The following is a 57671-nucleotide window of genomic DNA, read 5'->3' as shown; positions in this document are numbered from 1 at the left end:
CTGCGGAATTGTTCGGCGGGAAGTTGACTTGGGACAACGCCAACAAGAAGGTTTTTCTAAATATTTAACCTTTAGCTCCGATGGACTGTAATATGCTGCCCGCCTTATCGTGATTCGCCTTTTCAAACGTCTTATGAGCCTGACTGGATGCGAATTTTTATATTTTTCCGCTAAGCGCACGGCCGCTAACCCCTTCCCACTTTATTCCCGGTCGTTCAATGCGTTATAATCCAGCATAGAGGACTAATTGCAAGATGAAGGAAGGAAGATATAAAAACGATGATAGAGGCGGACAAGCATAAAGAGATCGATGCAGACGTACGCGCGATCCCGGTTCATCTGCTTTCAGGTTTTCTTGGAAGCGGTAAGACCACATTATTAAACAGGGTTATCGATTATTATAAAGCCGCCGATGTAAGAGCTGCAGTGATTATGAATGAGCTCGGCGATGTTAATTTGGACGGACAGCTCGTCGACGACGAAATACCTATGGCCGAAATGCTGGGCGGCTGCATCTGCTGCACCATTCGCGGGGATCTCGGCATGGAGCTGAGGCAGCTTATCGAAGATCACCGGCCAGATGTCGTCCTTATCGAATCGACAGGCGCAGCCAATCCGATGGAAATAATCGACGCGGTAACGGAGGCTGCGCTGCTGACCCGGGTTGATTTGCGTACGATTGCTACAGTCGTAGACGGGCCGGAGCTGCTTGCGCGCAGCCGCAGGGGAGGGCGTACTTACAAGCTGATGCAGGATCAAATCAGGTGCGCGACGGATTTGATCGTGAATAAGGCAGACAAGCTGGACCCGGAGCAGCTTGTCGAGGTGCAGCAGCTGATACGGGAGCTCAATGGTTATGCACCCCTTACTGTTACAGTCCGCTGCGTTACGGACATGAATATCTTCGATCTTGAGTCAAGGTCCGGCGGCGGACAGATGGTGGACCCGGCGCTGTGTAGCCATGAGCGTCATATTTGCGGAGCGAACTGCAATCATTCTCACTCACAAGAGCGGCATGAAGCGGACAGGGCGGACGGGCCGCATACGCCGCATGTGCCTGATGTGTCGGACCAAGCGTACCTGTATCATGAGTCGCATGAGTCAAATCAACCGCATATGTCGCCGGAGCTGCATGTGTCGAATGAACCGCACGAGCCCCATGAATCGCATGACTCGAATGGATCGCATGCGCATGTAATGGCTCTGACGCATTATTTTGCCGGACCGGTTGACAGCCATTCGTTTGAAGCGTTTATCACCAGACTTCCGAAGGATGTGTACCGGGCGAAAGGAATCGTCACTTTCACCGATACAAACAGCAGGTTTCTGTTCCAATACGCATACCGTGAGCTTGAATTTACCCGAATTAATCCCCAGGGACAAGTGCATGACGTTGCGGTATTTATCGGAGAACATTTCTCGAAAAATGCATTGGAGCGGGAACTGGAATCTCTGAGTTAGGATAGTTCGACATAGATAATTGTGTTTACAGCTTGGGGCTATTGGACAAACTATCCAAGTGACGGATGATATTCCAATCCCCAAGGAGCTGACAGAACATGAAATGGTTGAACAAAAAGTGGATTGTATTGGCAGCGGTCGCTGCTCTGTCGCTGGCGGCTGTACCGGTATACGCGCAAAGCGATGCTGCACCTTCAAATACGTCTTCCCTGAACGAGCAGGCGGAACGCGAGCAATTGGAGCGCGGTCATGAACACTCGAAAGCCGGACGCGACTATAAAGCATACCGGATGAAGCGTCTGAAGGAAGCTGCCGACTACTTTGGCATTTCGACGGAAGGCAAATCCGCCCAGCAGCTTCATAAGGAAATAAAAGCCGCGCGTGAAGCGGACACGGCCAAGTGGGACCGGTTTAAGGCGGAGCAAAAAGCGAAGCGCCTGGTCCGTTTGCAGGAAGTCGCAAAGGGACTGGGCATTGAGATTCAGGGCAAGAACGCGCAGCAGCTGCGCAAGGAGATTCGCGCAGCCTGCAAAGAGAAGCGCAAAGCGGGGGCGCGCTAAGCCCAGGGCCGAGCGAGCCGCAGGTACCGGGTGTCCGCGTAAGGTGGAATTTCATTATGCAACGCCAGACCGCGCGCTGGGAGGAGCCTGCCCGCATAAAGCGCCAGCTCTGCGGTAAACGCCCGCCCAGTGCGTTTTCGGCTCTCTACCGGATATAATGGATGCAAAGTGCGTCAAAATGAAGAAGCGCCGCGGACGGCGCTTCTTTTTTCGGCCTAAGGCAAATATGGCGATCCACATAAAGCCTCACTGCGGTTTATTCCCTAGGTCTCCATTGTTCCGGCGCTTTTCGACTCTTCCAAATAGCTGTACAGCGTGTATTTCGAAATGCCCAAATAGGCGCAAATTTTCTCCCCCGCCTTTTTAATCAAAAAAGCGCCTTTCTCGTCGAGCAGCTGGATAATCTTGATTTTGTCGTCCTTCGACATTAATGCCGGGGGCTTGCCGATTACCTCATTCGCCTCTTGAATGAGCGTGTCGAGCAGGTCGTTCACATTGCTCACGAACGATTCGCGAACAGGCTGAAGCCCGCTTGCCGTTAATGAATGAAGTGCGCTCTCGGCTGCGGTGAGATCCGTTATGTCGAAGTTGATACAGATCGCCCCGATGATCTGGCCGGCCGGGTTTCTCATATAAAGCGAAGTGGAGCGCAGCAGCCGTCCGTCCTTTGTATGCGTCACAAAATTGTGGCGGTTGTCACCCTCCGTCGTGCCGCGCAGAATCTCCAAGCCGAGATTCGTGCCGGGATCGCCGACCTTTCGTCCCGTTACGTGTCCGTTCTCGATCGCCACGATTGTGCTGTCGTAGGGACGCGTCAAGTCGTGCACGACCACCTCGCAATTGTCACCGAACTGGGCGGCGATCCCCTTGGCCAGATCATCAAGGAAGTGTAGCTCTTGTGATACTGATTCCATATAGTCACCCCTTTATGAGCAAGATGTTATCATAAGCCAGGATAAAATCAAACAAAAAATATGTTTTCCTAAAAAAAAGTATGGTAGGATGAAAGTAATATCATATTAAGCGCGGTTAAAGGATAGCAGGATAGCAAAGCATAAAGATGAAATGCGATGCGCACGATCGTTTGGCGGAAAGGGGTAAGGGGATATGGATCATTCGGGAAACAAACCGGAGAACGCTGCTGAAAAGATGGAGAAGGAGCTTGCCGACAGGCTGACGTCCGCGCCGCTGATCGAAGAAGATCAAGAACGGAAGGTAAGGGCGGTCATTTCACCCAAATATGAAATCCGCATACAAACCGAGCACGATCCGATCGTCGAGGAAACAAAGCTGTACCGGCGAATGGCAGAGGAAGTCGATGATAGGTACGACTCCTATATGAAGCGGGTTCGTCCGAAAGAAGACAGTAGCGAGTAAACCAATAAGAGTGTAACCGGAAAAAGGCGCCATGGTGCGCCTTTTTTTGATCGGTCAACGAGTAAGACGACGGGCAGCGGTTAAGTAACTTCCACAACTTTAAGCTAACGTACATTAACCGACCGCAATAGTGTGATTCATTCCAGACAAGCTCGGAAACGAGTGGTACTTTGCGCCGACGAATTAGGCGATACCTTTATTGCTTCTTGGCGATATCACGGATCAATTCGATTACTTGAGTTATTGCATCGCCCGTTATCATCCGGGTCATGCTTTCTTTGATTTCCCCACGTCTGGCGTAAACCGATGCAACGGCGCGCATGAAAGAATCATCAGTCATCTCTTCCTCAAGCAGCACCTCGCAGTAGCCCTGCTCCTCAAACGACCGGGCGTTTAATATCTGATCGCCCCGGCTTGCTTCCTTGGACAGCGGTATAAGCAGCATCGGTTTGCCGAGAGCAAGAAACTCGAAGATCGAGTTTGAGCCTGCTCTTGAAATGACAATATCCGCACAAGCGACCGCGTCGGCCAATTCGTCATGTATATATTCAAACTGCTTATATTCGGGCAGCTGCACGGTGGTATCCAGTTGGCCTTTCCCACAGATATGAATGATTTGAAAAGTCCTCGTCAGCTGCTGCGCATGCCGGCGGATCATTTGATTGATTTTCTGCGAGCCGAGGCTCCCGCCCATAATGAGCAGCACCGGCTTGCCTGACGTGAATCCGCACCATTTGAGCCCCCGCTCCGGAATGCCGCGCGAGAGCTCCTCTCTAATAATGGGTCCGATATGAACGGCTTTGTCGCGACTCATCTGTCTTACCGTTTCTTTGAAAGTAACACACACCTTTGACGCGAAGGGAATTGCGATTCTGTTGGCCAAGCCGGGAGTAAGATCCGATTCATGAATGATGACCGGAACCCGGTTAAGCCAAGCGCCGAGTACAACGGGAACCGATACAAAGCCGCCTTTGGAGAAAAGTACGTCCGGTCTCAGCTCTCTAATAATCCGAAACGCCTGCAGGGTCCCCTTCACTACGCGAAACGGGTCCTTAAGATTTTGCACATCCGCGTACCTTCTAAGCTTACCGGTTGATATACCGTGATATGCAACGCCGCTGAACCTTTGAATAAGCTGCGATTCAATGCCATGCATGGACCCCATGTAAGAGACATCCCATCCTTGAGCGATGAAGGCCGGAATTAATGCTGCATTAACCGTCACGTGGCCGGCCGAACCGCCTCCCGTGAACAGAATTCGCCTCCGCCTGTCATGTTTTATATTGTTGGACATCCGAATGTTCCCCTTCGCTTCTGAAAGTTCTTTTAGTCTATGGCGATATTTTATTTTACACTACCACATATTGAATGAGCCGGGAAATGCTTCGCAACCATCTTACCCGACTGTATTTGCCGGCGAAGATGGGGTATGATGAATGAAAATATACTCATTAGTTGTTAGGGAGGATAGCTACTATGGAGCAGCTGAATCAGAACATCCTACAATTCTATGATTATCATGTATGGGCAACCCGGAAATTAATTGAACATCTGAAAGAGGTTCCGCAGGACATTTATGAAGCAGAATTTCAAAGCGTTTTCTCTTCCTTTTCTCAAGCATTATCTCACATTTACCGAGCTGATAACGTGTGGTTGGCCGGTATATCCGGTGAGAGCTTCGACAATATCAGGGCAAAAGCCTTCCAATGGGAAGAAGAGTTAAAGGGGCTGAGCCTGGAAGAGATCCGGACGAAGTTTGAGGAGTTGTTTGACCGGTACCGGTCCTCTCTTCACCAAAGAATGGACGGCGATACGAAAATCGAGTTCAAGCATCCCAGTTACGGGAGCTTGAAGACGAACATTTTCGAGATTGTCCAGAATGTCGTCAACCACGGAACATACCATCGGGGAAACATAACAGATATGCTGCGGCAAAAGGGTCATCCCGGCACACCGACGGACTATATTGTCTACTTGTACACATTGAACCGGAGCGAGTGAAAATTACCGGATCAGAACGTTTAGAACCTCCAGAACCGCTGTAAAGCGGCGCTGGAGGTTTTTTGGCTGCCCGCCGGTCGCCGGTATGAATGAGCCCTCATAAGCCGGAGGATATCTTTCTCAGCGCATCCGAGATTTGCTGCTCCGCTGCGGCATCATCCACTTTATCCAGCATTTCGGGCTTGAATAGTTGAATCTTTTTAAGCTTGTAAAAATCGAGTAGAGCCTGCTTTAAGGTAAGGTCATACTGGATGGCGAACATAGGTTCAAAGATATGACGGAGAACAACTTCATCCTGCACCATAAACAACGTAAAATTAATCCGGTTGAAGATCCCTTTTTCCAGGCCCGAATCGAAAAATCGCTGTAAATTTTTATAGCGCTGCTGCTGCGCTAAATTAAGTTTTTCAAATAATTTCGGATAAATCTCTCTTAAATCCTCCAAAAGGATATCGGGGACAAAAAGTACGCTCTTTATGGATTGGTCGTAAGTTAGCTGGAACCGTTCCCCGTAGGAAATCCCTTCATCCAGCACCAAGGCATCGACATTGGATACATACTCCAGGCAATGCTCTACGAACACTTCGATAATTTCATCCTTGGACGAAAAATATTTATATAAGGTCGCTTTACTGATATCCATATGCCGGGCTATTTCGTCTACCGTCAGCTGGCTGAGCCTGCTTTTTCTTAATATGGGTTTTATTTTTTCGATATATTTGATTGTGGTCTCCGTGCGTTTCATAGAAAATAGCCCCCTGTTTTAATTCCCTTCACTTATTATAGCGTAAATATCGAAAAATTAAACGAATATTACTAAGTATACTAAAAGTGTATAAATAGTTTACTTTGTTCAATTACAATGATACACTGTATTCAGGCGGTGAACGCTAGCCGTTTAATATCGAATTGGAGGAGTTTATATGGGAACTATTCTAATTACAGGCGCTTCTACGGGAATCGGTAAAGCAACGGCCAAATATTTCGCTGAAAAAGGATGGAACGTTGTAGCCACGATGCGTTCACCGGAAAAGGAAACCGAACTACATAACCTTCAGCGGGTAATGGTCCTGGAACTCGATGTTGAGAAGAAAGAGACGATCCGGGAGGCCGTTGCGCAGGGAATTGACAGGTTTGGCAAGATAGACGTTCTGCTTAATAATGCCGGATATTGTGTGGGCGGAGTATTCGAGGCGGCGACGGAAGCGCAAATCAATAGACAATTTGGCGTGAACGTATTTGGGTTAATGAATGTGACGCAAGCGATTCTGCCGCATTTCCGGGCAAATAAGGCGGGGACGATTATTAATATATCCTCGGTTGGAGGACGGATTACATTTCCGCTCTTATCGCTTTATCATTCCACAAAATGGGCTGTCGAAGGCTTGTCCGAATCACTGTACTATGAATTAGCTGCGCTCAATATAAAAGTCAAACTCGTAGAACCCGGTAATATAGATACTGACTTCACGGGGAGGTCATTAGACTATGCTTACGACGAAGCGTTGACCGATTATAAGGAATATAATGATTCGTTTCTGCTGAAAGTCGAAGAAAATTTCAAGGATCCGGCTAAAGTATCCAAACCGGAAGTTGTTGCCGAAGTGGTTTTTGAAGCTGCTAACGACAATAAGACGCGATTGAGATATACTGCCGGTCAAGATGCCGAATTCTTGCTCCATATGCGGAAAGAAAAATCGGATGAAGAATTTATGGGCTTTATTGCACAGCAATTTTAATGATACAGGGCGATCCTTAGCGGGTCGCCCTTGTTTAATGCTTGCCGGACTATTACTCCTTAAATCTCTTCATACAGCTCTGTAGATAAATAACGTTCCCCTGTATCAGGCAGTATGACAACAATGGTTTTCCCTTTGTTTTCCCATCTGCCGGCCACCTGTACAGCGGCATATACCGCCGCCCCGGAGGAAATACCGATAAGCAGACCTTCACTTCTTGCCAGCCCGCGGGCGGTAAGAATAGCCTCTTCATTCGTAATTGTAATGATCTCGTCAACTGTCTCCCGGTTGAAATTATCCGGTACGAACCCGGCTCCGATTCCTTGAATTTTATGCGTTCCGCGGTCGCCTCCAGAAAGAACAGGTGAGTCTGCGGGTTCGACGGCGATAATTTGCAAGGAAGATTTTTTTTGTTTAAGAGCTTCGCCCACTCCGGTAATAGTTCCCCCTGTAAATCGACCGAACCATCTGTGTCCCGCCAAATTTCCTCGGCAGTGGTCGTCCGATGGATGTCCGGATTTGCCGGATTTTTGAATTGCTGCGGAAGAAAAGAATTCGGCAGCTCAGCCGCCAATTCTTCCGCTCTGCGAATCGCACCCGGCATCCCCTCCGTGGCCGGCGTAAGGACGAGCTCCGCACCGAGAGCCTTTAGAAGTTTCCTTCGCTCCAGGCTGAAGCTTTCCGGCAGTGTTATGATCAGTTTGTATCCTAACGCGGCTGCTGCAAACGCGAGACCGATGCCGGTATTTCCGCTGGTGGGCTCGATGAGCACCGAATTTTTGTCAATCAATCCCTTCCTCTCGGCATTTTTGATCATTGCAAAGCCGATTCGGTCTTTCACGCTTCCTGCAGGGTTAAAGTACTCAAGCTTGGCAATGATACGGGCTTCAAGAGTGTGAGCTGCAGTGTAATTGGAAAGCTCCAACAGAGGCGTATTACCGATCAAATCAGTTAAATTTTTAGCGATCTTCGACATAGGCTACCTCCAACCTTAGGTTAAAGTATATAAATCCAGTACGTTTAGTGGGATATATTGAAATTATCATAAAAGGGCTGGAAGGCAAATAAATATTGGAATTTACCGGAGCCCGCCCAGCAAAATACTGGGTATCAATGCCGCTATTGACAAACTACTGTATTACGGACATAATACAACCATAGTGTATGAACTACTTGGTACACACACTTGCCATGAATGAGAGGTAGTCGAATGAAAACAAGTGAAGGGTGGACGGAAATCGCTTTTAACAATCGGGATCCGGTCTATCTGCAGGTGGTCCGGCATTTCAAGGAGCAGATCGCAACCGGGCGGCTGAAGGCTGGGCAGGTCATTCCTTCGAGAAGGGAACTGGGGGCCTTGCTGAAGATTAATCCTAACACCGCACAGAAAGCATATAAGGAAATGGAGGAGCAGCAGTTGATTATAACGGAAGGGAACTCTCCCAGCCGAATTACACATGAGATGGATGTTCTCCGTACGATACGGGCAGAGCTCCTCGTCGGCGCGGTCGATGCCTTTATCGCTTCAGTCCGGAAGATTGACGTAACGGTGGAGGAGCTGCTTGACCTGGTGAAAGACAAATATGTGGAAGCAAGAATGATTGAGAGCCAAGCCGCGCCGGGAGGAGAGCAGCATGATTGAGGTGATCGACATTCGCAAGCGTTACTGGCGGCGCAGCGTCCTTAGCGGTGTTTCTTTTACGGCTGAGAAAGGGCAAATTACGTGTCTGATTGGTATTAACGGTGCCGGTAAATCGACCGTTCTGAAGGCAATCATGGGACTCACTCCGCTTAAGGGAGGCGAGATCCGGATCGACGGGCAGCCGCTTAGCAAAGAGATGTATGAGAAGGTCGCGTTCATACCGGATCATCTTACCATGCCGACCGGAATGAAGATGTCCGAGGGACTCCGGTTCATGAAGGACTTTTATCAATGCTGGAATACGGCGCGGGCTGCTGAACTGATGAAATTCTTTCGGCTTGATGAGAGCGAGAAAATCGGTAATCTCTCCAAGGGTACGGCGGCGAAGTTCAATTTGGTGATAGGCCTTGCGCAGGACACAGATTACGTGCTGATGGACGAACCGTTCTCAGGCATTGACATCTTCAGCAGAGAACTGATTGCCGAGGTATTCTCGAGCCATCTGATCGAAGACCGCGGCGTCCTTCTAACGACGCACGAGATCGGGGAGATGGAGCATCTTATCGATAAAGCGGTACTGATGCAGGATGGGGTAGTCAGCAGAGAGTTTGACTGCGAACAAATCCGCAACGAAGAAGGCAAGTCTGTTGTTGACGTAATGAGGGAGGTGTACCGGGCGTGAACCGATATTTGAAGCTGGTGCATATGGAGGTTCACCGGTTCCGCTATATGCTGGCTGGGATGATGGCCATAACGTTGATATGCCAGATTGGAGCACTCATATGGACGATTATGGATGAATTGTCCAGAATAAAAAACGAGCCATTGGACAACGGGATGCTAATAATGCCGACTCCCTTTTTTCCAAGCGGAAAGCTCTCGTTTGCCTGGGCGATCTTCAATACACAGGAGTTGTTTATTGTTCCGGTTCTGCTCAGCATTGCAGTGCTGATATTGTACGTCTTCCTCATCTGGTACCGCGATTGGGTAGGACGCGATACGTTTATATACAGGCTGCTCATGCTGCCGACGGCCAGACGTCATATTTACATGGCCAAAGCGACGGCAATTCTCATGTTTGTTTTCGGAATGGTTTCATTTCAACTGACGCTGCTCCCTGTTGAAAATATGATTTTCAACCTTATCGTACCTTCCGAAATGAGAGTCGCATCGTTTTTTACAGACGTTATTTCCGCGAATCAGGGATTGAGCTTACTATTACCCCGTAATTTTGATCAATTTCTGTTCTCTTATGGAATAGGCACTATCGCAATACTGGCAATCTTCACCGCTATATTGCTGGAAAGGAGCTACCGGCGATTAGGTATTGTTTATGCCATCCTGTATCTGTCTGTATGCTTCATTGCCGTCTTGTTCCCGGTGGCAACTCTGGGACTTGAAAATGCGGCTGCTTACTTGTATCCCGCAGAGATAGTCGCAATCGAGCTGGTGATGTGCGCTCTCGTGCTTGTTATGTCGGTGTGGCTCGGATTCCGGCTTCTTGCCAAAAAGATTACGGTGTAAGGAGAATGACCATGAAGCGTTACACATTAACGATTCTATTAGGGCTGTTTATAGCGGCAGGAATCGGTACCTATTATGTATACGGCGCTGTTGACAACCTGCCGAGATATAAGCTTTCTACGATACAGGGTAATACCGAAGAGGGCGCGGCATTAGAGCTTTCCGGTAATTATAGCGGAAGGATGCGTTCCCAATCCTTAACTGTTACCACTGACGGAGCCCGCTATTCCCGCTATTACGGCGATCACTCTATTTTACGGCAAAATTTTTTAGGCGCCCTTTTGAATGCCCGTTCATACTTTTACAGAAGTTCCGACATCCGGGATCTGATAAAGAATCACCGCAATTTCATGAGGGGAAAAGGCCTTCAGGGAGGCTTTTACAAGGATGAGGAATGGCTTATTTATGCGCATTCTTCCGTGAAAATTGTTAATTCTACAAAACGGAAAGGAATATTGATTATTGACTTATTAAATCTGTCATCGGGTAAAACCAAGCGCTATGAAACGGCTGCTAATACGGTCTATATCCAGGAAATATCGGATGTGCAGCGAGTCGGCAATCAGATTCATATTCTTAGCTACGAACAGAAACCGAATCAGACGGCAGGGAAGTTCACGGAATCGTCTTCTGAATATCGCGATTATGTAGTGGACTTAAACAACGGAAACCTGATTCGAAATGAGAAGCTGTCGTATGATATCAGCGGCAAGAAGGGCGTTCAAGTTAACATCCGCGCCGTTACGAACGCTCTTCCTTCTGCACCTGCCGAGTATGTGCTGTTGACAGTCGATGAAGAGAAAATTACTGAAAAAGATCACAATTCGTACACTGGAGTAACGATAGCGAGGCATCTCTATTCGTATTCATATAAAACGGGTCACCTTACAGCTTTACCGGCTTCCTTGACTCAAAGAAATCTTGGCCCTAAAACTTACCAGAGTTACAGCTTAAACGGCAATATGATCGATCTGTTAGCATTTGAAAATAAAAAAGTTTCGGTATCGCGTTATAATCTGGATATCGAGCAGGAAGAAAAGGTATTGCCACCGATCACGGCGAAGCTGCTCGGTGCAGACCAGCTCGGAAATGCATTAATCAAAAATAACAGAGTATACGTCCTGCTTCACAAGAATAAAATCCCGATGGCTGCCGTGCTGGATGCGACCGATGGAAAGCTATTATATAAAGGTCAGGTGACCTTTGAAGGTCCGGATTCCGAGGCTAATGAACAAATGAAGAACTTGCAATTGCTAAATATGAATATCAAGAACTGAAATCAGTATGATAAAAGGGGCAGAAGCCGGACAATTGATCCGGCTTCCTGAACCGAACGACACATATGCGAGGTAAGTGAAATGCGTCAAACGGTCGGTTTGATAAGAAAAGTCGAAGCATTGAAGAGGCTTGAAACATACGGCTATCAGGCTTCTTATTATATTTTGCAAGACGAGGAACTGGCCGCCGAGGCAACCAAGACGGCGCTGCTGGAGCTAAGCAAGGATGATGCTTTCTTTGACAAGTCATTAACCGTGCAGCGCGATATTATGAGAAAAACAATTATTCATACATCAATAACGATTAAACAACAAGCCTTTTATTTGGACTCACAAACCATCAGGCCGTTGCGGTCGGGATCATAGAACGTGAATTGTGTCAGCCCTGACCGCGTTTCAATTCCGCTTACGTTTGAGGCTCCCTTTGCGATTACATGGGACCTGGCGGCTTCGATGTCCGGCGTTTCGATGATTGCGACGGGATTTGCCCGTAAATCCAACTGAAGCTTCTCGTAGCGAATTTTCTCGGTGCGGGAGAGACGGTTATCGTCGATTAGCAGATGGGCGCCATAAGACATCCGAATCCCCGTCAAGCCTTCAACCCAGGGATCGGATTCAACCGTCTTGTTCAGAAATTTCTCGTACCATTGTTCCATATCCTTAATATCATCGGTGTGAACGAGGACACGGGCAATTCGCTGCAGCAGCGGATGTGCCGGTCTGGGGTTGTCGGATGCGGCACGACCTTCCGATACCTGACAAATCATGCTCCCTCCCACACTGAAATGAGCTACATTCGGATATCGGAAGAACTCGCCCATATGCGCATATTCCTGTTCGCGGCAAAACGCATAGGCAGCGTCAATGTCCCGGGTATCGTACATAATCATCGGGGGGAAGCCCCACATGTTGCTGTCCAGAATGATATCCGTGCCGTCGAGCTTGAAGTAATAGATACCCCCGCCATCCTGCGCCGGCTGAACAGGCATTTCGAGAAGCCCGCAGTACCACTCGATCGATTTTTTCAACTCCCTCACAGGAATAAAAACAGTCGGCATAAAAGGCAAAATCGGATGAGACATAATAGAAAACCTCCAAAAGTTTTTTGTGAAAATTTGAATAACTATCAGACACAAGGAGGTTTAATTTTCTATCCATTTCTGTGAAAATATTTTTCACTAATCGTCGGTCAAGGAATACTCCAAATAAGATACAGCCTCGATTTCCGCTTCCATCGCCTTCTGCAGCCCATCTGCCAGGCTGTGGTTTATGCCGGAAGCACCGCTATAACCGAATGGAAAAGAAGGATACAGTAAGCGAAGAGAATCATTCACACGCCCATAGCAGTGAGCAGCATGCATGATGGCATCCCTCATCCGCTCCGGCTTGGCCCGTTTTCCCAAGCTCTCCAGAAAGCACCGGGCATACTGGCGTGATTCGCATAAAATAGCGACTTGATAGGCGTGTCCGAGCAGATCCAGACTGCCGTTTTGAATCGATTCGAGCCATGATCGATACCCGTTTATTCCAAACGCGAAGCCTGGAATTTTCGGATCGTTTCCTTTCACATGCTCCGTTAAAGCCTGAAGAGTGGCTCGATCGGAAGCCGGTCCGGCCATTCTTCGATCTAACGCGGCAACAAACAGCCCTGGCTCCTCGCAATTTCTTCCCAGCTGCTCGTAAGAGCAGCGTACTTCTTTCTCGCGAAAACTACGGCATACAATGAAGCGGTCTTCATCATCGTAACCGTAAATAAGAGAAAACTCGTTGATTATGATGTTCCATGCGATTACCGGAAGTCCTTTATCGATCGATTGGTGGATCAGACACAGCACCTTTGTTTGCTGTTCGGGCGAGAGCTGATTACGGCCTGGTCTTCCGAAGCAATCGACCCTCCATCCTAATCGCTCCATGCATTGATAGACGGCATAGCTCCAATCGAACGTTGAAATTCCCCGCCAGTGGCACCGGTCCGTGACGTTAAGGCGAAACGCATCTCCGGAAATTCCCATGATGTCGGTCAGCGTCCAATGCCGTTCTCCGGCATAACGCAGCACCTCGAGAAGCGCTACGGAGAATATGGAATAGGGCCTGGATAAGCCCGGGGTTTCGAGCAGCTTCATTCCCGGTAAAGCTGATTGTTTTCGTCCCGTCAAATATCGGTTCATCTCCAAACGGAAGCGTTCCTCGTTCGCCTTGTTCCGGGAGCGGGAGATGATGTTGTAGACATTACTTTTGGCAATTTGCAGCCGTTCGGCAATTTCTTTGGGGGACGAATCCTCCGCAATTAACGTCTTCATGACGGATTGAGCTTTTTTATTCGTAACGGCATCAATACTATTCATTGATTCTTGTTCCGTCTCCTTGCTGATCAGAGCAAATAAGGGATCAACTGAAGCAGACTCCGTTGAAATTGTATCCGGGTATGGCGGCTCATTGGGATCTGCGAGAAGCGGGATCCGATTCCGTTCGCCGCGAATAAGATTCATCGCCGAATGCCGCACGATCCGGCGAAACCATGCGTGAAAAAGGGAGGCATCGTTAAGTCCATCCAATTTCCGGTGTACTCTTAAACACGCCTCCTGAAAGGCATCTTCCGCTAAATAGGGGTCGCGAACGATAGCTTCCGCCCATCTCAGCCCCTGAGCGCGGTAGACGTTAATGAGCTCCGTTAATGACGCAGGATCTCCATCCTTCGCGCTCTTGATAAGCTCCAACTCAGTTCGGGACAAGGTCAAACCTCCTGTTTAATTAAAAGGAATGTTAAAAAAGCTATATTCTTCATTTCAGGTGGAAATCCTTCCGACTGGAGTACCTGCCTCACTCTCGAGCTACGGTTTCCCGCCGAATAGATTAGCAATCAAGTAGCCAATGAACATAAAAATAAAGAAGCTGATAGCCATAAATGCATTTGTTACCATACCAAATTTTACTTTTACCTATGTATCCGAATACCAAACTTTTTTCCTCCTAAGCCTTCCTCATATTCGGTCGCTTCTATTAATTCACTCTAATTAGTTTAGAATCCAAAAAAAATAGCGCCTCGTTAAAGGCGCTTGATCCCATAAGTTCTACATCCGGTGCTGCTCACAGTGCAATATCTAAGAGCTTCCAGCCGGTCACTGACGGACGAAAAATATATCTGCTCAATTCTTCATCCGGACGTTCGACTGCAACGAGAATCCCTTCCGGAACAGGCAGGATATGATGAATTTCACCTTGCTGCACAAGCTGAGCTGCAATCGGAGCAAAGATCGGTATGAGCGCTTCCTCGAGCCACATTCTTTCCTTATACCACTGCGGTGCCGGGGCATCAGGCGGATAACCGTCAGTGGGAGCTCCCAATTCGATCGCCAGCTTATGGGGATCGGCGGGCAGCTTACGTCCCTCCCCAACCGCCGCAACGAAGCGCAGGCAGAGCTCCACCGTTCTAATGATTTCGTCATAGTTCAAGGACCCATTGGCATATCGAATTTCGACCGTCCCGATATCAAACCATGCAGCCGTATTGATTCCGCAGCGATGAGACTGGGGGCGACCATGATTACGAAGTGCGGCCGGACCAGGCTCAAGGCTGAAACGCCGCCTCATTTCCTCAGTTACCGGAGGGCAGAATATGCGCCGGTGTTCACTGGTACACAATAACAGCTTGAGTGCGTTTTGTACCGATAGAGCAGCATCGATCATTGGCAATACAATCGCTTGTCCCCAAGTGTTCAAATCGACATGGACATGGAGCCCGCAGCTCCAATTAACCGCTGCCCCTTGCAGCTGCAGCCGGCTAAGCATCTCACGGATTTGGACCCGTTCCTCCCAAACCAAAGGCGGTGCCTTGAGCTCACTGCCCGATTCGGCGCCTGTTTCGTCAATCTGCTTCTCGTCAAGCGACATTTCCCAGCCGGGCAAGAGCTCCACTTCCTGGGGGTGCCCGCCGACAAACTCAATTTCAACTCCAAATCGAATCTGTTTCCAATCAATCGTTCTAGGCCACATTTTTGTCCATCTCCTCTTTATTTTCAGTTATCGCAACAGAAAGTAAAAGAAGGAGGCGGACCTCGGCATTAGCGGGGTACTTTTATTCTGTACATAGGACAATCCCTCCCAGAGAAAATTTAAAATTCATGTAAGGCAATTATACCCATTCCAGGGTTTGCTCTACAAGCATGCCGGTCGATGTAACCTTCCAGTGACGTTATTTTTTAAAAAATTCCGAAAATGCAGCTGCTTATCCATATCAAGTCCTCCTTGTGCTGCTGCGCCGAATGAACACAATTTTATCGCACGTACGTTCTCATAACAAGAGCAGCTTCAATTCGCCTGCAGGCGTGTTGATAGCAGCAATCAATAAGAAAATTGTTCATAGGCTCCGTGCTATAATGGATATAGGAAGCCCGCAGTGCCGTAATTCAATATAAAAACTATGAAGAAGGAGAAAGCTATGTGCAGAAATATAAAGACACTATTCAACTTCGATCCTCCCGCTACCGAAGATGAGATTCAAGCGGCAGCGCTCCAATTTGTAAGAAAGCTCTCGGGCTTCAATGAGCCTTCGAAGGCGAACGAAGAGGCGTTCCACCGCGCCATCCGGGAGGTGACCGACGTTGCCCGCAACCTGCTGGACTCGCTGGTAACCAATGCCGGGCCCCGCAGCCGAGAGGTGGAGATCGAGCGCGCCCGCGCCAGGAATGCGCGAAGGTTCGGAACCCGGGAAGAGTAGACCACATCCCTTGGATACAGCGCCGCTACCGCGTGAGAACGCGGTTTTTTGTTTTGCGGAAAATACGCATAACGGAATTCGGCGGCAAGCGCAGGCCGGCGGCACGGTTCACTCAAGCTCGGAAGTAGCTGGAATATAATTCTGCCTATGTGGTAACAGTAAACAATAAAAAATGGGCAGGTGCAAATAAATGCAAAATAACCAAGATCTTAAAGACACGCTTACTTATATCCACTCTGAACTAAACCGCATGGAAACAATGGCGGGTACGCTTTCTACTATAGAACGTGAACACTATAATAAACTTACAAATTTTGACCATCGCGAGCTAGTGGATATTGCGGTTGAAGAACAAAGCGCCGCCCGCCAGCTTGGAACTATGAAGCAAATGTGTCTGGCAATGGCTCAACAAATTGAAGGAATCAGACATTCAATCGACAGCGGTGAACTCGGGGAGAGTGCCCAACATGTTGAGATTCATTGAGAATTTAATCCGTTCCGCAATCAACGAGACCGTGGACAAAGCAATGACAAGGGCAATCAGAGACCAGTATACCGAAAATTTGTTTGGAATGATTCCCTCAACCACCAAGGTAGGCGTTACCAATCTTATGGAGATTGCGATGCGGGCGAATCAGGGAACTCCTGTCTCCAGGCCTCTTGGAAGCCCTATTCATCTATCTCCGTGGGAGAAAATTCTGTTCAACCCCGTACACCTCTTCCGGTCTCCGACACCGGAAAACGTCGGAATAAGCACTTCCGTTACGATCGGCCGCCGGGCAAGAAGGCCCATGACAATTTCCATCCCGATAATGATCGCCGCTATGTCTTTCGGCGGTGCGTTAAGCAAAAGCGCCAAGATTGCTTTAGCTAAAGCCGCGACCGCAATGGGAACTGCAACAAACTCCGGTGAAGCGGGACTGCTGGAGGAGGAGCGGGAGGCGGCTCAATTGTTCATCGGGCAGTATAATCGGGGCGGCTGGATGAACACCCCGGACAAATATAGACGTCTGGACGCCATTGAAATTCAATTGGGGCAAGGGGCGCAAGGCTCTGCTCCGCAGCGCACGACAGCAAAAAATATCGGTGAGGAGTTTAGAGAGGTATTCGAATTACAGGAAGGCGAAGACGCATTAATTCATTCCCGACTTCCGGGAGTTAATACCAAGGATGATTTTATTCAATTGGTCAGGTCTTTAAGAGATGAAACCGGAGTGCCCGTGGGCTTAAAAATTGCCGCTACCCATCATCTTGAAAAAGAGCTGCAAATTGCGATAGAAGCGGAAGTGGATTTCGTCACTCTTGATGGTGCGGAAGGCGGCACCCACGGGGGGCCGCCAACCTTACAGGATGATGTTGGATTACCGACTTTATTCGCAATAACCAGGGCATCTGAATATTTTGCGCGAAAAGGAGTGTTTCGGGATATCAACCTTATAGCAACAGGGGGATTGATTACACCCGGGCACATGCTGAAGGCGATTGCATTAGGCGCAGATTGCGTCTACATCGGAACGGCGGCTATTATGGCGCTTGTGAGCGAACAGATGGTGGAAGCCTTACCCTTTGAACCACCTACCAGTTTAGTCGTTTATTCAGGTAAATTGACAGACCAGTTGGATGTCGACAAGGCAGCCATGAACTTGACCAGATATTTAAACGCATGTGTCGTGGAAATGGAGCAGGTAGCCGTAACACTTGGTAAAACCGCATTGACGGATATATCAAAAGCCGACGTATGCACGATTGACCCCTTTATAGCCAAGGCAGCCGGTATTCAGCTCGGATACGTTTCTCCTGAGAATCAAGACCGTTTCTATGAAGAGACTAGACCTTTATTCGCTGCGGGTGAAGCTGAAATAGACGGCGAACAGCATATAAACGTACATTAAAATAATAAGAACGAATCAAAGCGGCTGCCACCGGGCAGCCGTTTTGACGTTAGTGTAATGTTAGTCATTCTCGGAATGCATTCTACAGGTGCGAGCCACCGCTTGCGTCGATCAACTGGCCGGTTACCCACCGGCTGTCAGGCGAGGCAAGAAATGCGGCGATATCAGCGACGTCTTCGGGCTGGCCCCACCTGCCGAAGGTAGACAGGCCCGAGGCGAATTTCTGTCCTTCGGGGCTTTGCAGCGTTGCGGCATTCATATCGGTATCGATAACTCCGGGAAGAATCGCATTAATCGTGATCTTTCGATCCCCAAGCTGCTGGGCCAGGACATAGGTCAGTGTATTGAGCGCACCCTTCGAGATGCTGTACCCCAACAGGTTTGGGAATGCGATCCTTGTAACAGCCGATGAAATATTAATAATTCTGCCATCGTCCTTCATTCGCGGCAGAGCTTGCTGGATCGTAAAAACCGGCGCTTTGATATGAAGGTTCATTACCTCGTCGAATGATTGTTCTGTCGTCTCCTCAATGGTTGCGTACTGCCCGATTCCTGCATTATTGACAAGAATATCAAAGCGTGATTCTCCCGTATGTTCCTCAAGCGATGCATCCAGGACGGCAAACAATTCATGTACGCTGCTAAAGGACGTTAAGTCAGCGCCGATAGTGAATGCCTTTCCTCCCTTCAGCCGGATCTCGCGCACAACCTCCTCCGCGGCGCTGTGGTTTTTTCCATAGTGGACCGCAACAACTGCGCCTTCCTGCGCGAGGCGCAGCGCGATACCGCGACCGATGCCCCGGCTTGCGCCCGTAACCAATGCGGATTTACCTCTCAACCTGTTCATATACCCATCTCCCTTCTATTTACAGTTTCAGTTATAGCACAGGGCGGCTTTTGAAATATTGCTCTCTCATTCGGCCTCGTGCATGAGAGTGCAGGACTTCGGATCCGCGTGTTTAATAATTTAAAGAAGGAGGTGAAGGCATGCTTCATATCGTGAACGGCGATTCCGTCGCAAGCAAGTTAAAGCAGGGAGATATTCAAGGGGAAATCCTGGTATGGAGGGAAGTGTACCCGGTTGGGCCTGTATTCGCCGACATGGCAGAGAGCGGCAACCGCTCGGTACGCGCTCAGTATCTGGAACGGACTCTGGGGATCCCGCAGAGTGAATTTATCAATATAAGCGAAACGCAAGAAAAAACCCTGCAGGACTTCAGGAAACATAAAGAAATCGTATTATGGTTTGAGCATGATCTGTTCGATCAGACGATGCTTTGCTATTTGCTTCATTGGTTTGCAAAGCAGCAGCTGGGACAAACGAAATTAAATTTACTGTGCATCGGCGGATACCCGGGGATTGAATTGTTTCGGGGTCTCGGGCAGCTGACCGCAAAGCAGCTGGAAGAGCTGTTTGGTACCTGGCAGCCGGTCGGCCGCCGCGAGCTGGAGCTGGGAGGCAAAGTTTGGGAAGCATATGCATCGAATGATGCGCAGCGGCATACCCGGATCCTTCACGAAGACACTTCGGCTCTACCTTTCGTACGCGCCGCTTTCGAAGCTCATCTCGTACGGCTGCCTTCCACTCATAACGGACTTGGAAGCATAGAGCAAACTACTTTGGAGACGGTTGCAGGCGGAATAAATAAACCATTCGAGCTGTTTGATCAGGCAGGAAATAAATTGAACATACTGGGCATGGGTGATTTGGAATATTGGTACCGCTTGGCCAAAATGTCGGAAGAACCTTATCCGTTACTGAGTATCGAAGGATCAGTCGCATTTCCGAACTTCAAATTGCCGGTGCCGTCCTTTGGTGAATGCGTCATCACTTTAACGGAGCTCGGACGGGAGGTTCTGGCGGGAAATCAGGATTGGGCGGCGGTAAACCGGATGGATGAGTGGTTTGGAGGTCTTCAATTCCAAGGGGAAACAATGGCATGGCGGTGGGATGCGTCGCACAAGACGGTTGTTAAGGTGTGAGCGGCCGGAACGCAAACGAAACACATTATTATCCGCGATCCGCGATAATGCGCTTCCGCGCCGCATCACTTCCAGTTAGGGAAAAGCGGTTTCACAGGCACCGGGAATTTAACCCCGGCCATTAGCAGGACGCCGACAGCCCAAGCCGTGAGCATCCATCCTGCGAATACCCATTTCTCCGCTCCCTGCCCGTTTTTTTGCCAATATCGGAACTGGTGGAAGGTTACGGCCACCGTTCCCAGCGTATAAAGAATTACTCCAGTCCACATTACTTCTTCACCTCTTTCTCAGGGATATACAGCGGCGCTCCGATAGAACCGACGTTTGTTATTGTCGTTTCCACCTGGCAGATAACCTTTTGCTTGACATACATGCTGGGCCACCGCTTTTCAATACGTTCCCAATACCCCGAGTCTTTTCTGTAAATCATTGCACCCAGCCCTGCGCTGTCGGCTTTATATTCATGCTGCAAACGGGCAAACATCGAGTTGCAGGCGCGTTCCATTTTGTCGGAAAACACTTTATTCACCTTTTCAACGTTCTGTGGATTGGATAAGTCGATATTTGTACCATTATCCAGAACTTTCCCGGCTACTTTAAATCGAAATGTAAAAACAGGCTTCCCGTTGCGAAAATCAACCTTTCCGCGTGCCTTAAGATCGCTCACCTGAATCGATATGTCGCCCTTGCTCCCCGGCACCCGCAGCATGACGTTGCTCCGCGGGCTGCCGCCAAGCAGTCCGTTCAAGGCACCCGCTTCCAGCCCTTTCAGGAAGCCGACCAGCTTGTAGTCCTTGAAAATTGCGATTCCACTTATGGAAATTTTTCCCTTTTGCTCTACGAAGCTCACTGCAACCGGCTGCTGACCGGGAGTTGTCGATGCGATGTAAAAGTCTTTGATCGACGTCGGGATGCGCGCTTTGCGAATGGTCAGCTCGCGCAGCACCTCAGCCCCGAAAGTTTCCATTGTAAATTTCAAATCGATCATCTTTTCCGCAGTGCTGTTTTCGGCGATTGCAATAATCGCGTTTAGGCGGTTTTGCGGGTTTCGGCTGATCTGATCGAGGACCTCGGCGACACCCTTCCGGGCAAGCGATTCGCCCATAAGGAACACACGTCGGTGCGAGCTCATAATATCCCTTGGCAGCGATAATTCCGCTTTACTCCGGGCTTCGTTGATGTTCCTTCCTTCAGTAGGAACATGAACGATCGGTTGTGCCGCCCCTCCTTGAGCGGGGGAACCGGCACTGACTAGTCTTTTCGGGTCGACCATATGCGCGTGTGCCCGGTATGTACCGGGCTTGCTGCCTTCATCCACCGCGGTAATCATTACGATAGCGACGTCCAAAATTTCTTTCCGGTCCCAGCAGCCGGACGTAAGCGCTGCGCTGAGGCCAAGTACTAGAAACGCGGGTATCAACCGGTTCAGCATATGATGCACCACTCCCTGAAGGCTATTATTTCCGTCCAAACTGTTTGCGAATGAGAAAATCTTTCATGCCGCTCAGAAGCAGCGGTGCGACAGGCGTCATATACGGTGTTCCCGCCGAACGTACGCCGGTCAAATAAACCTGCGTAAAAAATAGACCTAGCGCAATGCCGTAAAAGCCGAGCGACCCTGCGAGCAGAAGCAGCGCCAGGCGAAGGATGCGAATGGCGAATGTCATCTCGTAGCGGGGAATCATCAGGGAAGCGATACCGGTAACCGATACGACAATAACCATGGGTATAGATACGACGCCGGCCTGAACAATCGCTTGTCCGATGACCAAGGCGCCGACGACGCTGACCGCTTGGCTCAAGATCCGCGGCAATCTCACAATCGCTTCCCGCAGAGCTTCGAATACGCTTTCCATGATCAGCGCTTCGAGCATAGCCGGAAAGGGAGCGCGCTCGCGGGACGCCGCAATGGCAAGCAGCAAATTCGTCGGCAGCATCTCAATATGAAAGGTAGTGAGGGCTACGTAAAGGGATGGAAGTGTCAACGCCCATATGATGAAAAAGGCTCGAATCGCCCGCACGAACGTCGCACTGCTGTACATCAGGTAATAATCTTCATTGGCCTGGAAAGCGTTCCAGAATGTAAAAGGAACGATTAGGACAAACGGGGAATTGTCGACCATAATCGCGACCTTCCCCTTCATGAGAGCCGCATGGACGATATCGGGGCGTTCGGTCGTCTGAATCGTCGGAAACAGGCTTAACGGCCGGTCCTTAATGTTCTCCGCAAGGTAATTCGTTTCGATGAGCGCCTCAAGCTTCACGGCGTCTATCCTTGCCGTCATTTCCTCTACCAACTTGCTGTCGGCGATACCTTCCATATAAACCATCCGGACTTCGGTCTTTGCCGATGTCCCCACTTCCCAAGCCTTCATTCTAAGCTTCTCGCTTCTTAATATCCGCCGAAGAATTCCAACGTTGATGTCCAAATCCTCTGTGAAGCCTTCCCTGGGGCCATGAATCGCGTTTTCCGTCGCCGGCTCCGATACGGCGCGATGCGGGGCGGAGGCGACATTAACCAGCATAACACGGCCGAATCCGCAAACGGCGACCGCGGCTTCCCCCGAGAGGAGCGCTTCGAGCGCCGTCTGAATATCGTCCGTAAGCTCGACAGAGGGCGATGTCACGGGAAGAGCACCCGATTCGGGAGAGGGAGACGACAAGAGCGGCTCAATGATTTCCCGTTCGATCCGTTTCTGGTCGACAATCCCCGAAATATAAATTACCTGTGAGGTCCCCACCTTGCGGATGACCAAATCCGGCATCGATCCGAGGGCCAGCCGCAGCGCTCCTGCGAATTGGTCCAGATCGTCCTGTGTCGACAACCGTATCGATTGCTGGGGCACATTATCCACCACCCTTTCCGGCTGCTGTTTTAATTTTGAGGATAAGCAGAACAAGCATTGGCATGACGATAAAAAATGGTGGAAAAATGACCCAAGTAGCCCATTGGTGCCCTGTGAAGAGGTGGCTGCTGAGGTTTTCCGCCATGTACAGGGCGAACAGCAGGGTAAGGATCGATACGGGAATAGCAGCCGCCTTGTGACCGGGCACCTTCCATAAGCCCGAGATCATCGCGCACGCCGCATAAGTGAAAACCGATACCTTAAACAGCACGCCTACCATATAATTGGTGACAATAAGCGGATCAATATTTTGTACGAAATCCCCGATATTGACCATGTGAAAAGTTGTCATCAGCGGAAAAAAGGAGCGGGAGAAGATTTCAGGGCCAATGGTACTGACCGCGAGCAGATCGAGTATCATCAGTACGCCGCCGGCAGACGCGGCCGAGAGAACAGCCATTCTTCGAAACTGAGCGGGAGATTTCATCATGGTCCAAAATGTCGCGAAAGCGAAGGCTTCCGCATAAGGAACCGAGATGCTGCCGGGAATTGCGGACGTCAGAATCGGTCTCCACTTATCGGCCACCGGCAAAAGCAGAGACAGCCGGGTGTGTCCGGAACCGACGAGCAGAGCGATTTCCACCGCGAAGAAAAACAGGATAACCGGAACGTTGAGCTCGGCCATTTGTCCCATCCGCGGAACGCCGGCATAGCAGACGTAAGCGACAAGCAGCTGAAAGAGGAACATTGTGAACGGCATCGGTGTTTGTGGCAGCAGGAAAGTGTTCGTTAACTCACCGACATCTCTTAAATCCCGGGCCGCGGAATAGATGAAGATAAAGGTGTAAACCACATTCAGGGCGGCGCCCGCGAAACGCCCGAACGCAAGATGGAGCAGGTCGCTCCAATTAGCGCCCGGATTTGCTGCAAACAGCCTTGAATACATCCACAGAAGCCCCATTCCCAGCAATGCGCTGATAAGGACGGTGATCCAGGCATTCTGCTTGGCTTGACCGGCAAGTCCGAAAACGACGCTCGTTCCTAGCTGAAAAAGAAACATGAGACCGTACAACTGCCAGGAAGTGAGTGCTTTCACAAATACTGCCCCCCTTTTGTTGTTATCATTCCTCATTATTTACTTTTCATCCCAGTATTTTCCCTTCCTTACCAGGCTTCAATCAAGCTTTCCGCTCGAAAGTAAGGCCGCAATTTCGATTACATAATAGCGGCAACGGTTAAATTTCATGCCGGAAAGGAAATCTTGGCGACGCCGAGAAATACTTATAGACTATACAGATCGAGAGGTGGAAAGCATGGATTCAAGGTCTTATCCCCTTGGGAAATTCGTACCTGAGGAGCAGCCGACATCAGAGCACCGTAAAAGATGGATTGAAGATATTGCCCAAATTCCGAGAATGCTTCGGTTGACTGTGCAAAACCTGAATTCCGGGCAGCTGTTGACACCCTATCGCCCTGGCGGGTGGAACGTTCAGCAGGTCGTGCATCATTTGGCCGATAACGATATGAACGCTTATATCCGTTTTAAAAGAGCCTTAACAGAAGAAGCTCCGTTTGCAGGCACTTATCGGGAAGAATTATGGGCCGAGCTCAGCGACTATCAGGATACGCCGATCGAAGCTTCATTACTGCTTATTGAGTCGCTGCATCAACGGTTTGTCGTCCTGCTCCGGTCACTGTCTCCGGATCAATTTCAACGAACCTTTACAAGTCCGACGCACGGCCGTATGACCCTCGATATTGCGACTCAAAGATACGCCTGGCATGCACGGCATCATATCGCTCAAATCGATTCACTCAAAGAACGGATGGGCTGGGAATAGGGTTCGGCGGGAGCGGGAGCCCGGTCGCAGGGCGGTTCATTATCCCTTCATGCGCTCATACAATAGGTTATAGCGGGCACCATGAGGGAAAAATACCTTGGAAGAATAGCCGAAACCCACGAGGTTGCCCTGCATGAGATCCTTTCCATTAACCGGCAAATTATGGATCCTGATTCGGCTATTCGCGGCATGATCGTCAATATCCCCGAGCAAACCCCGCAAACACGATTGCATTGGCCATTCGTACGGCCGACCATATCGTTCGGCAGACCCTGTTGTCCCGCTAGACAGCGCTTTTCTCTTCAGTCTGAGACACCTCTTCATTCAAGGTGTCTTTTATTTTTTTCATGGGCCTGCGGCGCTCTTATTTATACAAGCTGAGGCTAGTCTGCATAAATGTCCAAGTCCCCTCATAGACATGGTACAAGTCAAGCGTAAACGGCCTCGTCCCGTACGAACTTGTGCGTGATATCCGCACCGGTCATGTACAGCTCCGGATACGTTTAAAAAAACTTGTGATGAGGGGTTGATCTCATGCGTCGTCGAATCAGTTTCATCGCAGCCATCCTGCTGTGCGTTACGGCGGTTCTCGCCGGCTGCGGGACTAAGGACGCGGATTCGGTAGTGAAGGATTTGGACAAAGTGGTTAACAACATGGAGAGCTATCACGGCACAGGCACGATGATTTTGCATACCGGACAGCAGCCGCTCGAATACCATGTGGACGTGTCTTATCAGAAGCCGTCCTACTACCGGATCGAACTGACGAATGCGAAGAAGGACATTACGCAAATTGTGCTCCGCAACGATGAAGGTGTGTTCGTATTGACGCCGCGGCTTAACAAAGTGTTCCGTTTCCAAAGCGATTGGCCGTCCAATCAAGGTCAGGTGTACTTGTACCAGACGCTGATCTCAAGCATTTTGCTCGACAATTCCCGTCAATTCACCGTTGACAAGGATGCGTACGTATTCGATGTCATGGCCAATTATCAGAACGGATCGCTTGCCCGTCAGAAAATTTGGCTCAATAAATCCAACTATACGCCGAGCAAGGTTCAAGTGAGCGATACGAATGCGGCTGTTATGGTCGAGGTTAAATTCGATAAATTCGAGTTTGGCTCCAAGCTCGACAAGAGCGTTTTCGATACGAAGCATAATATGGACAGCAGTACGAGCAATCAACCGACAATGGCGGAGCCGGGCGATGGAACTGAGAATCCGGCTGATAATCAAACGACATCCGATCCGAAAGCGGGTAATGCCGGTACGCCGGATAGTGGAGCAAACAACGCGCCGCAGCCGGACAATGATGCGAATGCAAAGCCTGACGACGCAGCGGGCAGCAGCCCGAATGCAGATGACGGGTCCGCCGGCGGCAGTACTTCGGCCTCAGGTGAGGATGCGGATAATACGCAGGCGCCAGCGGACGGCAATAAGCAGGCGGAATCCCCAACCTTCACCGCCATGGAACCGTCATATTTGCCGGAAGGCGTCTCGGAGAAGGATCAGCAGGAAATCGTGTTCGGTGGGAATCCCGGCTTGATGATTCGTTATACTGGCGAATATGATTATACGCTGATTCAAACACAGCCTCACGACGTAGCCGCTTCAAAGATGAAAGGCGATATGGTCGACCTCGGCTTTACCCTGGGTCAAATTAGCGGCGACGAACAGCTGACGCTGACCTGGACCTACAACGGTATTGAATATCGTCTAACAAGCGGCACGCTCCCGGATACCGAAATGATCAAGGTTGCGCAGTCGGTTCAGGGTGAAATAAGCAAATAAAACGGGGAGTAAAATTTTCCACCCCAAATCGCGGAAATATTACCTTCTGTTTCATTGACAGCTTCAAGCCTCGGCGTTAACATAAAGGCTATGGGTTGCAGAGATAGACGCCCGCCCGTTTTCAGGGGGAAAGATCCAATCCCGGGACGCGCGGGCGTTTACGCTTCGGAATGAGAAGAAGGTGGACGCTTGGACGCATACTATCGCCCGACAAGGGCTGAAATATCGCTTGATGCACTTCGGCGCAATTTGCACGCTTTTCGCTCTGCAATGCCTGAAGGGATGCGCCTTATGGCGTCGGTGAAAGCAAACGCTTATGGACATGGGGCCGTCGAGACGGCAAGAGAAGCAGAGGCATTCGGCGTCGACTATCTCGGCGTTGCATTCCTGGACGAAGCGATTCAGCTCCGGCAAGCCGGTATTCTGACTCCGATATTAGTCCTTGGATTCGTACCGGCGGAAGGTCTCGCCCTCGCCAGGGAACTGAATATTGCCATTGCATTATTTCGCGAAGATATACTGGAAGCTGCAGCCGCTCTGTCACGCAGCGGGCCCCCGCTGCATGTCCATGTGAAAGTCGACACCGGTATGGGGCGATTAGGCCTGGTATCCGGAGCGGAAGCGCTGAGCTTCATTCAAAAGGCGGCACGCGAACCGAATATATTCGTGGAAGGGCTGTTCACGCATTACGCGCGGGCGGATGAAACGGATAAAGCCTATACGGCGTTGCAGCACGAGCGCTTTGCCGCATTTGTCCGGTTGACCCGGGACAGCGGCATCGATATTCCGGTTATTCATGCAGCCAACAGCGCCGCCGGCATCGACACGCCGGAGTGGGCGGGAGGCATGCTTCGGCTGGGCATCAGCATGTACGGCTTATATCCTTCTGCTGAGGTGAACCATAGTCAAATCACGCTTGAGCCCGTAATGTCGCTGAAGACCCGGATCGTGATGGTGAAGCGGGTTCCGCAGGGATGGGGGATCAGCTACGGCACGCGGTACGTGACTCAGGGCGAAGGAGAATGTATCGGTACGCTGCCGATTGGCTATGCGGACGGCTACAGCCGGATGCTGACAGGAAAAGCCGAAGCGCTGGTACGCGGTCGTCGTGTGCCTGTGCTGGGGACAATCTGCATGGATCAATGCATGATCGCTTTGGATTCGCTGGCTGACGGGACACCTGCCGAGGCAGGCGAGGAAGTCGTTCTCATCGGCTCGCAAGGCGGCGAGACGATTTCTGCAGAGGATATCGCATCACTGCTTGACACCCTTAATTATGAGGTAACGTGCATGATAGCTTCCCGTGTACCGCGTGTCTATACGCGCGGTGGAGAAGTAGTTGCTGTAGCGAACCCGTTAGTATAGGGGTATGGATGGTTTTTCCTGCGACAAAATTCGTTACACATTAGAGGATATTCGAAAAAAAGCGCGAATACTTCTAATAGCTTACATGAATGTATACACTGCGTCTATCTTCCGGTAGCAGCATACTTGCTGCATCGGGTGCATAGTATGGTGGTGTATAATACGATGGTAACAATGACATACTGATAGTGCGCTTTTTGCTGGAAATGTTTTGGGGGTGCGAGTTCGGTGACCAATTTGCAAAACACCAAGAGGATAATGATTAGTTTGCCGGATCATTTGCTGGAGGAAGTCGACGGGATCGTTGCCAAGGAGAACTCGAACCGCAGCGAATTTATTCGTCAGGCGATGAAATTGTATTTAGTCGAGCGTAAAAAGCGTCAAATTCGCGAATCGATGCAGCGCGGTTATTTGGAAATGGCGAAAATCAACCTGGTCATGGCATCGGAAGCTTTTCAAGCGGAGGAAGATGCGGGCGATACGCTCGGCCGACTCGTAAGCGGGGTGTAGAGCTTGATCGTTAAACGCGGCGATGTGTTTTTTGCGGATTTGTCTCCAGTTGTCGGATCGGAGCAGGGTGGCGTTCGTCCCGTGCTGGTGATTCAGAATGATATCGGTAACCGGTTTAGTCCTACGGTGATTGTGGCTGCCATTACAGCGCAAATACAAAAGGCCAAACTCCCAACCCACGTTGAAATCGATGCGGCATCGCATGGATTTGACCGTGATTCGGTGATCCTTCTTGAACAGATTCGTACGATCGACAAGCAGCGTCTGACGGATAAAATAACGCATCTTGATGATGAAACGATGCGTAAGGTGGATGAGTCGCTGCAAATCAGCGTCGGATTGATTGATTTTTAATAAGAATATGCCAGTGCAAACAGGGCCTTCTGGGCCCTGTTTTGTTTTCTGTCTCCAGTCGGAGGTGGATTTCCATCCTCCGACGCTGTCTAACAAAAGCGCTTGAGTGCGCCGGGAAACCAAAATATAAATGCTGCTGCAGCCGCCGCACTCATATGAGTCGGCGGTTTTTTGAATGGTACCGCTTGACAGAACAATGTATGACAGAGTACATTTCAAACAGATGTTTAAAATAAACGTTTTAAACAAACGATTAAAATTTGCGTTAAGGAGTGGAGAGAATGGGCACTGCAGTTAAAGCTTTTATGAAAAAACCGACAACGTTGATTGGCATTATGACGGCACTCATGTTCCAGGTTATCTTTTCGGTGATATGGATGACCGGCTACGACGGTGTGACCGATGCTGACCGGTTAAAGCAGCTTCGTGTCGGATTGGTAGCTTTGGATGCGCAAATGGGGCCGGCCATAGCCGAGAAGCTTCAGAAATCACTTCCCGTGCATAGCGAACTAATCGCTGACGCCGAAGAGGCGCGACGGCTGCTCAATGAACGCCGGCTGCAGATGGTGATTACGATACCGGCCGATTTCAGCCAGGCGCTTATGACCCGGGGCGGGAAAGCAGCTTTGCAGTACACCCTCAACGAGTCGAATCCGGCGCTTATTAAGAGCATGATGAGCTCGATTGCTTCTCAGGTAACGGCGACCGTTAACAAGGAGGCGATCAGTCGAGGGGCGCTGGCCCTTCTGACGCAGACGAAGCTGCCGGCCGGGCAGGCGGAAGGATCTGCGGCCGAGTTATCCGAACGAGTAACGTCCAGTTTTACATATTCAAATAAAGTGAACGGAATGAACAATCAGATGGTGCCGATGATGTTAGTGCTCGCTTCGTTCGTCGGCGCGATGATTATGGGTATGAACCTGCAGCAGTCGTCTATGGCGGTCGCGCCTCACGTTGGACGCTTCCAGCTGTTCGCAGCCCGAAGCGCTATTAATGCCGCTGCAGCGATTGTTGTTTCTCTCGTCGGTTCCTCGCTTGTGATGGCGCTCGGCGGTCAAGCGGAGCAAGGGTTTCTGGCAATGTGGGGATTTCAGGCGTTGTTCTTATTGACTTTTCTGTTCGTGACTCAAATGTTCCTGATCTTATTCGGCATGGCAGGCATGTTGTTCAATATCATCCTTCTGTCCGCTCAGCTGGTTTCGTCCGGAGCGATGGTGCCTCGTGAACTGCTCTCAGACTTCTATCTGGGTCTTGGCAAAATATTTCCTGCAACCTATGCGGTCGAGGGAAGTATGAACATACTGTTCGGCGGACCCGGAATTGGCGATGCTTCCTTGGGCCTGCTTATAATAGTGGCCTCAGCCGCCTTGGTCGGGGCGCTTGCGGTATTGCGCAAAGGCCGTATGCCTCAGCAGCAGACAAAGCCGGTGCAGGCGGTATAACCTCCAGGATTGAAATTCTTGCTTCTTGCTGACATCGAGTTCATAATTATAGCTATGCTAATGAACGATCTGGGAGGCCTTAGTGTAATGCCAACAGATGAACCGGATGTTAAACTGCGTTTGCTTCATGCGGCTAAGCGGCTTTTTGCCAAACAAGGCTATGAAGGCACGAGCGTTCGACAAATATGCGAGGAAGCTGGAGCCAACATCGCGCTTGTGTCGTATCATTTTGGCGGCAAAGAGAATATATTTCAAGCGCTGATTGAGAATTTTGTACCTATTCGGGAAATCGAAGAACTGGCTAAAAAGGAATCAACCCCTGTCGAGGGGATACGGGAGATTATTCGCGGGGTCACTTATTTCCGGCTTCGCGAGCCGGACATGATTCAAATCCTCCAGCAGGAAATTTTGTTTAACTCGGCCCGGATTGAAGTTATACGCAGGTTTGCTTTTCCGATGTGGATCCGGTTGCGCGAGTTTCTGCGAGAAGGCCGTGACCAGGGGCATTTTCGCTTCAGGTCGCTCAACAATACGTTATTAACGGTACTGGGAGCCGTAATGTTCCACAAACATACGGCGTATTTTCTTCCGCTGCTGGAACCTGAAGAAATGAACGCTGAGGCGTTGATCGAGGATTTGAACGATTTTGTGTTTTCCGGTTTGCGTTACACAGGCGACAAATCTGGGTAAGTTACGACAAATTTCCATTAATGTATAGACAGTTGAAAAGTTGTCTGCTATTATGATGTCATTATATAGAGCAGATCAATAGCGACCGCTATGCGAAGAACGCATGCTTGGGCATTATGCCCGGCTGCGTTCTTTTTTTTTCGCTAAAAGCTGCAGAAAGGATAAGCGATGAACAGAAAACGGAACGCGCTGATCAGTGCTGCCGCAGCGGTTTTGTCGGGTCTGCTCGTTTACGGCGTGTACATGCTGCAGCTGCGCGAGGTTCAATTCCAGGAAACCGTTACGGTTATCGTCCCTAACCGGTTTATTTCCGCAGGTGAACGGATAACGGCCGATATGCTGGGTTCGAAGAAAATCGCGAAGGCTTCGTATGTACCCGAAATGGTGCTTGAGGCGGAAGAGGTGAAGGGTTTGGAAAGCGTAGTGCCGCTCGGCTTGAATGAGCCGCTGCTCAAATGGAAGGTTGATAAGTTCAGACTGCTGCCTAGCCGGTCCCAGTCTACTTTTCAGATTCCGCGGGAGTACGTATTATCGGTTTCCAATGGTATTCGCGCAGGGGACAAGGTAATGCTGTACCTGTCTGGGGAGGGTGTGGAATCAGCCCGGCTATTTGAACAGCCGGTGACGGTCGCTTCGGTGAAAACATCGGCGAACATCGAGATCGACGATACGGAGAATCCGAATCTGATGTCGATGGCGAGCGGGGATAAAGAGAAGATGTATGCTTCCAGACGCGATGCAAACGGAATGATCGATTACATTAACTTGAATTTGACTGAGGCGCAGTGGCTTGAACTCGATTCGCTTTGCAAAACCGGCAAGAGCAGGATTGTCATTGCGTACTCCCCGCAATCGCTTGATATTGAACAAGCCGCAGGGCGGCCGGAGGAAGGACCGTGATCACGCAAGCACCGCTTATTACTTTTGTCGGAACGACGCCTAATATCGGGACCACGATCGCCGCATTCGCCGCGGCCTGCCGGATCGCGGAGGGGAGCGAAGCGTCCGTAGGGTTTCTATGCCTCAACCTGAAGAGCTCGAAGACCCACCGATATTTGGGAGTGGACAAGCCCGAAGCCACCCTTGACTCGCTCCGGCCTGAGCTTCGTTCAGAGTCATTGCTCCCTGAAAAGCTGCTGCGCTCGATGCACCCGGCAAGCATTGAGGGTCGTCTGCATGTCATGTTCGGGAATATCATGCGGGATCAGGCTGAGTTCTTTACGGCGGAAGAAATGGATCATCTCCTGGATGTTGCCCGGCTATCCTTCGATATTATCATCGCGGATGTCGGGGCCTACTGGGACAATGCGGCTACATTATGCGCTTTGCGTCGTTCCAGCTCGCGAATGATTGTCACGACAGGAGCTTTGTCGCATTTTCAGGAGGACGCACAGCGGTGGATCAAGCAGCTTTCACCCATGTTCGGCATATCAAGCGACCAATACGAAACGGTAATAATTCACCCCCCTTGGAGGATTGGAGGATTTCAAGTGAAAGATATTTGCAACGAGCTCGGGGTACCGTTAATCGGTGAGTTGAAATTAACGGAGCCGATGCTCTCACAGCTCGATACCGGGAGCCTTGATCAGTGGCTGACCCTCAGTGAGCAGGGAAAAGAAGCGATGAAGGAGCCTGCTTTGCAGCTTCAGAGCAGATACGGACTCCAGCGGCGAATGGGCATGCCAGCACAACCGTGGTATAAAAAACTGCTCACTCATCGGAGCGGAGTGAGTACTTGATGAGCAAAGAGCAGCGGTTTTCCCCGTCCACATTCTCGGCGCAGCTGCTTGCTCAAGACACGGAGCAGCGGCAGACGGAAAATGATACGGAGGTGCAGCGTGATTTCGCTCGGCTTGCCGAGGATGTCCGCACCTATCTGGCGATGCCGCGCGGTGCTACGGAAGATGAGCGGCGGCAGTATAACGAGAAGCTGAACCGGGCCGTACTCGGTTATGCGGAAGAGCGGGAGCAGATATTAGCCGTTATCGCGGACCGGCTTCTCCGTCAGCGGATTCATGAACTTCCCGGCCATAAGCACCCGTACTCGTCGCTTGCTGAAGCATTGTTCGCGGAAGTTATCGGGCTCAGTGTTCTTGAGCTCGTGCTGAGGGAACGTGAAGGTTTGGAGGAAATACAAGTCGTCGGAACGAGGATATTTGAGGTGAGGGACGGACGCAGCAGGCCCTCGGAGTACAGATTTGAATCGGAACGGGAAGTGGAGCGCATTCAACAAAACCTCGTTCTCTACAATAACGACCGATTTAATCCGCGCAAAAGATGGGCGGAGGTCATGCTTCGGGACGGGACGCGCGTAACGATGACCGGCTTTGGTTATACCGCGCAGCCAACCTTGACGCTTCGGTTCTATACGGTACAGCGGTTTGATTTGGCAGCATTGTGCAGCCCTGAATACGGAACGATGAGTCCGCATCTCCGGGATATGGTCCTTGCCGTACTTCAGGCCAGATTTAATATCGTCGTCATCGGACCGACCAACTCCGGTAAGACTCATTTGATCAAGGCGATGATCGGAGAGCTCCCGGATGAAGAGCGTATCATCACGATCGAAGGCCGTCATGAGATGATGCTGCGCCGTGATTTTCCAAGCAAGAACACGGTGGAGTATGAGGCTGACGAGGAAGACCCTTTCCACCGTGCGACCCAAGCCTTTAAGCTGGCGCTCCGGCAATCGCCTCAGCGAATCATTCATGCCGAAATTCGCGATGAAGATGCTAACATCTATGTCAGGGCCTGCACTAGAGGCCATTCGGGCAGCATGACAACGGTTCATGCGATAGCGCTGGAGGATGTTCCGGAGGCAATCACGGATATGTGCATGCTCGACGGCCGGGGGATGAATCCCGAGCGCCTGACGAAGAGGATTGCCGAGTATGTGACGCAGATCGGAATCGAAATGCGATATACGGCGGGTAAGCGCCGGGTCATGCGCCTTGCTGAACTAAGCTGGGAGAGCGGTGAGGTCAAAGTGCGGGACTGGGCGATATTCGACGAATCTTCGGGAGAGTGGATCTACCCGAGCAAGCCTTCCAGCCGGGCTGCATTAAGGCTTGAACAGGGTGGCGCCCAGATTGCTGCCTGGAACTGCCCTGCCATGAATAAAGGTGTTCATTCGCCATGCTGAGATTCGCCATATCTGTTATCGTCATCACGCTGTTTATTACGTTGTTTATTGCTTTCCGGCAGCTGCTGCAGCTTTGGTTAGTGAGGCATCAACAGGTCAGCAGACTGCAATATTGGCAAAATCAAAGGCTGAATCATCGGTTTGCCCGTTTCGTATCGCGCAATGAAAGATTATACCGCCATTTGTCCGAGCTTCTTGAATCCCTGCAGTTCAATGTTCAGCCGGGATCCGTTATTATAACAACCGTTCTGATGCTGCTTGCCGGAACCTCCTGCGGAGCCATGCTGTTTCAAAGTCTGAAGGGAACACTGCTGCTGGGTACCGTACTGGGAGCGCTGCCCTACATGCTGCTGCGGATGATGCTTGTCCATCAACAAATGAAGACGCGCATTGATTTTTTACCGGCGGTTGAATTGTTTTACCAATGCTGCCTCGTCAGCGGCGGCAAGCAGATAAGGACGGCGCTGCAGCGGACAGTGGATGAGAAGCGGCTGCTCGGACCCATGCAGTCCGTTTTTGAACAGCTGTACCGCAATGTTTCGGTTCGGGGCGATGATGAGGCTAGCTTGCGGATATTCGCGGCATCGCTCGGACATGTATGGGCGGACTACTTTGTGAATATTGTCAGGGCAGGACTGGCGGAGGGTCATCCGATAGCTGACAACTTGAAGGAACTGATAACCGATATGCGCAAAGCAAGAAGAGCCAGTCAGCAGGAGCGCAACAAGCTTCTGGAGATCAGGCTCGCCAATTTTTCGCCGGTGCTGTTTCTTGGGTTGTTCGTCGGAATCAACTTTCATTACACCCCCGAAAACGCCTATTTGTACTATATCGTCGACCCGAAAGGAAGGGACCTGCTGCTTAACGCTATCGTACTTATTTTTGTTTCGTTTGTAATGGGGCTGTGGCTTTCACGAAGAAAGATGTAAGTAGATTTTCAAAGCGTCAAAACGAAGCCGTGTTTTGCTCCGCAAAACATCAAGCAAATGCTTACGAAGCCATGTTTTGCTCCGCAAAACATCTGAGGTGATCAAATAAAATGGATTATTCAATTTCCCGCTTGGTGATGTGGGGAGCGCTGGCTGGCCAGTATGTGCTTGGCTGCGTATTTATAGCTTCGCTGCTGCGTGCGTTCCTGATACGAAGACCGCGTTTTGCGTATCTGGCGGCGTTTCGTTGGCAGAATAAACGTGTCCCGGAGAAATGGCTCCGACTTGCGCGCATCAGCCGCTACGACCCGTCCTTTAAGGAACGGGAACGGCTCCTGGCCGGCTGCGGCTTTACAGGTGATGCGGCGGTGTATGTACTGGCTAGGCGGATTTTCTTTGCAGCGATTCCATTATGGATTGCAGCCGCTTTCGGCTTTTCCCGTCTGCCAATCGAAGTTTTACCTCGCTTTACCGCTCCAATGGTGCTTGCTGTCGCTGTAATTCTTTTATTCTGGGATCTGCCGTGGTTGGAGGCATTCCGCAGGGCGCGTTCGGAGCGGATGACCAAGGAGATCTATATCGTGAGCAGCCAACTGCTCTATCTTGCCGGCTCGTCACTCCACATCCATACAAAGCTGATGCGCTGTCTGCCTTTTACCCGTACGATGCGGGGAGATTTGCAAATGCTGCTCGGGGAATGGTATCACGACGCGGAAGGGGCGCTCCGCCGCTTTAAGCTCAGGCTTGGTACCGAAGAGGGCCTCAGTTTCGTCGAAACCATCGATTCGCTTCGGCTGCACGAGAGCGAGCATTATTATGTACTGCTTAGAGACCGGATTCACGATTACAAGGAGAAGCTGGAACTGGCAAGAGATAGCCGCAAGGAATCAACCTCCTACTTGCTGTTCGTGCTTGCAGGAATTCCGATTCTATATACGTTCCAGATTTTTATTTATCCATGGGTTAGAGAAGGGCAGAAGCTGTTCGGCTCATTGAGCTAGGTAGGCATTAACCGCCGGGTGCTAAGCTTCAACTGACGTTACGATTATACAAGGAGGTGAGAGGATGCGGAATATTTTGATGACCGTTATGCTGCTCGTGGTTGTTGTCCTGTTATTTAATGCGATCGTGACAAAGGATACCACAGGCACTCAAGCTCAGATCGAAACTCAAGGGAATGCAGCGAATACTAAAATCGGTGCGATTAACCCTTAAAATACGATTTACACAGCTGGAGAATTTAATCGTCTATTAAGGAGGTGGCGCTGTGCGGGCTCTGTTAATGTCGCTGTTGCTCATTATTGTTGTCGTCATTATTTATACAAACGTGACCGGGGGCGAGCAGGGGACTAAAGCGCAGCTGGATCAGACGGGCAGCCATATGAGCGACGCGATCAGGGGGATGAGTCCGTGAGAGGCTTGCTGGTGTTCATCCTCTTCGCCGCCATGATGTGTTGGTTTATGTTTTCTCCGATTTATAAGCATGTGCTTATCGTCCGGCAAGCGGTTTTGCAGCAGGAGGTCGACTATTTGCTGGAAACGGGTGCCAACGGAGATCATGGTTATATCGATGCCGCTATGATGCAGCAATCTCGCGAAAGGCTGGAGGGGTATGGGTTGCTGCCGGGAAATGTCAGCTTCGAAGTAGCTTCAACGAACGGGTGGGATGCGACAAATCCGTTAAACCCGCTGCCAAGGGGCGTAGGGCTAACACTTGCTATCAGCTATCCGGTTGAAGGATTGTTTGAGATTGACCGCTTGATCGGACTGACGCCGCCTCCCTCTGATGCCCGAATCAGGGCGGCAGGGATGAAGATGAGCGAATTTGTACCCTAGAATCCCGCCGGTTTATTCATGGAAGCTGCAGAGAGGGTGAGGAAGTATGCATAAGATGGTACTCATCATGCTTATGATGGTGGTGTGGATGCTCATGCACGCGCTGCAGTTAGATGAGGAAATGGCGATGTCCGCCTTGTTTCAAGGGAAACATGCAGTCAACCGTGCCGCTCATGCCGCGGCGCAGCAGGTGGATCGTCAAGCGCTCGCCGACGGCAGACTTCATATTGACGAATCAGCCGCATCAGAGGAAGCGGGACGCTATTTGCAGGCGAACCTCCAGTTGGATTCGAGCGGTGAACCGCTGCCGGGCGCTTATTTACGGGAGCGGGTGGAAATATTGGTATTTGAGGTTATCAACGACGACAGGTCGTTTCCATTCACATACCTTAATGCCGCATACGATTACAAGGTTACGCTGAAGAGGCCGGGAGTTGTCATGATTGCAAGAATTGTATATCCGCGTGTTTTCAAGGTTATCGAACCGATCGAATGGACGATTAAAGGAACGGCTGAGCTCGTTGCAAGTTGACGGGGAAGCCGTTCTTTTGTTGTAATGGGAGGAGCATGATGAACACGGGGAGTGGAACCGGCTATGGTAGATGGATTATTGCACCACGATGAGTTGAAAGCACGTATTCATCGGCTGCAGCAGCTGATGGAGAAGGAGCGAATTGACGCTTTTCTGGTGACCCAGCATGTGGATTTATATTATTTAACGGGCTCGATGCAGGCCGGTTATGCGTTTATTCCAGCCGAAGGGGATGCAACCTTCTATGTGCGCCGCAGCGTGGATCGTGCGAGGCGGGAAGCGGCTGTACGTGTCCTGCCGATGCCTTCGCTTCGGCAGTTTCGGACGGTGCTTGAACAGGATTATCCGGCTGTATTCTCTGCCGGTTCAGCATTTCAAGTAGCGACCGAGATGGATGTCCTACCTGCTTTGACTTATGACAAGCTGTCGAGTACTGTTTGCGCCGGGGGCGGGAGCCTTGTCGATGGCTCTGCGCTTATTCGCCGTGTGCGCATGATCAAGTCGGCTTCGGAAATCCACCGGATCGAGGGGGCCGCGCAAGCGGCGGCTGAAGCACTGGGTGCTGCTGTAAGCATGTTAAAGGAAGGAATGAGCGAGCTTGAGCTTATGGCTCGCATTGAATATGAAATCAGGCTGCGCGGACATACCGGTATTATGAGGACGCGTAGCTACAATATGGAGATTATGACGGGGATGCTCGGATCCGGAGAGGCGGCGGCCGAACCGTCCGCTTTCGATGGTCCGGCGGGCGGACGGGGCCTCGGTCCGGCGGCGGCGCAAAGCGTAAGCCGAAGACAGATCGGCCGTAATGAGCCGATTCTGATCGATATCGGCTGCTGCATAGACGGGTATGTAATCGATCAGACGCGAACGGCGGTGATCGGCACTTTGCCGGATGATTTGGCAGCCGCATACTCCCATGCGGAAGCTATCATCCGGCAAACGGAACGTTTAATGCAGCCGGGAGCTTCTTGCAATTCATTATATGCCGCCTCCCTTGAGCAGGCTGCGGATGCCGGGTTATCTGCGCATTTTATGGGATTTGGCGCTGATCAGGTGAAGTTTCTCGGACATGGCATCGGGCTGGAGGTTGATGAATGGCCTGTGCTTGCCCGAGGTTTTGCAGAGCCGCTTGAGCCCGGTATGGTGCTCGCTGTTGAGCCCAAATTCACTTTCCCCGGCCGTGGCGTCGTCGGGATCGAGAATAGTTACCTCATCACCTCGCAAGGACCGCGCCAGCTGACAAAATCACCCGAGGGGCTAATTGTGTTACCATAGCTACTTTTCTGTACAGAATGGCCGTTTCCCGTTCACACGAAACAGCGGCGCGCCGGATCACGATAGGATTCTAATCCGATATTGAACCTGAGACGCGCCGCTGCACACGAATCAGCCGCTCCTTTTCTGCAGCACAGCCGCCTCTCCAGCGTATACGTACTCCTAATCAGCCGAAAATAATGAGCCATCATACACCCCAGAGCAACCATGCCTGAGTGCGTTTCTAACGGGCAGAGTTTACTGAGATATCTTAATTCACCTGTTCATTTGACTGTGGTTAATTGAAACTGAAATCGAACCGCCAACCTATTTTCCATATGATACAATGTTTCTGAACATATCGGAATCTTAATATGTAACCGTTTTATATTTGCCTCTTAACCATGGGGTGATGTGTTAGTCAAGACCTTTCGGACGTCTTTACAATTGCCTAAATTGAAAATGACAGTCAAACGATTTGGAGATTCATAAACGAGAGGATGAAGAGAACCAGTGTTGAAATTATCTGTATTTACGGTTGCATCTCCCGACCTGACGCCGGAAGAACTATGTGAAGCTGCTGCGGCGGCAGGCATTAAAGGCATGGAATGGCGCTGTAAAGAGACGCCAGCAGACAAATTGAACGAGAAGCCGTCCTTCTGGGGCAATAACCTTGCAACTATATCTCCCGATGCATCGGAGGAAGACATTGTTAGGTTCGAGCAGGCTGCAGCCAAGCACGAACGCCAGACAATCTCAATTACGCCCTATCTTACATGCGGTGATATAGAGGCAACCGAGAACATTTTTCGCCTGGCTAAACGGTTTGGCGCATCGATGATTCGCGTAGGAGTGCCGGGATACGACCGAACCCGGAACTACAATGAATTGTTCGATCTGGCCGCTGCCTACCTGCGGGAAGTAGAACCGCTTGCTCGAGACTATGGCGTCAAAGCGGTAGTCGAGACGCATCACAACACGATTGTACCAAGCGCCGCACTTACCCACCGTCTTGTCAGCAGCTTCAATCCCGACCAGATCGGCGTATTGTACGATCCGGGCAACATGGTCTATGAAGGATATGAGAATTACCGGATGGGCCTTGAGCTGCTCGGCCCGTACCTTGCTCACGTTCATGTGAAGAATGCCGGGTGGATGCCGGCGCCGGGTCACCCGAACGCGGCGCAAGCGAGCGGTAAAGGCGGCTCCGAAGGCGATGCCCTCGACCCGATTGCATGGTCATGCGGCTGGCGGCCTATTGCAAGCGGTATCGTACCATGGAAGCAGGTGCTGAGCGATTTGCGGGCAGTCGGTTATGACGGTTGGTTCGGTGTTGAAGATTTCAGCAGCGCTTACGACACGAGGACAATGCTTAAAATTTATGCGAATCAGATGAACCGATGGATGGAGGAGATCGGATGAGCAAGCTTCGCTATGGAATTATAGGGGTCGGGAACATGGGTACCGGTCACGCAAAAATATTAATGTCAGGAGCTATTAATGGTGCCGAACTCACTGCCGTATGCGACGGATTCGAGGGCAAACGGGAGTGGGCGAGGGAGCATTTAAAAGATATTGCCGTTTTTGAAGACTCTGCTTCCATGATTGACTCTGGACTCGTGGATGCCGTCATAGTCGCAACGCCTCACTACGATCATCCGTCCGAAGCGATTCAGGCGTTCGGCAAAGGAATGCATGTGCTGATCGAAAAACCGGCCGGCGTTTACGCCAAGCAAGTCCGCCTGATGAACGAAGCGGCGGCGGCAAGCGACAAGAAATTCGGCATTGTCTATAATCAGCGGACGAACCCTCTGTATCAGAAACTTCGCGAGCTTATTGCCTCCGGTGAGCTGGGGGAAATCCGCCGCACCAACTGGATTATTACGAATTGGTACCGGTCACAGGTTTATTACGATTCCGGATCTTGGCGCGCTACGTGGAGCGGCGAAGGCGGCGGTGTGCTCATTAACCAATGTCCGCACCAGCTTGACTTGTGGCAGTGGACGATCGGCATGATGCCGGTGAGGATACGCGCATTCTGCCAGTTCGGCAAGCACCGCAACATTGAGGTCGAGAACGATGTGACGGCCTATGCGGAATATGCGAACGGGGCAACCGGCGTATTTATTACCGCAACCTCGGAAGCGCCGGGAACAAACCGGCTCGAAGTTTCGGGCGACAGAGGCAAAATCGTAATCGAAGATGGGCACATGACGTTCTGGCGCTTGCGGGAATCCGAATCCGCCTTTAATGAACGGAACAAAGCTCCGTTCGGCACGCCGGAATGCTGGAAAATCGATATTCCTTCCCAGGGAAAAAATCCGGAGCATGCAGGTATTTTGCAGAACTTCACCGATGCCGTTTTGAAGGGCGTTCCCCTTGTGGCACCTGGAGAAGAAGGCATTGATGGTTTAACCATATCCAATGCCATGCATCTGTCGACCTGGCTCGACGGCTGGGTTGACCTGCCGCTTGACGAAGAGCTGCACGAGGCTGAGCTTAACAAGCGTATTGCAGAATCCACTTTGCGGAAGAACAAGCCTGAAGCAGCTTCCATGCCTGCCGATCTTAGCGGCACATTCTAATCTGTGCCCGGCGCCAGATCGGGACATCTCAAGCAGCGGATTTTATATCGCCGCAAAACTATTTTATTGAAGAGCAAAGGAGCGGTTACAAGGATATGGCAGATATTAATCGCAACGATGGAATGAATTACGCGCCTGTGTCAGGGACCAAGCCGGAGCCTGTATGCGGCCCGGGCGAGTTTATCTTCGCCGCCATGGCGCTTGACCACGGGCATATTTACGGCCAGACGAACGGGCTAATCGAAGCGGGCGGCACACTGAAATGGGTTTACGACCCGGACCCGGAGAAGGTCGCTCAATTCCTTAAGAATTACCCGCAAGCGCGGGCGGCCTTATCACCTGAAGCTATTCTTGAAGATAAAGAAGTGAAGCTGGTCGCGGCAGCGGCTATTCCGTCCGAACGGTCGGCGCTCGGCATGCGGGTTATGGACCATGGCAAGGATTATTTTACGGACAAAGCACCCTTCACATCGCTTGATCAGATTGCCGCAGCCAAAACGAAGGTAGCGGAGACGGGCCAAAAGTATATGGTCTACTACAGTGAACGTCTCCACGTGGAAAGCGCTGTATACGCAGGCAGGCTTATTCAAGAAGGGGCTATCGGCCGCGTTCTGCAGGTTATCGGGACCGGTCCACATCGACTGAACAAAGCGTCGCGGCCGGATTGGTTTTTTCGCAAGCGGCAGTACGGCGGCATCATTTGCGACATAGGAAGCCATCAGATCGAGCAATTTCTATTCTTTACGGGCTGCAAGGATGCAAAGGTTGTGCACAGCAAAGTGGCGAATTACGGAAACCCGGATTACCCCGAGCTGGAGGATTTCGGCGATGCGACGCTGATCGGCGATAATGGAGCGACGAACTATTTCCGCGTGGATTGGTTTACACCGGACGGTCTCGGTACCTGGGGCGATGGGAGAACGATCATCATGGGCACAGACGGTTATATCGAGCTCCGTAAATATATCGATATTGCGCGAGACAAAAAAGGCGATCATGTCTATTTGGTAAACAAGACTGGCGAGACGCATTTTTCGGTTGGGGGGCAGGTCGGGTATCCGTTCTTCGGCGAGCTTATTCTCGACTGCCTGAACCGAACCGAAAACGCTATGACGCAGGAGCATGCGTTCAAGGCGGCGGAACTGTGTGTAACGGCACAAAATATGGCAGTTCGCGTAGAGTAAAAGCGTGGTACAATTTTCTCATAAGCATGCGCACGATAAAGCGCTTTTGTTTGGAGGAGACCTTCGTGTCGTTCACGCCCATTATGCAGCTTCAGCATCCGATCGAATACAGCTACCGGAACGATAAGCCAATGGCCGGCGCACAGTTCCATTCGCACGCTTGCTACGAAATTTACTATTTTCAGGAAGGCGAATGCAACTATTTGATCGGTGACAAGCTTATGTCGCTTCAACCGGGAGACCTTATCCTTATGCACGGTATGACGCTTCATTGTCCGAATCCCGCCCTGCAGCGGAGATACGTTCGATCGATCGTTCATTTTGATCCGGCTTATGTGCACAAAATACTGCAGGCTGAGCCTGCGGCTGCGCTGCTTAAGGCCTTTGAAGAACTGCGCAACATACGAATTTCGCTAAGCGAGCCGGACCAGGCAGAGCTGGAAAAGCTATTGGCCGAGATGGACCTGTTATATAAGAGAGGCACCGGTTCTAGCTTAACAGCTTCCTATGACCGATTCGTCCTGCGATTTCTGGAGCTGCTTCATCTAATACGCTCCTGGTGCAGCGAGCCGGTGAGGGATTACGGCCACCGATCGCATAAAGAGCAGCATGTCCAAAGCGTCGTCTCCTTTCTGGAGGAGCGCTATACAGATGATATAACGCTTGATGATATCGCATCCGCACTTCATCTAACGAAGCCCTATTTGTCCAATTTATTTAAAGAAGTGACCGGTACGACGGTTTTTAAATACTTATATAATCGCCGTATCAATCAGGCGAAAATGATGTTCCGGCTCGAGCCGGAGCTGTCGGTCTCAGAGGTCTGCCGTGCAGTCGGATTTAATCATTTGGCCCATTTCAGCAGATTGTTCAAAGCGACGGTAGGCAGCAGCCCGGAATTATACCGCAGAGAAATGGCCGCAGCGGCAAATACGGGCTATTGAGTGCATACCTCCAACGATAGGCGAGCTTTTGTGAACAAAAAGTGAACACTCCGTGGCTATTTTGTGATATAATAGTGTTACAAAATTGTCTTGGGAGTGTTGAAGCATGAAGAACAATGATAGCTTCATTTCCGAAGGAAAGCGCATTCAAGCGACGGATGACAATCGTTGGATGTCGCTTCTGCCGAACGTCGGCTGTGCGTTGATGGTGCTCGGATTAGTACTCAGCTTATGCTTTGCCTATGAATTTAAGGATTCGAACCTTGGTCTTATGGTCGGTATCGGCTTTATTATCGGAGGTACGCAGGTACTCGTACTCGGGACGATGTTCCGGGTAGTGCCGACCCGCCAGATCGTGAAAGTCAGCCCGGCGACCCAATCGGATCAGCAATAACGCAGGTCTTCGGCAAGCGGGAGTCGGAGGGCACTCTATCGGAAAAATCATAATGCAGCAATCCGGTTTGCCGGCAAAACTGCAGCGCTTTTCCTACTTAGCCTATTTGGCGCTAAGCGGGAGAAGCGCTTTTTTTTTACATAAATTCACTAATTAAACCTAATAATCCTTATTCGTGAACGGCCGTTGAACGAATGGTGACGGAATAAGAACAGAAGATTGACGGATCTGTTAACGGTCGATTCAACGGGTTGTACATCTGCTATGCTAGCATCAGAGTAGTGCCTTTCGAATGAGCGCGAGGAGATGAATAAGCTAATGAAGAAATCGACTAAACTCCGCGGCGTTATGCTGCTGGCCACCGGTTTGATGTCTGCGGTTCTGTTAACGGGATGCAGCAGCAAATTTGTCGTCTTCGACCCGCAGGGGCCGGTAGCTCAAACCCAGTACCGACTCATAATTTTGTCAGCGATACTGTGTGCCATAGTCGTTATTCCGGTGCTCGGTATAACGGCTTTTATCATTTGGCGTTACCGCGATAAACCGGATAACAAGGCGCCGTATCAGCCGCACTGGGACGACAGCAAAGTGCTGGAAATCGTTTGGTGGGGAATCCCGATTATTATTATTGGCATTCTCGGTACTTATACGGCACGCGATACGTATGCGCTTGCCCGGCCGCCGGTTATTACGGACACGAAGCCGATTGAAATTCAAGTCACATCGCTCGACTGGAAATGGTTGTTTCAATATCCCGATCAACAGATCGCGACCGTCAATTACGTGCATATCCCGGCCGGCGTACAAGTGGACTTCGTGCTGACAAGCGACGCGCCGATGAATTCATTCTGGGTTCCGCAGCTCGGCGGACAGGAGTATTCGATGCCGGGCATGGCCATGTCTCTTTGGCTGCAGGCTGATAAGCCGGGCCAATATTACGGCACTGGCGCTAATTTCTCAGGTAAGGAATTTGCTCACATGCACTTCAATGTCATAGCGGAGCCGCAGGCCGACTTCAATAAATGGGTGGATGGTGTGAAACGGTCATCTCCTAAGTTGACTGATGCCGGGTATAAGGAATTGTCAAAGCCGGGCATATCGGTTGAAAAGTCATTCTCGGCATTTCCGCCCGACCTGTTTGGCTCGGTGGTTGCCAAGAACGGCGGAGCCGACCGCGCTCATGATATGAACATGAGTAAAACGGACACCAATGTGGACACGAAGGACATGAGCAAATTGAATAATATGAGTGATATGCCGGGCATGGATCACACTCAATCGACAGATGGAAATGCGAAAGATCAGAGTATCAAGACCCGCTAGAGAGGAGGAGTACAACAATGCTGGAAAAGCTTAAATCTTTTGCCTCCACGTTTTTTGTGACCGGTGATCCGCTGATTTACGGAGCGGACGTCGCTATTGCGCTCACCTCGGTAACGATTCTATTCGTCCTGTTCTACTTTAAGAAATGGGGATGGCTTTGGCGGGAATGGATCACATCCGTCGATCATAAGAAAATCGGGATGATGTACTTGATCGCTTCCCTGCTTATGCTGTTCCGTGGCGGAGTTGATGCGCTGATGATGCGGGCGCAGCTGGCGATGCCGAACATGCACTTCTTGGAGGCGGACCATTACAATCAGATATTTACTACACACGGCACGATCATGATATTGTTCATGGCTATGCCGATGATGTTCGGACTGTTCAATATGGTTGTACCGCTTCAGATTGGTGCAAGGGACGTAGCTTACCCTTTTCTTAATGCAATCAGCTTCTGGCTCTTCTTATTCGGAGCGATGCTGTTCAACCTGTCTTTCGTCATCGGCGGCTCGCCGGATGCCGGATGGCTCAGCTATCCGCCGCTGTCCGAGTTATCCGGAAGCCCGGGCGTCGGGGAAAATTTCTATATATGGGGCATTCAAATTTCCGGGATTGGTTCGCTTGCGACCGGAATCAACTTTGTTGTAACCATTCTTAAAATGCGTGCACCGGGCATGAAGTTAATGAAAATGCCGCTGTTTACCTGGTCGGTATTTTCGAGCTCCGTCGTTATCATTTTTGCGTTTCCGATTCTGACCGTTACGCTGGCGCTGCTCTTTATCGACCGGTTCCTGGGAGCTCACTTTTTCACGATGACCGGGAGCGGCAATCCGATGATGTATGTGAACCTCATATGGATGTGGGGTCACCCTGAGGTCTATATCGTCATCCTTCCGGCCTTCGGCGTATTCTCGGAAGTCGTCAGCACCTTCTCAAGGAAACGAGTTTTTGGGTATAAATCGATGGTATTCTCGATGATGATCATCAGCATTCTCTCATTCTTCGTCTGGGTGCATCACTTCTTTACGATGGGCTCGGGCGCAGACGTGAACGTCTTCTTCGCCATTGCGACAATGGCGATCGGAATACCAACCGGGGTGAAAATATTCAACTGGCTTTTTACCATGTTCCGGGGCCGTATCAGGATGGAGCTGCCGATGCTTTGGACACTCGCATTTATTCCATGCTTTGTCGTCGGGGGCGCTACCGGCGTCATGCTGGCCGTCGCACCTGCTGATTATCAGTACCATAACAGCTACTTCCTGATCGCACACTTCCATCAAGTGCTGATCGGCGGCGTAGTATTCGGGTATTTGGCAGGGGTCTACTATTGGTGGCCGAAGCTGTTTGGATTCAAGCTTAACAAGAAATTGGGCCTGTACGCCTTTTGGCTCTGGAATATCGGCTTCTATGTCTGCTTCATGCCGCAGTATGCGCTTGGATTTATGGGTATGACGCGCCGCGTTTACACGTACGGTTGGGACATGGGTTGGGCGCCGCTCAATATGGTTTCCACGATAGGCGCGTTCTTGATGGGAATCGGCTTTCTGTTTCAGGTGTGGCAAATCAGCTACAGCATCAAATATGGCGAGCGCGATACAACTGGCGATCCGTGGAACGCGCGGACTCTTGAGTGGTCTATTCCATCGCCGCCGCCGGTTTATAACTTCGCCATCGTGCCGGAAGTGCATGAACGAGACTCTTATTGGGAAGAGAAGGAACGCAACGGCGGCCTTATACCGGCTGTGAAAGCGGCTGATTTCGAGCCGATTCATATGCCGAAAAACTCAGCGCTGCCAGTGATCATGGCCGCTTGCTGGTTCGTCGCCGGCTTCGGTTTCGTATTCGACTGGGTGTGGATGGGGGTCGCAGGACTGGTTGGTGTCGGAGTCACGCTTCTTATCCGTTCGTTCCAATACGACACGGATTACTATATTTCAGCCGAAGAAGTAAGAGCGACCGAGACGGCGCTGGGGAGGGCGTTATAATGCAGCATGCTGCGGCAGCAAATTCACATGAACACAGTCCCGAGCACGCTCACGGCCACCACGATCAAGAATCGATGAAGGTGCTCGGCTTCTGGATTTTTCTCGTCACCGACTGTTTGATTTTTGGTACCCTGTTTGCCACCTATATGGTGCTCCGCTATCATACCGACGGCGGCCCAATCGGTAAAGAGCTGTTCGAGGTACCGGGCTTTGTTGCGGAAACATTTATACTGCTTACCAGCAGCTTTACCAGCGGTCTCGCCGTGCTGGCAATGAATAAAGGCAATGTCAAGCAGCTTATTGGATGGCTCATTGTCACCGCGCTGCTGGGCGCAGCGTTTGTAGGATTTGAAGTGAGCGAGTTTGTTAAAATGGTCGGTGAAGGCGCGACAATCTCGCGCAGCGCGTTTCTCTCGGCGTTCTTCACTCTTGTCGGAACGCACGGAGTTCACGTTTCCATCGGTCTCATCTGGATGATTGCGCTCATGATACAGCTCTCAAGGCGCGGCATTACCCCGGTGACCCGCCGCAAAATTACGATTATCAGCTTGTATTGGCATTTTCTTGACATCGTGTGGATTTTCATCTTTACCATCGTATACTTGATGGGGGTGATGTAGCATGAGTATGCAGGTCGGTACGCACAACGACGGGCAGGGTCACGGCGATCACATTGATCACCATGAATCGCACGGATCGCTGAAATCGTACGTTATCGGGTTCGTTCTGTCCATAGTGCTTACGATCATTCCGCTGCTGCTCGTACTGAAAGGCGGAATGAGCAAAAATGCGACTCTCTGGACGATCGTACTCGCAGCCGTGGTGCAGCTTTGTGTACAGTTATTTTTCTTTATGCATATCCGAGAAGGCGAGAAGCCGCACTACAACATAATGGCCCTGATCTTCGGCATCATCGTGGTCATTGCGATCGTCGGCGGCTCGATGTGGATCATGTCGTTTAACGCCGTCGTACAATAAATCAAAATTGATTCGAGCCAAGTATATAGGGTGGCCGGGCATGATCGCCGGCCTGCCTTTTTTTTGTAGTTGTTTAATTTTAACAGCCCATTCTTCTCTGTAAATCCCTTAGATGCTTCCAGGAAATCAACTTGATCTTCATTTCCTCAACTAACGCTTTCGATCCCGAATCCCTCAACAACCGGTATTCCAGTTCTCTTTTCGCGGCATGCCCCGTTAACGCCAATAATTCGGTTGTCATCATCGCGGGATGCGTCACCATCTGCGTGATTCCGGGCATTAAATGTGCGAGCCGGTTTCCCCATTCTATTTTTAACGTTTCATAGCTTTCGCCCTCTTCCAGCTCGTACGGGAATACGGACAGGTCATCGATTAAATAAATTCCGCGAGCCGCAGCTTCAGAGATTTTTTTCCGGAAAAGGGATTTTTGAGCTTCATTAAGAAAGCTTTGCAGGACAATTCTGTGCGGCAACAGGAACGGAAGGGCGTATTCCTCGCATAACTCGAAAACGATATCCAGGAAATCCCGGCCTAAGGCAAGGCCGAGCAAACAGCCTTCATGACAATCGAGGTGTGTGGGATCGATGCCAAGAGCGATAGCCGACTCTATTTGCGCAGCCAGCTCTTTTTTGACCTGCTGAGAATCGGCATCACGTTCTATCAGGGAAACCTCCTCCGGGAAAAAGCCGTCTCGTGTGATCAGGCTGTCAAGTGAAAACTCCTTGAATACAGGCTTTAAAAATTGATTGCGGGAACTGGTAAGAGTCAAATGAATGCCGACATGGGCGGTGTCGTTTCTTTTGCAGAATGCTGCGGCTTCCGCGGCAGCCTCGCATGGCATCATAATCGATGCGGAGGTAATGCCGCCGCTGCGAAACAATTCAATTATTGCCTGATTGGCAGAGTGCGAAGAGCCGAAATCGTCTGCATGAATAATCAGAAGACGGTCACTGCATGACTGGCAAGCGTAATTTTGAGTCATATTGAGCCTCCTTTAATAGATTAGGGCCGTATAAAAAAAAGAGGACAAGAATCACGTTATTCGTGATTCCCGCCCTGGTTTGCCCGGACCTGTATGATTTTCTCCTGTCATTATACACCCGAAATCCGGTATGTAAATAGTCTGTTTTCTTAATTGGACTTCCATACTTTTTTTTAGTAGGATAGTAGATAAAGATTGAAGGTTAATAGAGACCGAGGTGGAAGAAATGCATAAGCTGGGGATGAGGGTCGTAATCGTTTCAGATTTATTCGAACAGGGCCTCCCTATTGGGGAATATGGATATGTTATTGCTTACGACCGCAATGCGGATAACGCATTCGATTATGTCATACGAGTGCCGAAGGCCAATCGTAATTTTTATGTTCCGGCAGCCGACATTGAGCTGGAAACTGTTATCTTTCAGCAGGAAGCCGAGCGTGTTGAGCGTGAAGCGCTTATTGATTTCGCGCTTGCTACCCACAATGCCGAACTATTCAGGCGTGTAATGAATGGGGACGAAGCCGAGACGGAAGAAAGCAACGGCAGTGAAGTGCAAAGCCAGGACGATTTCATTCGTCAAGTAAACTTGAAAGCCTGGATTTGACATTCATGCGCAAATAGATACAGTAAACCGACCTTAAGGATCCTGTGCACTAACTCTTCTTGTGCAGCGGGATCCGGTTCGACTTGCCCGTTAAAAGCCTCCCGCTGGGGAGGCTTTTTTTTAAGCTGAAATAAGACAACAGTTCGCTATCTTTCTCCTGGTCGCTTAAGGTCCGTTATTCAGCCGATTTGTTCGGCTGGAACCGTGCAATACAGCAAGGCGGACAGGAGTATCCGGCTTATCAAACTATGTAAGGAAGACTTAATGAAGCTATTGTGATCAGCAACAATAGGGGAGACGCTCGCCTCCGAACATGCGCCTTCTTGCTGCTAAAGCAATGCATTGAGTTTCAGCGCCGGCTTACGTTATAATAGTAAGAATGTGAATACAAGGATAGATGAAGGAGGGGCGCGCCGATGAGCGTTACCGTTAATGATGTCGAGCATGTCGCCAATTTGGCGCGGCTGGATCTTTCCGCTCAGGAGAAGGAGCAATTGACCGAGCAGTTGAACGCAATATTGAAATATGCGGAGAAGCTGAACGAGCTGGATACCGAGCAAGTTGAGCCGACAACCCACGTGCTGCCAGTGAGCAATGTAATGCGGGAAGACCAGACCAGGAAATCGGTTACGCCTGATACTGCGCTGAAGAATGCGCCGGATGAAGAAGACGGCCAGTTCAAGGTACCAGCGGTGCTTGAATAAAAGTTTTTGGCGCCCGCGGCCGCTCAGGCTGTGAGGCGAATGCGAAGGGAGGAACGACTGTTGGCACTCTTTGATATGCGTCTGCAGGAACTACACAATAAATTGACAAGCAAAGAGCTGTCTGTAAGCGAGCTGGTTGATGCGTCATACCGGAGAATCGCGCAGACAGATGCTTCAATACAAGCATTTTTGACACTTAACGAACAAGGCGCCCGATCCGCTGCGTCCGAATTGGACAAGCAGCTGCAGGACGGCGGCGAACGCGGTCTGTTATTTGGCTTGCCCGCAGGTATTAAAGATAACATCGTTACGGAAGGGCTGCTTACAACCTGCGGCAGCCAATTTTTGCGAAATTATGATCCGATCTATGATGCAACGTCGATGAAGAAGCTTAAGGCCGCGCAGTCGATAACGATAGGCAAGCTGAACATGGATGAGTTCGCTATGGGCGGCTCCAATGAGAACTCCAGCTTTCATCCGACCCGCAACCCTTGGAATACGGAGTACGTTCCGGGCGGTTCAAGCGGCGGCTCCGCAGCATCGGTAGCGTCCGGGCAAGTGTATTTCTCACTCGGCAGCGACACAGGCGGCTCGATTCGCCAGCCCGCGGCTTACTGCGGCATTGTTGGTCTTAAACCCACGTACGGCCTGGTTTCGCGTTTTGGACTCGTAGCATTTGCCTCCTCGCTTGATCAAATCGGACCGCTCACGAAGAATGTGGAGGACTCCGCTTATGTTCTCCAGGCCATCGCCGGTTACGATGAGATGGATTCGACGTCCGCCAACGTTGATATCCCGGACTACATCAGCGCGTTGACAGGCGATGTCAGGGGTCTGCGCATCGGCGTGCCGAAGGAATATCTCGGCGAGGGTATCGACCCGAAGGTGAGAGAAGCGGTTCTCAATGCTTTGAAACAATTCGAAAGCCTCGGCGCAATTTGGGAGGAAGTTTCCCTGCCGCATACCGAATATGCGGTTGCCGCCTACTATCTGCTCGCTTCTTCGGAAGCGTCGTCCAATCTGGCCCGCTTTGACGGAGTCCGATATGGAGTCCGTGCGGACAACCCGGACAACCTGCTCGACCTGTATCGAAAATCGCGCAGTCAAGGCTTCGGCCCGGAAGTGAAGCGCCGGATCATGCTCGGCACCTACTCTCTTAGCTCCGGCTACTATGACGCCTATTATTTAAAGGCGCAGAAAGTGCGTACGCTGATCAAGCAGGATTTTGACAATGTGTTCAAGGATTATGACCTTATCATCGGACCGACGGCGCCTACAACCGCCTTCCGCCTCGGGGAGCAGGTAGGCGATCCGCTGACGATGTACTTGAACGATATTTGCACAATACCCGTCAGTCTCGCAGGCATTCCGGCGATCAGTGTTCCTTGCGGCTTCGCGGACGGCCTGCCTGTCGGACTGCAAATTATAGGCAAAGCGTTCGACGAGCAGACGGTGTTTCGCGCCGCGCATGCTTACGAGCAGCATACTGAGCACCACAAACAGCGTCCGCAGCTGTGAGCGGCGGTGAATGTTAAGGAAGCAGGAGGGGCTAAGCAATGTTTGAACCGAACAAATATGAAACGGTAGTTGGGCTCGAAGTGCACGTTGAGCTTCACACGAAGAGTAAAATCTTCTGCGGCTGCTCCACGTCGTTCGGCGCCCCGCCGAATACGCATACTTGTCCGATTTGTCTCGGACATCCGGGCGTCTTGCCGGTATTGAACCGTCAAGCTCTGGAGTACGCCATGAAAGCGGCAATGGCGCTTAACTGCCAAATTGCCGATGTGAGCAAATTCGACCGCAAAAACTATTTTTACCCGGATTCACCCAAAGCGTACCAAATCTCCCAGTACGACAAACCAATCGGGGAGCATGGCTGGATTGATATCGAAGTAAACGGTCAAACGAAGCGTATCGGGATCACGCGGCTTCATCTTGAGGAGGACGCCGGCAAGCTGACGCATGTGGACGGCGGCTTTGCATCGCTTGTCGACTTTAACCGGGTTGGGACACCGCTTGTAGAGATCGTTTCAGAGCCGGACATCCGCACGCCTGAGGAAGCGAAGGCATACCTGGAGAAGCTCAAGGCGATTATGCTTTATTGCGAAGTATCCGATGTGAAGATGGAAGAAGGCTCGCTGCGCTGCGACGCCAATATCAGCCTTCGTCCGTTTGGGCAGGAGCAGTTTGGCACGCGGGCGGAGCTCAAGAACATGAACTCGTTCCGCGGCGTGCAGCGCGGGCTTGAATACGAGCAGATGCGTCAAGCCGATGTGCTTGATAGCGGCGGCAAAGTGGTGCAGGAGACTCGCCGGTGGGACGAAGCCCAGGGCAAAACGTTCTCGATGCGAAGCAAGGAGGAAGCGCATGATTATCGCTACTTCCCGGATCCGGATCTCGTGAGGATGCATATAGACACAGAATGGAAAGAACGGGTCCGCGCTTCCATTCCGGAGCTGCCCGATGCTCGCAAAGCACGTTATACTACTGATTTCGGTTTGTCTTCCTACGATGCCGAGGTAATCACATCTTCCAAGAAGCTTGCGGATTTCTTTGAGGAGAGCCTGGGTTACACGCAGGACGCGAAAGCGGTGGCGAACTGGATTATGGGTGATTTGCTCGGATACCTCAACGCGAATGCTCTCGAGCTTGAAGGCGTGAAGATTACCGGTCAAGGGCTCGGCGAGATGATCGGTCTCATGGAGAAAGGAACGATCAGCAGTAAGATTGCCAAAACCGTCTTTAAGGAAATGCTGGAGAGCGGTAAACGCCCGCAGCAAATCGTCGAGGAACAGGGACTGGTGCAAATAAGCGATGAAGGCGCGATAGCTGAAGTGGTAAGTCGCATCGTGGAAGCGAATCCGCAATCGGTCGAGGATTTCAAGGCCGGGAAAGAGAAAGCGATTGGATTCCTTGTAGGTCAAGTGATGAAAGAAACGAAAGGCAAAGCAAATCCGGCGCTTGTTAACAAGCTGCTTCTTGAACGATTGAATCAATAGCTAGGACAGGAAAGAGGCATGCCGGTGATTGCTACTATCATCGGCATGCCTCTTTCTGGCATCTTGCTTCGGAAACCCGAACTATTAAATGTGGTACAATACAGGTTAACGATAGATAGTTTCGGGAGCAGCTCAGAAGGAAGGAGGCGGCGCTTGTCATGCGCACACCTAAGATTGATTACCGGAAAATAGCGCCGTTTCTAGCTTTTCTCATACCGGGAGCGGGTCATCTCGCCCTCGGATTACATCTGAGAGGCTTAATGCTGATAACGGGCGTACTGACTGACATCGTCGCTATGGTCCGTTTTGCTGATGAGGGTGGAGGCAGGTTCGCCTTGCTTATTGTTTTTCTTGGCTTGGCGCTTCCGCTGTTTTGGTTTTTCAGCGTTTTTGATACGCTTCAGCAGGAGGCCAGGCTGCGCGAATCCGCTGACGGCCAACTTGACCAGGAACAGCAAGGTGCGGCTTGGCTCGAAGGTGCGGCCGTCGTTGCTGTCGGGCTGGTCCTCCTCGGGCTTGTCCGCTCGCCATCCGTGCTGATCCCTTGGTTAGATGCCGTGGGAACGTTTGCGCCAGGGGCCGGTCTTACCGTTATTGCCGCCATGTTAGTTGTAAAGAGGGGGAGAACGATGTTCAGGATCGGACGGTTTACCGCAGCAACTGTTGTCATTGCGACCGGGGCCTTGCTGCTCTGGGATGAAATCCAAGGTCGTAACGATATTCGTCTGCTCGGACAGTGGTGGCCGGCCGCGTTCGTTCTGCTCGGGATTGAAATTGTCGTTTACAGCTTGACCTACCGATCTGCGGGCAGGAAACTGTCATTTGACATTGGCGGCAGCTTTTTATCCGTCATAATCGCGGTTACTGCTTACACGGTAACACAGTATACTTCAATGCCTTTCTCGTGGCTCGATAATTTTAAAGTTGATTTAGCCGGAATGAGCGGATACAGCGATGAAAAAGGTTTTAAGTATGAGAAAGAGACGATCTCCGTACCGATTACGCCGGAGACATCCGCACTTGCAATTGATAATCCGAACGGTAAAGTGACCGTGAAGAAGGGTAATGTTAGTGAAATGACCGTTCAGACGGTTATGTGGGTGGATGTGGCGGACAAACAGGAAGCCGATCAAGTGGCTGAACAGTCAAAGATCGATATCACCGGTGACAATAAATTGAAGATTGCAGCGAAAGGTGAGCCATACGGTACTAACGGAAGCCGTAAACCGCGTATGAATATTATTATAACGATTCCTGAGGCATCCCGGATTGGGCAATTGCCCGCCATGGAAACGGGAGGTTCTTTTAATGAAAAAACTGAAACCTCCGGCGCTCCCGGCTCGTCTTATTCTTTAGAAAGCTCCGAAAGCTCATCGAATGGTGCAGTGAACAGCCAAACGATTAACGGCGAGTCATTCTCCGAAAATTCAGCACCTGCGGCCGATTCGAATTTGAGCAAAGACGGAACAGAGCCGGCCCAAGGGGCAGCTCCGCCGGACGGAGAGGCCGCGGATAAGCCGTCTCCGGAGAATCAAGTCATACAGACGGAGCTTAGCATTCAGGTTAGCAACGGTTCGGTCGACGTATCCGGACTGGTTCTTCCGGGCGGTCTGAAAGTGAAGGTAACGAACGGTGAAATCGCTCTTCGTAAGCTTGAAGGACCTGTAACAGCAGAGTCGAAGAATGGAAGCATATTAGCGACCGACATCAAAGGCAACGTTCAGCTCGCAACCTACAATGGCGGTGTGAAGGCACTGCGGATACTGGGAGATATCGAAGGATCGACTCTCAGCGGGAACATTGAGCTGGAGCATATTTCCGGTAATTCCGATGTAGAGACCAAAAACGGAGAGATTATCATTCGTGAAGCCGAAGCCTCGATCAAGGCCGACACGTTAAACGGCGATATTGCGATTCACAGCGCAACTGTGGGCGGCGACTGGGATATAGACAGCTCAATCGGCGATATTAATCTATTTGTTCCCGAAAACGGCGATTATTCGGTAAATGGCTCTGTAACTTTCGGAAATGTTTATACCGACCTGCCTCTCACTGCAAGCAAGAACACTATACGAGGGGATATCGGCACGGCGACCTATCGGATAAATATTGACGCAAACAGCAGCATAACGGTAAATCATTACACCCCTTAAAATGATTTCCCCGTTCATTGACAAAATGAAAAGCAAGCACGTACAATGGTTCTAATGAAGCAGAAAGGACGTGAAGGGCATGGGCGCGACCGTGGAACAGGCACTTGAGCAATTGAAAAGCACCGGCGTACGTATGACCCCGCAACGTCATGCTATCTTGAGTTTCCTGATGGATTCCATGACCCATCCGACAGCTGATGAGATTTATAAAGCGCTATCTCCCACGTTTCCGAGTATGAGCGTAGCGACCATTTATAATAACCTACGGCTGTTCGTCGACGCCGGACTCGTCCGCGAGCTCACGTACGGCGACGACTCAAGCCGGTTTGACGCCGATTTATCCGAACATTATCATGCCATTTGCCGCAGCTGCGGTAAAATAGTCGATTTTGAATACCCGCCGCTTACAGATGTTGAAGCCGCCGCTTCCCGGGAAACGGGTTTTAGCGTAGAGGGTCACCGGATGGAAATTTACGGCCATTGTGCGGAATGCTCAAAGCTGCCGTCCTGACCGATTCATATTCAATTGCGGTATAACGTGCAGGGGTGTGCTATTCTCGCCCTACTGCACGTTTTTTGTTTGAATTAAAAGCTGCTGCAAATCCCTCATTTAATATACTTTTCATACAGGAGGAGACACCAGAGGTGCAAACGGTTATGTTCCGGCCGCGCCGACGCCGAGAGGGCGGGTGGCTGAAATGGCTGGTATTGGCCAGCGGATTGCTGGCGATGGGTATCGGCATGTGGGCTGCATGGTTAAATTTTGTTCCCAATAGCAGACAGGTAAAGCCGGATTACGGTTCGTCATATCCGATCATGGTTCATGGGAAGGCGATGGCTGAAGGCGCTATCGTGGACGGGGATGCGGTAAAGCTTCCTCTGCCTGTTATCCAAGATGATTTAGGTCTTAAGGATAATGTCTATTACGAGGAGAAGAGCGGGTCGATCGTTCTCACCAACACCGACAAAGTGCTGAGGCTTAAGACTAATGCCTTGACGGCCACAATTAACAGTAAGCCTTATGAGCTTCGTGTAGCTGCCGAGGTGAAAGATAAACTGGTCTATATTCCGTCGACGCCGATTGAGGAACTTTACGGCATTCGCATCGAATACGACAAACAAACGAAAATCGTTACCGTTTTGAAGTCCGGAGAAGCAGTTCAGCGCGCAAAAGCACCTAAGGGGGCTGTCATTCGGCCACAAGCCACTATACGGGCACCTATTGTCGAGCGTCTCACCAAAAACGCGGAAGTACGCGTATGGGGTGAAGGCGAAGGGTGGTACCAGGTGCAGAGCGAGAGCGGAATTATCGGATATGCGGCCAAGAAGGATCTGCAGCTTTCGCAAGTGGAACATATTGAACGGCAGGAATTCAAGCCCCCATTTGTAGCATGGAAGCTGCCTGGGAGCAAAATCAATCTAACCTGGGAAGCCGTTTATCAGAAGAACCCCGATACCGATAACATCGCTGCGATGAACGGTGTCAACGTCGTAAGCCCTTCTTGGTTCGAGCTGATCGACGGCAGTGGCCACATCCGCAGCAAGGCGGACATCGACTACGTCAATTGGGCTCATAAGCAGGGGATGCAGGTGTGGGGACTGTTCAGTAACGGGTTCGAGCCGGTCAGAACAACCCAGGCACTGGGCAGTGTCGATTCCCGTTTTAGTATGATCCAGCAGCTGCTTGCTTATGTGAAATTGTACAACCTTCAGGGCATCAACCTTGATTTTGAGAATGTAAACACGTCGGACAAAGCCAATCTAGTCCAGTTCGTGCGGGAGTTGACGCCGCTGCTGCATGATCAGGGCATTACCGTATCGATTGACGTGACACCAAAATCAAACAGTGAATTCTGGTCGTTATTTTTGGACCGCTCTTCACTCGGTAAAATAGTTGACTACATGATCCTAATGGCCTATGACGAGCATTGGGCGTCCAGCCCCTTGGCAGGCTCGGTGGCGTCGTTACCCTGGGTCGAGAAATCCCTGGTTCGGATATTAGAAGAGGATCAGGTGCCCCCCGCCAAATTAGTTCTCGGAATGCCTCTCTACACTCGTCTTTGGACGGAGAAAAAAGATGAAAACGGCGCAGTCAAGGTCAGTTCGAAAGCGCTCGGCATGGAATCGG

General features: G+C 50.7%; 60 protein-coding genes and 1 pseudogene (2 of these 61 cut by a window edge). 48 read left to right on the top strand and 13 right to left on the bottom strand.

Annotation, left to right across the window (positions count from 1 at the left end; translation table 11 throughout):
* The 3 genes from KZ483_RS23915 to KZ483_RS23905 all read left to right on the top strand — a co-directional run.
* Positions 1-68, top strand: the end of a protein-coding gene (locus KZ483_RS23915; RefSeq protein WP_220350059.1) for a GH25 family lysozyme. Its footprint begins 841 nt before the window's first position; only the last 68 of its 909 coding nucleotides appear in the window; the start codon falls outside the window, past its left edge; it ends in the stop codon at positions 66-68.
* 211 nt (positions 69-279) lie between these two features.
* Positions 280-1461: a CobW family GTP-binding protein gene (locus tag KZ483_RS23910; RefSeq protein WP_220350058.1), complete on the top strand. Its 1182-nt coding sequence runs from the start codon at positions 280-282 to the stop codon at positions 1459-1461.
* Between the two features lie 98 nt (positions 1462-1559).
* Complete coding sequence (locus KZ483_RS23905) at positions 1560-2021, top strand: hypothetical protein (protein ID WP_220350057.1); 462 nt, start codon at positions 1560-1562, stop codon at positions 2019-2021.
* A gap of 263 nt (positions 2022-2284) precedes the next feature.
* Here KZ483_RS23905 and KZ483_RS23900 read toward each other — a convergent pair whose 3' ends face one another.
* Entirely contained in the window at positions 2285-2935 is a 651-nt protein-coding gene (locus KZ483_RS23900; protein ID WP_220350056.1) for a helix-turn-helix transcriptional regulator, read from the bottom strand.
* 193 nt (positions 2936-3128) lie between these two features.
* Between KZ483_RS23900 and KZ483_RS23895 the strand changes: the two genes are divergently transcribed.
* On the top strand, positions 3129-3398 hold the full coding sequence (locus tag KZ483_RS23895; RefSeq protein ID WP_220350055.1) for a hypothetical protein: 270 nt from the start codon (positions 3129-3131) through the stop codon (positions 3396-3398).
* Positions 3399-3594: 196 nt separating this feature from the next.
* Here KZ483_RS23895 and KZ483_RS23890 read toward each other — a convergent pair whose 3' ends face one another.
* Positions 3595-4692, bottom strand: a complete 1098-nt coding sequence (locus KZ483_RS23890) for an undecaprenyldiphospho-muramoylpentapeptide beta-N-acetylglucosaminyltransferase (protein WP_220350054.1) — start codon at positions 4690-4692, stop codon at positions 3595-3597.
* A 182-nt stretch (positions 4693-4874) separates the two neighbouring features.
* Between KZ483_RS23890 and KZ483_RS23885 the strand changes: the two genes are divergently transcribed.
* Positions 4875-5399: a DinB family protein gene (locus tag KZ483_RS23885; RefSeq protein WP_258881399.1), complete on the top strand. Its 525-nt coding sequence runs from the start codon at positions 4875-4877 to the stop codon at positions 5397-5399.
* A 97-nt stretch (positions 5400-5496) separates the two neighbouring features.
* Here KZ483_RS23885 and KZ483_RS23880 read toward each other — a convergent pair whose 3' ends face one another.
* On the bottom strand, positions 5497-6144 hold the full coding sequence (locus KZ483_RS23880; RefSeq protein ID WP_220350053.1) for a TetR/AcrR family transcriptional regulator: 648 nt from the start codon (positions 6142-6144) through the stop codon (positions 5497-5499).
* A 178-nt stretch (positions 6145-6322) separates the two neighbouring features.
* Here KZ483_RS23880 and KZ483_RS23875 point away from each other — a divergent pair, with 178 nt between their 5' ends.
* Positions 6323-7138 carry an SDR family oxidoreductase gene (locus KZ483_RS23875; protein WP_220350052.1) on the top strand — a complete coding sequence of 272 codons (816 nt, stop codon included), beginning with the start codon at positions 6323-6325 and terminating at the stop codon, positions 7136-7138.
* Between the two features lie 59 nt (positions 7139-7197).
* Here KZ483_RS23875 and cysK read toward each other — a convergent pair.
* Positions 7198-8114, bottom strand: a pseudogene (gene cysK, locus KZ483_RS23870) (cysteine synthase A).
* 234 nt (positions 8115-8348) lie between these two features.
* On the opposite strand from cysK, the gene KZ483_RS23865 reads away from it, so the two are divergent.
* From KZ483_RS23865 to KZ483_RS23845, 5 genes are all read left to right on the top strand, one after another.
* Positions 8349-8780 carry a GntR family transcriptional regulator gene (locus KZ483_RS23865; RefSeq protein ID WP_220350051.1) on the top strand — a complete coding sequence of 144 codons (432 nt, stop codon included), beginning with the start codon at positions 8349-8351 and terminating at the stop codon, positions 8778-8780.
* A complete protein-coding gene (locus tag KZ483_RS23860) occupies positions 8773-9462 on the top strand; it encodes an ATP-binding cassette domain-containing protein (RefSeq protein ID WP_220350050.1) in 690 nt (229 codons plus the stop codon). Before KZ483_RS23865 ends, KZ483_RS23860 begins: the two co-directional genes overlap by 8 nt.
* On the top strand, positions 9459-10304 hold the full coding sequence (locus tag KZ483_RS23855; RefSeq protein WP_220350049.1) for a hypothetical protein: 846 nt from the start codon (positions 9459-9461) through the stop codon (positions 10302-10304). Before KZ483_RS23860 ends, KZ483_RS23855 begins: the two co-directional genes overlap by 4 nt.
* Positions 10305-10315: 11 nt before the next feature.
* Positions 10316-11581 carry a hypothetical protein gene (locus KZ483_RS23850; RefSeq protein WP_220350048.1) on the top strand — a complete coding sequence of 422 codons (1266 nt, stop codon included), beginning with the start codon at positions 10316-10318 and terminating at the stop codon, positions 11579-11581.
* An 81-nt stretch (positions 11582-11662) separates the two neighbouring features.
* Positions 11663-11947: a hypothetical protein gene (locus tag KZ483_RS23845; protein WP_220350047.1), complete on the top strand. Its 285-nt coding sequence runs from the start codon at positions 11663-11665 to the stop codon at positions 11945-11947.
* Here KZ483_RS23845 and KZ483_RS23840 read toward each other — a convergent pair.
* The 3 genes from KZ483_RS23840 to KZ483_RS23830 form a co-directional block, all read right to left on the bottom strand.
* Positions 11902-12663, bottom strand: a complete 762-nt coding sequence (locus KZ483_RS23840; protein WP_220350046.1) for a VOC family protein — start codon at positions 12661-12663, stop codon at positions 11902-11904. The two genes, KZ483_RS23845 and KZ483_RS23840, sit on opposite strands and share 46 nt — an antisense overlap.
* 96 nt (positions 12664-12759) lie before the next feature.
* Positions 12760-14313, bottom strand: a complete 1554-nt coding sequence (locus KZ483_RS23835) for an RNA polymerase sigma factor (protein ID WP_220350045.1) — start codon at positions 14311-14313, stop codon at positions 12760-12762.
* 355 nt (positions 14314-14668) lie between these two features.
* Positions 14669-15574, bottom strand: a complete 906-nt coding sequence (locus KZ483_RS23830; RefSeq protein ID WP_220350044.1) for an amidoligase family protein — start codon at positions 15572-15574, stop codon at positions 14669-14671.
* 445 nt (positions 15575-16019) lie between these two features.
* Here KZ483_RS23830 and KZ483_RS23825 point away from each other — a divergent pair, with 445 nt between their 5' ends.
* The 3 genes from KZ483_RS23825 to KZ483_RS23815 all read left to right on the top strand — a co-directional run bounded on the left by KZ483_RS23825 (position 16020) and on the right by KZ483_RS23815 (position 18190).
* A complete protein-coding gene (locus tag KZ483_RS23825; RefSeq protein WP_220353648.1) occupies positions 16020-16298 on the top strand; it encodes a DUF2277 domain-containing protein in 279 nt (92 codons plus the stop codon).
* A gap of 190 nt (positions 16299-16488) precedes the next feature.
* Positions 16489-16782 carry a hypothetical protein gene (locus KZ483_RS23820; RefSeq protein WP_220350043.1) on the top strand — a complete coding sequence of 98 codons (294 nt, stop codon included), beginning with the start codon at positions 16489-16491 and terminating at the stop codon, positions 16780-16782.
* Positions 16766-18190 carry an FMN-binding glutamate synthase family protein gene (locus tag KZ483_RS23815; protein ID WP_220350042.1) on the top strand — a complete coding sequence of 475 codons (1425 nt, stop codon included), beginning with the start codon at positions 16766-16768 and terminating at the stop codon, positions 18188-18190. Before KZ483_RS23820 ends, KZ483_RS23815 begins: the two co-directional genes overlap by 17 nt.
* Positions 18191-18272: 82 nt before the next feature.
* Here the strand turns inward: KZ483_RS23815 and KZ483_RS23810 are convergent, their stop codons facing one another.
* A complete protein-coding gene (locus tag KZ483_RS23810) occupies positions 18273-19037 on the bottom strand; it encodes an SDR family oxidoreductase (protein WP_220350041.1) in 765 nt (254 codons plus the stop codon).
* Between the two features lie 140 nt (positions 19038-19177).
* Here KZ483_RS23810 and KZ483_RS23805 point away from each other — a divergent pair, with 140 nt between their 5' ends.
* The gene (locus KZ483_RS23805; RefSeq protein ID WP_220350040.1) at positions 19178-20173 is read left to right on the top strand and encodes a DUF1835 domain-containing protein; all 996 of its coding nucleotides are present in this window, start codon (positions 19178-19180) and stop codon (positions 20171-20173) included.
* A 65-nt stretch (positions 20174-20238) separates the two neighbouring features.
* On the opposite strand, the gene KZ483_RS23800 is transcribed toward KZ483_RS23805, so the two are convergent.
* The 4 genes from KZ483_RS23800 to KZ483_RS23785 are packed head-to-tail and all read right to left on the bottom strand — an operon-like array spanning position 20239 to position 24115.
* Entirely contained in the window at positions 20239-20442 is a 204-nt protein-coding gene (locus KZ483_RS23800) for a hypothetical protein (RefSeq protein ID WP_220350039.1), read from the bottom strand.
* Positions 20442-21605, bottom strand: coding sequence for a Ger(x)C family spore germination protein (locus KZ483_RS23795; protein WP_220350038.1), 1164 nt, complete (start codon positions 21603-21605; stop codon positions 20442-20444). The genes KZ483_RS23800 and KZ483_RS23795 overlap by 1 nt, the downstream gene beginning before the upstream one ends.
* Positions 21606-21630: 25 nt before the next feature.
* On the bottom strand, positions 21631-23031 hold the full coding sequence (locus tag KZ483_RS23790) for a spore germination protein (protein WP_258881398.1): 1401 nt from the start codon (positions 23029-23031) through the stop codon (positions 21631-21633).
* Positions 23021-24115, bottom strand: a complete 1095-nt coding sequence (locus KZ483_RS23785) for a GerAB/ArcD/ProY family transporter (protein WP_220350037.1) — start codon at positions 24113-24115, stop codon at positions 23021-23023. Before KZ483_RS23785 ends, KZ483_RS23790 begins: the two co-directional genes overlap by 11 nt.
* 217 nt (positions 24116-24332) lie before the next feature.
* On the opposite strand from KZ483_RS23785, the gene KZ483_RS23780 reads away from it, so the two are divergent.
* From KZ483_RS23780 to cyoD, 26 genes are all read left to right on the top strand, one after another.
* Positions 24333-24860: a YfiT family bacillithiol transferase gene (locus tag KZ483_RS23780; RefSeq protein ID WP_220350036.1), complete on the top strand. Its 528-nt coding sequence runs from the start codon at positions 24333-24335 to the stop codon at positions 24858-24860.
* Positions 24861-25394: 534 nt separating this feature from the next.
* Complete coding sequence (locus KZ483_RS23775) at positions 25395-26648, top strand: DUF4367 domain-containing protein (RefSeq protein ID WP_220350035.1); 1254 nt, start codon at positions 25395-25397, stop codon at positions 26646-26648.
* Positions 26649-26837: 189 nt separating this feature from the next.
* Complete coding sequence (alr, locus tag KZ483_RS23770) at positions 26838-28013, top strand: alanine racemase (protein ID WP_220350034.1); 1176 nt, start codon at positions 26838-26840, stop codon at positions 28011-28013.
* A 228-nt stretch (positions 28014-28241) separates the two neighbouring features.
* Complete coding sequence (locus KZ483_RS23765) at positions 28242-28523, top strand: CopG family ribbon-helix-helix protein (RefSeq protein ID WP_220350033.1); 282 nt, start codon at positions 28242-28244, stop codon at positions 28521-28523.
* 3 nt (positions 28524-28526) lie between these two features.
* Positions 28527-28877: a type II toxin-antitoxin system PemK/MazF family toxin gene (locus tag KZ483_RS23760; RefSeq protein WP_189000789.1), complete on the top strand. Its 351-nt coding sequence runs from the start codon at positions 28527-28529 to the stop codon at positions 28875-28877.
* A 281-nt stretch (positions 28878-29158) separates the two neighbouring features.
* Entirely contained in the window at positions 29159-30319 is a 1161-nt protein-coding gene (locus KZ483_RS23755; protein ID WP_220350032.1) for a YhgE/Pip domain-containing protein, read from the top strand.
* Between the two features lie 87 nt (positions 30320-30406).
* On the top strand, positions 30407-31009 hold the full coding sequence (locus tag KZ483_RS23750; protein ID WP_220350031.1) for a TetR/AcrR family transcriptional regulator: 603 nt from the start codon (positions 30407-30409) through the stop codon (positions 31007-31009).
* Positions 31010-31177: 168 nt separating this feature from the next.
* Positions 31178-31909, top strand: coding sequence for an SAF domain-containing protein (locus tag KZ483_RS23745; protein ID WP_220350030.1), 732 nt, complete (start codon positions 31178-31180; stop codon positions 31907-31909).
* Positions 31906-32748: a CpaE/TadZ family protein gene (locus tag KZ483_RS23740; protein WP_258881397.1), complete on the top strand. Its 843-nt coding sequence runs from the start codon at positions 31906-31908 to the stop codon at positions 32746-32748. The genes KZ483_RS23745 and KZ483_RS23740 overlap by 4 nt, the downstream gene beginning before the upstream one ends.
* A complete protein-coding gene (locus KZ483_RS23735) occupies positions 32748-34151 on the top strand; it encodes an ATPase, T2SS/T4P/T4SS family (protein WP_220350029.1) in 1404 nt (467 codons plus the stop codon). The genes KZ483_RS23740 and KZ483_RS23735 overlap by 1 nt, the downstream gene beginning before the upstream one ends.
* Entirely contained in the window at positions 34145-35080 is a 936-nt protein-coding gene (locus KZ483_RS23730) for a type II secretion system F family protein (RefSeq protein WP_220350028.1), read from the top strand. Before KZ483_RS23735 ends, KZ483_RS23730 begins: the two co-directional genes overlap by 7 nt.
* 110 nt (positions 35081-35190) lie before the next feature.
* Entirely contained in the window at positions 35191-36081 is an 891-nt protein-coding gene (locus tag KZ483_RS23725) for a hypothetical protein (RefSeq protein WP_220350027.1), read from the top strand.
* Positions 36082-36145: 64 nt separating this feature from the next.
* Positions 36146-36295: a hypothetical protein gene (locus KZ483_RS23720; protein WP_220350026.1), complete on the top strand. Its 150-nt coding sequence runs from the start codon at positions 36146-36148 to the stop codon at positions 36293-36295.
* A gap of 52 nt (positions 36296-36347) precedes the next feature.
* Positions 36348-36494: a hypothetical protein gene (locus KZ483_RS23715; RefSeq protein ID WP_220350025.1), complete on the top strand. Its 147-nt coding sequence runs from the start codon at positions 36348-36350 to the stop codon at positions 36492-36494.
* The gene (locus tag KZ483_RS23710) at positions 36491-36916 is read left to right on the top strand and encodes a hypothetical protein (RefSeq protein ID WP_220350024.1); all 426 of its coding nucleotides are present in this window, start codon (positions 36491-36493) and stop codon (positions 36914-36916) included. Before KZ483_RS23715 ends, KZ483_RS23710 begins: the two co-directional genes overlap by 4 nt.
* A gap of 46 nt (positions 36917-36962) precedes the next feature.
* Complete coding sequence (locus KZ483_RS23705) at positions 36963-37448, top strand: hypothetical protein (RefSeq protein WP_220350023.1); 486 nt, start codon at positions 36963-36965, stop codon at positions 37446-37448.
* 63 nt (positions 37449-37511) lie between these two features.
* Complete coding sequence (locus tag KZ483_RS23700; RefSeq protein ID WP_220350022.1) at positions 37512-38726, top strand: M24 family metallopeptidase; 1215 nt, start codon at positions 37512-37514, stop codon at positions 38724-38726.
* A gap of 495 nt (positions 38727-39221) precedes the next feature.
* On the top strand, positions 39222-40127 hold the full coding sequence (locus KZ483_RS23695) for a sugar phosphate isomerase/epimerase family protein (protein WP_220353645.1): 906 nt from the start codon (positions 39222-39224) through the stop codon (positions 40125-40127).
* A complete protein-coding gene (locus KZ483_RS23690; protein ID WP_220350021.1) occupies positions 40124-41290 on the top strand; it encodes a Gfo/Idh/MocA family protein in 1167 nt (388 codons plus the stop codon). The genes KZ483_RS23695 and KZ483_RS23690 overlap by 4 nt, the downstream gene beginning before the upstream one ends.
* A 104-nt stretch (positions 41291-41394) precedes the next feature.
* A complete protein-coding gene (locus tag KZ483_RS23685) occupies positions 41395-42474 on the top strand; it encodes a Gfo/Idh/MocA family protein (RefSeq protein ID WP_220353644.1) in 1080 nt (359 codons plus the stop codon).
* A gap of 65 nt (positions 42475-42539) precedes the next feature.
* Complete coding sequence (locus tag KZ483_RS23680) at positions 42540-43418, top strand: AraC family transcriptional regulator (protein ID WP_258881396.1); 879 nt, start codon at positions 42540-42542, stop codon at positions 43416-43418.
* A 106-nt stretch (positions 43419-43524) separates the two neighbouring features.
* The gene (locus KZ483_RS23675) at positions 43525-43812 is read left to right on the top strand and encodes a hypothetical protein (protein ID WP_220350020.1); all 288 of its coding nucleotides are present in this window, start codon (positions 43525-43527) and stop codon (positions 43810-43812) included.
* A gap of 318 nt (positions 43813-44130) precedes the next feature.
* Positions 44131-45135 carry a ubiquinol oxidase subunit II gene (locus tag KZ483_RS23670; RefSeq protein ID WP_220350019.1) on the top strand — a complete coding sequence of 335 codons (1005 nt, stop codon included), beginning with the start codon at positions 44131-44133 and terminating at the stop codon, positions 45133-45135.
* Between the two features lie 17 nt (positions 45136-45152).
* Positions 45153-47123 (top strand): cbb3-type cytochrome c oxidase subunit I, encoded by a 1971-nt coding sequence (locus tag KZ483_RS23665; protein ID WP_220350018.1) that lies wholly within the window; start codon positions 45153-45155, stop codon positions 47121-47123.
* A complete protein-coding gene (gene cyoC / locus KZ483_RS23660) occupies positions 47123-47743 on the top strand; it encodes a cytochrome o ubiquinol oxidase subunit III (RefSeq protein ID WP_220350017.1) in 621 nt (206 codons plus the stop codon). Before KZ483_RS23665 ends, cyoC begins: the two co-directional genes overlap by 1 nt.
* Positions 47744-47750: 7 nt before the next feature.
* Complete coding sequence (cyoD, locus tag KZ483_RS23655) at positions 47751-48101, top strand: cytochrome o ubiquinol oxidase subunit IV (protein WP_220353642.1); 351 nt, start codon at positions 47751-47753, stop codon at positions 48099-48101.
* Between the two features lie 79 nt (positions 48102-48180).
* Here the strand turns inward: cyoD and KZ483_RS23650 are convergent, their stop codons facing one another.
* Positions 48181-49083: a polysaccharide deacetylase family protein gene (locus tag KZ483_RS23650; protein WP_220350016.1), complete on the bottom strand. Its 903-nt coding sequence runs from the start codon at positions 49081-49083 to the stop codon at positions 48181-48183.
* A gap of 226 nt (positions 49084-49309) precedes the next feature.
* Between KZ483_RS23650 and KZ483_RS23645 the strand changes: the two genes are divergently transcribed.
* From KZ483_RS23645 to KZ483_RS23615, 7 genes are all read left to right on the top strand, one after another.
* Positions 49310-49687 carry an ATPase gene (locus tag KZ483_RS23645; protein WP_220350015.1) on the top strand — a complete coding sequence of 126 codons (378 nt, stop codon included), beginning with the start codon at positions 49310-49312 and terminating at the stop codon, positions 49685-49687.
* Positions 49688-50103: 416 nt separating this feature from the next.
* A complete protein-coding gene (gatC, locus tag KZ483_RS23640) occupies positions 50104-50391 on the top strand; it encodes an Asp-tRNA(Asn)/Glu-tRNA(Gln) amidotransferase subunit GatC (protein ID WP_220350014.1) in 288 nt (95 codons plus the stop codon).
* A gap of 60 nt (positions 50392-50451) precedes the next feature.
* Positions 50452-51909, top strand: coding sequence for an Asp-tRNA(Asn)/Glu-tRNA(Gln) amidotransferase subunit GatA (gene gatA / locus KZ483_RS23635; RefSeq protein ID WP_220350013.1), 1458 nt, complete (start codon positions 50452-50454; stop codon positions 51907-51909).
* 38 nt (positions 51910-51947) lie between these two features.
* Positions 51948-53390, top strand: coding sequence for an Asp-tRNA(Asn)/Glu-tRNA(Gln) amidotransferase subunit GatB (gene gatB / locus KZ483_RS23630; RefSeq protein ID WP_220350012.1), 1443 nt, complete (start codon positions 51948-51950; stop codon positions 53388-53390).
* Positions 53391-53548: 158 nt separating this feature from the next.
* The gene (locus KZ483_RS23625; RefSeq protein ID WP_220350011.1) at positions 53549-55543 is read left to right on the top strand and encodes a DUF4097 family beta strand repeat-containing protein; all 1995 of its coding nucleotides are present in this window, start codon (positions 53549-53551) and stop codon (positions 55541-55543) included.
* A 79-nt stretch (positions 55544-55622) separates the two neighbouring features.
* Positions 55623-56054 (top strand): peroxide-responsive transcriptional repressor PerR, encoded by a 432-nt coding sequence (gene perR / locus KZ483_RS23620; RefSeq protein WP_220350010.1) that lies wholly within the window; start codon positions 55623-55625, stop codon positions 56052-56054.
* Positions 56055-56188: 134 nt separating this feature from the next.
* Positions 56189-57671: the 5' portion of a glycosyl hydrolase family 18 protein gene (locus tag KZ483_RS23615; protein WP_220350009.1), read on the top strand. 245 nt of this gene lie beyond the right edge of the window; the window shows 1483 of its 1728 coding nt (coding positions 1-1483); it begins with the start codon at positions 56189-56191; the stop codon falls past the right edge of the window.

Origin of the sequence: Paenibacillus sp. sptzw28 (genome assembly GCF_019550795.1) — a bacterium.
Lineage (GTDB): Bacteria > Bacillota > Bacilli > Paenibacillales > Paenibacillaceae > Paenibacillus_Z.
The sequence above is the reverse complement of the archived record's forward strand: the minus strand, read 5'-3'. Positions and strand labels throughout refer to the sequence as shown.

What these genes read in the sequence shown, in the direction of transcription:
- KZ483_RS23910 (WP_220350058.1), top strand. Translation starts at nt 280, where the DNA reads ATGATAGAGGCGGACAAGCATAAAGAGATCGATGCAGACGTACGCGCG.
- KZ483_RS23905 (WP_220350057.1), top strand. Translation starts at nt 1,560, where the DNA reads ATGAAATGGTTGAACAAAAAGTGGATTGTATTGGCAGCGGTCGCTGCT.
- KZ483_RS23900 (WP_220350056.1), bottom strand. Translation starts at nt 2,935, where the DNA reads ATGGAATCAGTATCACAAGAGCTACACTTCCTTGATGATCTGGCCAAG.
- KZ483_RS23895 (WP_220350055.1), top strand. Translation starts at nt 3,129, where the DNA reads ATGGATCATTCGGGAAACAAACCGGAGAACGCTGCTGAAAAGATGGAG.
- KZ483_RS23890 (WP_220350054.1), bottom strand. Translation starts at nt 4,692, where the DNA reads ATGTCCAACAATATAAAACATGACAGGCGGAGGCGAATTCTGTTCACG.
- KZ483_RS23885 (WP_258881399.1), top strand. Translation starts at nt 4,875, where the DNA reads ATGGAGCAGCTGAATCAGAACATCCTACAATTCTATGATTATCATGTA.
- KZ483_RS23880 (WP_220350053.1), bottom strand. Translation starts at nt 6,144, where the DNA reads ATGAAACGCACGGAGACCACAATCAAATATATCGAAAAAATAAAACCC.
- KZ483_RS23875 (WP_220350052.1), top strand. Translation starts at nt 6,323, where the DNA reads ATGGGAACTATTCTAATTACAGGCGCTTCTACGGGAATCGGTAAAGCA.
- KZ483_RS23865 (WP_220350051.1), top strand. Translation starts at nt 8,349, where the DNA reads ATGAAAACAAGTGAAGGGTGGACGGAAATCGCTTTTAACAATCGGGAT.
- KZ483_RS23860 (WP_220350050.1), top strand. Translation starts at nt 8,773, where the DNA reads ATGATTGAGGTGATCGACATTCGCAAGCGTTACTGGCGGCGCAGCGTC.
- KZ483_RS23850 (WP_220350048.1), top strand. Translation starts at nt 10,316, where the DNA reads ATGAAGCGTTACACATTAACGATTCTATTAGGGCTGTTTATAGCGGCA.
- KZ483_RS23845 (WP_220350047.1), top strand. Translation starts at nt 11,663, where the DNA reads ATGCGTCAAACGGTCGGTTTGATAAGAAAAGTCGAAGCATTGAAGAGG.
- KZ483_RS23840 (WP_220350046.1), bottom strand. Translation starts at nt 12,663, where the DNA reads ATGTCTCATCCGATTTTGCCTTTTATGCCGACTGTTTTTATTCCTGTG.
- KZ483_RS23830 (WP_220350044.1), bottom strand. Translation starts at nt 15,574, where the DNA reads ATGTGGCCTAGAACGATTGATTGGAAACAGATTCGATTTGGAGTTGAA.
- KZ483_RS23825 (WP_220353648.1), top strand. Translation starts at nt 16,020, where the DNA reads ATGTGCAGAAATATAAAGACACTATTCAACTTCGATCCTCCCGCTACC.
- KZ483_RS23820 (WP_220350043.1), top strand. Translation starts at nt 16,489, where the DNA reads ATGCAAAATAACCAAGATCTTAAAGACACGCTTACTTATATCCACTCT.
- KZ483_RS23815 (WP_220350042.1), top strand. Translation starts at nt 16,766, where the DNA reads ATGTTGAGATTCATTGAGAATTTAATCCGTTCCGCAATCAACGAGACC.
- KZ483_RS23810 (WP_220350041.1), bottom strand. Translation starts at nt 19,037, where the DNA reads ATGAACAGGTTGAGAGGTAAATCCGCATTGGTTACGGGCGCAAGCCGG.
- KZ483_RS23805 (WP_220350040.1), top strand. Translation starts at nt 19,178, where the DNA reads ATGCTTCATATCGTGAACGGCGATTCCGTCGCAAGCAAGTTAAAGCAG.
- KZ483_RS23800 (WP_220350039.1), bottom strand. Translation starts at nt 20,442, where the DNA reads ATGTGGACTGGAGTAATTCTTTATACGCTGGGAACGGTGGCCGTAACC.
- KZ483_RS23795 (WP_220350038.1), bottom strand. Translation starts at nt 21,605, where the DNA reads ATGCTGAACCGGTTGATACCCGCGTTTCTAGTACTTGGCCTCAGCGCA.
- KZ483_RS23780 (WP_220350036.1), top strand. Translation starts at nt 24,333, where the DNA reads ATGGATTCAAGGTCTTATCCCCTTGGGAAATTCGTACCTGAGGAGCAG.
- KZ483_RS23775 (WP_220350035.1), top strand. Translation starts at nt 25,395, where the DNA reads ATGCGTCGTCGAATCAGTTTCATCGCAGCCATCCTGCTGTGCGTTACG.
- KZ483_RS23755 (WP_220350032.1), top strand. Translation starts at nt 29,159, where the DNA reads ATGGGCACTGCAGTTAAAGCTTTTATGAAAAAACCGACAACGTTGATT.
- KZ483_RS23750 (WP_220350031.1), top strand. Translation starts at nt 30,407, where the DNA reads ATGCCAACAGATGAACCGGATGTTAAACTGCGTTTGCTTCATGCGGCT.
- KZ483_RS23745 (WP_220350030.1), top strand. Translation starts at nt 31,178, where the DNA reads ATGAACAGAAAACGGAACGCGCTGATCAGTGCTGCCGCAGCGGTTTTG.
- KZ483_RS23735 (WP_220350029.1), top strand. Translation starts at nt 32,748, where the DNA reads ATGAGCAAAGAGCAGCGGTTTTCCCCGTCCACATTCTCGGCGCAGCTG.
- KZ483_RS23730 (WP_220350028.1), top strand. Translation starts at nt 34,145, where the DNA reads ATGCTGAGATTCGCCATATCTGTTATCGTCATCACGCTGTTTATTACG.
- KZ483_RS23725 (WP_220350027.1), top strand. Translation starts at nt 35,191, where the DNA reads ATGGATTATTCAATTTCCCGCTTGGTGATGTGGGGAGCGCTGGCTGGC.
- KZ483_RS23720 (WP_220350026.1), top strand. Translation starts at nt 36,146, where the DNA reads ATGCGGAATATTTTGATGACCGTTATGCTGCTCGTGGTTGTTGTCCTG.
- KZ483_RS23705 (WP_220350023.1), top strand. Translation starts at nt 36,963, where the DNA reads ATGCATAAGATGGTACTCATCATGCTTATGATGGTGGTGTGGATGCTC.
- KZ483_RS23700 (WP_220350022.1), top strand. Translation starts at nt 37,512, where the DNA reads ATGGTAGATGGATTATTGCACCACGATGAGTTGAAAGCACGTATTCAT.
- KZ483_RS23690 (WP_220350021.1), top strand. Translation starts at nt 40,124, where the DNA reads ATGAGCAAGCTTCGCTATGGAATTATAGGGGTCGGGAACATGGGTACC.
- KZ483_RS23675 (WP_220350020.1), top strand. Translation starts at nt 43,525, where the DNA reads ATGAAGAACAATGATAGCTTCATTTCCGAAGGAAAGCGCATTCAAGCG.
- KZ483_RS23670 (WP_220350019.1), top strand. Translation starts at nt 44,131, where the DNA reads ATGAAGAAATCGACTAAACTCCGCGGCGTTATGCTGCTGGCCACCGGT.
- KZ483_RS23665 (WP_220350018.1), top strand. Translation starts at nt 45,153, where the DNA reads ATGCTGGAAAAGCTTAAATCTTTTGCCTCCACGTTTTTTGTGACCGGT.
- cyoC (WP_220350017.1), top strand. Translation starts at nt 47,123, where the DNA reads ATGCAGCATGCTGCGGCAGCAAATTCACATGAACACAGTCCCGAGCAC.
- cyoD (WP_220353642.1), top strand. Translation starts at nt 47,751, where the DNA reads ATGCAGGTCGGTACGCACAACGACGGGCAGGGTCACGGCGATCACATT.
- KZ483_RS23650 (WP_220350016.1), bottom strand. Translation starts at nt 49,083, where the DNA reads ATGACTCAAAATTACGCTTGCCAGTCATGCAGTGACCGTCTTCTGATT.
- KZ483_RS23645 (WP_220350015.1), top strand. Translation starts at nt 49,310, where the DNA reads ATGCATAAGCTGGGGATGAGGGTCGTAATCGTTTCAGATTTATTCGAA.
- gatC (WP_220350014.1), top strand. Translation starts at nt 50,104, where the DNA reads ATGAGCGTTACCGTTAATGATGTCGAGCATGTCGCCAATTTGGCGCGG.
- gatB (WP_220350012.1), top strand. Translation starts at nt 51,948, where the DNA reads ATGTTTGAACCGAACAAATATGAAACGGTAGTTGGGCTCGAAGTGCAC.
- KZ483_RS23625 (WP_220350011.1), top strand. Translation starts at nt 53,549, where the DNA reads ATGCGCACACCTAAGATTGATTACCGGAAAATAGCGCCGTTTCTAGCT.
- perR (WP_220350010.1), top strand. Translation starts at nt 55,623, where the DNA reads ATGGGCGCGACCGTGGAACAGGCACTTGAGCAATTGAAAAGCACCGGC.